The sequence below is a fragment of the Solwaraspora sp. WMMA2101 genome (assembly GCF_049179175.1).
Taxonomy (GTDB): Bacteria; Actinomycetota; Actinomycetes; order Mycobacteriales; family Micromonosporaceae; genus Micromonospora_E.
In genome coordinates, this window is record NZ_JBMHMA010000006.1 from 2461859 (window position 1) to 2517349 (window position 55491).

The following is a 55491-nucleotide window of genomic DNA, read 5'->3' on the forward strand; positions in this document are numbered from 1 at the left end:
TTACAGCGTAGGCGCTTGTGAAGGCGTGCACAAATCGCGATCTTGCTCAATGGCGGTGGACGGACCGCTCTCTGCCTGCTGCTCGTCACCACTGTCACCCACTACGACAGCAGCCCCATTATTCCCAATTTCCGACTTTTTGTCGGCAGACGCTCCGGACCGGGTAGGGGCAACCCCACCCCGATCGGCCAGCCAACGCCAGTGACCGGCCGCCCCGGGGGCACATAGCGTGACCAACATGACCACCGCAACCCCTCCCCTGGAACCCCTGCCACGACCGGCGGCCGCACCCACCGGGGTGATGCTGCGCCGGCTGGTCACCGACTCGGGGTACGTACTCGTCGGCCTGCCCCTGGCGCTGGTGAGTTTCGTCGTCGGTGTGGTCGGCCTCTCCGTCGGGCTCGGTCTGGTCGTCACCGTGGTCGGGCTGCCGATCCTCACCGGCACGCTGTACGCCGTCCGGGGCCTCGCGCAGCTGGAACGGCACCGGATCGCCGCCATACTGCCGGCCCCGCCGGCCCGGGCCCGGTACGCCGCCGCCGGCCCGCACACCGGCACCTGGCGGCGGGTGCTGCTGCCGCTGACCGACCCGCAGTCCTGGCTCGACCTGGCGTTCGCCGTACTGCGGTTCCCGGTCGCTCTGACCAGCGCGACGGTCACCCTCAGCTGGTGGGCCGCCGCGGTCGCGGGTTCGTCGTACTGGGCGTACGCCTGGCTGCTGCCGACCGACGACAGCGACGGCCTGGCCGAGCTGCTCGGGCTCGGCGACGCGGCCGCCACCGACGTCGTCCTGCACACCCTGATCGGCCTGTTCTTCGTCGTCACCCTGCCGATCGTGGTCCGTGGCTGCGCGCTGCTGTCGGCCGTGCTCGCTCGGGCCATGCTCACCGGGATGGCCGCCATGCAGGACCGGATCAGTGTGCTGGAGGACCAACGGCAGGCCGCGGTCAGCGCCGAGGCGATCGCCCTGCGCCGCCTGGAGCGCGACATCCACGACGGGCCGCAGCAGCGGCTGGTCCGCCTGGCGATGGATCTCAGCCGGGCCCGGGAACAGCTGGCCGTCGACCCGGACGCCGCCGGGGCGGCCCTGGACGAGGCGGTCGCCCAGACCCGGGAGACGCTGGCCGAGCTACGGGCGCTGTCCCGGGGGATCGCCCCACCCGTCCTGGTCGACCGGGGGCTGCCGAGCGCGCTCGCCGCACTCGCCGGGCGTGGCCTGCTGCCGGTCGACCTGTCGATCGACCCGCAGCTGGGCACGCCCACCGACCGCCCCGAGCCGGCGCTGGAGAGCACCGCGTACTTCGTCGTGGCCGAGGCGCTGACCAACGTCGCCAAGCACAGCGGCGCCAGCCGGTGCACCGTCACCGTGCACCGGCTCGCCGACCGGTTGACGATCACGGTCACCGACGACGGGGGCGGCGGCGCGCACGTCGCCAAGGGCCACGGGCTCGCCGGCCTGGCCGACCGGGTCCGGGCGCACGGCGGGACGCTGACCGTGACCAGCCCACCGGGCGGGCCGACCGAGATCCACGCCGAGCTTCCCGACTGACCGGCCGGTGGTAGACATGTCATCCATGCGGGTGGCGATAGCGGACGACTCGGTGCTGCTGCGGGAGGGTCTGGTCCGGCTGCTCACCGAGCACGGCCATCAGGTGGTGGCGGCGGTCGGCGACGGCCCGGCCCTGGTGGCGGCGGTGAGCGCGCTACGTCCGGACGTGTCGATCATCGACGTACGGATGCCACCGTCGCACACCGACGAGGGTCTGCGGGCCGCGGTGGCGATCCGGCGGGAGCTGCCCGGCGCGCCGGTGCTGATGCTGTCCCAGTACGTCGAGGTCTCCTACGCCGACGACCTGCTCGCCGACCGGGCCGGCGCGGTCGGGTACCTGCTCAAGGACCGGGTCGCCGCGATCGCCGAGTTCCTCGACGCGCTGGCCCGGGTGGCGGCCGGGGGCACCGTGCTGGATCCGGAGGTGGTCGGCCAGTTGCTGGCGCGACGGCGGCGCGACGATCCGCTGCGCACGCTGACCCCGCGCGAGCACGAAGTGCTCGGGTTGATGGCGCAGGGGCGCTCCAACGGGGCGATCGCCCGTCAACTGGTGGTCACCGACGGTGCGGTCGAGAAGCACGTCAACAACATCTTCGGCAAGCTGCGGCTGCCGCCGGACACCGAGCAGCACCGCCGGGTGCTGGCGGTACTGGCCTACCTGCGTGGCTGACCGGCCAGTGCGACGGCCTCGGTCAGCGTCCGGGCCACCGGCACCCCCCGGGCCAGCAGCCGGTCCGGATCGGTGAAGCCACCGGCGTACAGGATGCATGTTGCACCGACGTCCTCGGCGGCGTCCGCGTCGTCGATCGAATCGCCGATCAGGACCGTGTCGGCCGGTGCCACGTCCAGCTCCGCCAGGTGCCGGGCGAGGTGTGCGGCCTTGCGGTCGCCGCCGACCGCGCCGCGCAGTCCGTCGATCCGGCGGAAGGTCGGGGTCAGTCCGTATGTCTCGACCAACGGCACCAGTTCGTCGTGGAACCACATGGAGAGCAGGGACTGGCTGCCCGGCCAGGTACGTAGCGCCCGCTCGGCGTCCTCGGCGAGCGCACAGCTGGTCAGCCCGGCCCGGTACGCGTCGTGGAAGATCCGGTCGAGGCGACCGAACTCCTCGGCGTCGACTGCCCGGCCGAGCACGTCGGCGTAGTAGTCGGCGACCGGTCGGCGGAAGGCGACGCGGTGCTGCTGGGGGGTGAGCACCGGACCGTCGACGGTGGCGATCGCCTGGTTGGTGCAGGTGACCACCAACGACAGGTCGTCGAGCAGGGTCCCGTTCCAGTCCCACACCAGGTGCCGGTCGTCAGCGGTCACGGCCGCACGGTACCGGGGCGACGCAGGTCGGCCAGGAGCCGGTCCTCCTCGACCCGCCAGTAGCCGTGCTCGCGCTCGTCGAGCAGCACCACCGGCAGTCGCTCCCCGAAGTCGCGCTCCAACTCGATGTCGCTGTCGACGTCGAGCTCCACCCACTCCTCACCGGTCTGCGCGGCGACCCGGGCGATCGCTTCCCGCGCGACCTCGCACAGGTGGCAGCCGGATCGGGTGATCAGGGTCAGACGTGGGGTGGGGCGCGACACGCCGGGAAGCGTACCGCTTCCCGACAACCATTGCGTCGGGTAACTGACAGCGCACAGCATGTGCGACATGCGCACGCCGTCCGGCAGAAATACTTCGTCGTTGTGTAACGGACTCCACACGCTTGGGTGACGTTGGCCCTATCATCGCCTTGGGTCGACTCACCCGTTTTGCCGTGAGTCGCCACCCCTGCGCCCGAGGAGGCCGCTGTGCCCGTTATCGCACCGCACCACCACCTCAGGGAGGTGTGTCGGTCGACGGAGCGTTCCGCCGCCGCACCGGCGCGTGCCGGTGCCGGCACCCATCTCACCGAGCCAGGTGCCCAGGCCCATCTGCTGGCCCGGTCGCCACGGGCAGGAACGGAGGACGCCCGATGAGTGTCTGCTCCCCCACACTGGCCCGACCGGCGGTCAGCCGCGAGGTGCGCGCCGCCCAGGTGGCTCTCGTCGAAGGGCTCGCCCTGCTGCGCGAGTCGATGTACGACATGCTCAGCATCACGATGCGCGGCGACGGGGGCACCCGACGCGCCAGGCAACGGACCCCGGCCCCCAACGAGGTGCCCGGCCGGCACCAGCCGGGCGGCAACGCCATGCCGATCGGCGGCACGGTGACCACCCCGGCCCGGCCGACGATGCCGACCCAGCCGGACGGCAACGACGCGGAGACCGCGGTTCTGCCGGTCATCCCGGACCAGGGCAGTCGGTCCGGGGGTACGCCGCCCGGTGACCATCCGGCCCGGCCCGACCCGTCCGACCCCGCCCGCGAGGTCTGGGGGCTGGTGGAGCGCGCTCAGGCGGGCGAGACCGAGGCGTTCGGGCTGATCTACGACCGGTACGTCGACACCGTGTTCCGGTTCATCTACTTCCGGGTCGGCAACCGGCAGCTCGCCGAGGACCTGACCTCGGACACCTTCCTGCGCGCCCTCAAGCGGATCGGCAGCTTCACCTGGCAGGGCCGGGACCTCGGGGCCTGGCTGGTGACGATCGCCCGCAACCTGGTGGCGGACCACTTCAAGTCGGGCCGGTACCGACTGGAAGTTACTACGGGTGACGTAATGGATGCGGAGCGCGAGGATCGGGGGCCGGAGGGAAGCCCCGAGGCCGCAGTCGTCGACCACATCACCAACGTCGCCCTGCTGACCGCCGTCAAGCAACTCAACCCCGAGCAGCAGGAGTGCATCGTCCTGCGCTTCCTACAAGGCTTTTCGGTCGCCGAGACCGCGCGGGCGATGGGCAAGAACGAAGGCGCGATCAAGGCCCTGCAGTACCGCGCGGTACGGGCGCTGGCCCGACTTCTACCCGACGGTTTCCACGCGTGACGAACCCAACACGGGAAGCAATATCGGTTACCGGTAGTGATGATTCTCGCCACCGACCCGTAACCCAAGTGGCGAGTCAGCCGTTTCTTGGGATGCGACCGGTGGCGCCATCGCGGCACCAGCCACCAGGCACCGCGCCAGGCGCACGGGGTGACCTCCCCAACCCGCCCGGCCGTGGTCGCACCGGACGGCGGTGACACCGTCGCCGCAGCCGTGACCTGCGAAGGGAGGTGCCCGCGATGAGTAAGCTCACGCTCTTTCGCCGACGTGCCGAGCGGTTCGCACAACTTCTCGACCGTACCGACAGCAGCGGCCGGCACCACGTCCGCGATCCGCGCGACGACGAACTGGCCGGGCTCGCCGCCATCAGCCAGCGCATGGCCGAGCTACCCGCGTCACCGGTCGACGGTGTCGATCCGGACTTCCGGGCCCACCTGCGCTCGTTGCTGATCGAGACCGCCGAACGCGACGGCATCGGCGTCACCGCCCGTGCCGCCCCGGAGCACCCGCTCCCCCGCCGGTCCCGCCCCGCCCGGACCGCGGTCCGTACCGCCAAGGGTGCGGCCGGCCGGGCCGCCGGACGGGCCCGGACCCGTGCGGTGATCATCGCCACCGTGGCCGCCGGTGCCATCACCGTCTCCGGCATGTCCGCGGCCACCGAGCAGGCCCTGCCGGGCGACACCCTGTACGGGATGAAACGATCCACCGAACGCGCCCAGTTGGCGCTGGCCCACTCCGACACCACCCGTGGCCAGCTCTTCCTCGGGTTCGCCGAGGTACGGATGGCCGAAGCCCGGATCGTGCACGACCAGCCGACGGCATTCGCCGCCGTACTCGACGACATGGACGAGCAGATCCGCCACGGGGTACGTCTGCTCACCACCGCCGCCACCGAACACCGCGACCGGGCACCGCTGGACGCGATCGACGCCTTCGTCACCGCCCAGCGGGCGACACTGCGCCAACTTGCCTCCGGTGCCAGCGCGACCGCCACCCGCGCCGCCGGCACCGTCACGTTGCTGGATTCGGTACGCGCCCGGACCCAGGCCCTGCGCAACGGGCTGACCTGTGCCCCGTCCGCGACAGTCACCAGCTACGACGTCCTCGGCCCGCTGCCGGTCACCTGCCAGCCCAACCAGCGGTCCACCACCCCCGGCAACCGGGCAGAAACTCAGCAACCGGTCCCGCCGGCGACCGAGGTGCCGACCGACGTCACCGCCACCAGCATCGCGCCCGCCGCCGGAGCCGACCAGCCGCCGCTGACCGGTCAGCCGTCGTCCGCGCCACAGCAGCCGACCCTGGCCGAGCCGCAGGTCGGCGACGCCGAGCCGGCCCTGCCCCACACCCCCCGCCCGGCGGTCAAGGACAACCCCGGCGACCGGTGAACGGCAGCTGACCCGGCCAGCCATGGCGGCGGTCGCCCAGACCAGATCGGGGCCTGACGACAGCGCGGTCGCAGGCCCCGATCGGCATGCCGGCGACGGGAACCCGCCGGCCCGGCGGGCCGACCTCGTCGCCCCGGCCCTACGGGCTAACCTCGCTGGGAGGGCGACCGGAGCCGGTGATGGACGGAGTGATGTTGGCGTGGGCCGTACCCGCAGGCTGACCATCAGCACCGACGCCGCCGGCCGGACCACGGGGTGGGCGACCGCCGCACCTGACGGCACCCCGCCGACGACACCGCACCCCCGCGCGGCGGCCTTCTTCGACATCGACAACACCATGCTGCGAGGTGCCTCCATCTACTGGCTGGCCCGTGGCCTGGCCGCCCGCAACTACTTCACCACGGCCGACCTCGCCCAGTTCGCCTGGCGACAGGCCCGGTTCCGGCTGCTCGCCGCGGAACACGCCGGCGATCTGTCCCGGGCCCGGGAAGCGGCCCTGGCGTTCGTCACCGGCTGGCGGGTGACCGACGTCGAACGGCTGGCCGAGGAGATCTTCGACGAGCTGATGGCCCCGCGCATCTGGGCCGGCAGCCGGGAGCTGGCCCAACGGCACCTCGACGCCGGCCAACGGGTGTGGCTGGTCAGCGCGACCCCGGTGGAGATCGGTCGGGTGATCGCCCAGCGGCTCGGGCTCACCGGCGCGCTCGGCACCGTCGCCGAGGTCGTCGACGGTGCGTACACCGGTCGGCTGGTGGGCGAGCTGATGCACGGGCCGGCCAAGGCCGAGGCGCTCGTACAGCTCGCCGCCGTCGAAGGGCTCGACCTGCACCGGTGCAGCGCCTACAGCGACTCCGTCAACGACCTGCCGATGCTGTCGGCCGTCGGGCACGCCGTCGCCGTCAACCCGGACACGGCGCTGCGCCACCAGGCCCGGGAACGCGACTGGCAGGTCCACGACTTCCGGACCGGTCGCAGGGCGGCGCGGATCGCGGTACCGTCGACGGTCGCCGCCGGTTTCCTGGCCGGCGCGGTGACGGCCGGCCTGGCCCTTCGCCGCCGCCGGGCGTCCGGTTGACCGGGCCGGCACCGACAACGACGACGTCAGGAAGGTCATCGGGGTGACGGTCACCGCACGCCCGGTCGAGTCGACCGGGGCGCCCAGCCAGCCGGCCGGGCGGCACCGCCGACCCCGCCCCTGGCACCTCGCCGGCCTGGCCGCCGCGGTGGCGGCCGCCGTACTGCTGGTCGCGCTGCCGCAGGCCGGACCGACGTCACCGGACGCACCGGACCGGCTCCGTACGTTGACCGAGGTCTGGCCGGACGCCGAGGTCGTCGAGTTGTCGGCGAACCTGCCGGACGGGCCGGCGTACAGCCCGGTGCTGTTCCTCGACGGCGGCGCCTCGGTCGGCACCTCACCCAGCCCGGACGGCACCGCGCTGCGGCTGGTGGTCCGCACCGGCGAGAACGTCCGTGAGCTGCGCCAACTGCCGCTGAGCAGCACCCCGCAGTACGGCGGTTTCACCGTCGACGGGCCCACCCTGGCCTGGTCCGAATCCGTCGCCGACGCCGCCGGGCAGGGCCGCACCGAGATGTGGGCCGCCGAATGGGCCGGCGACGCCGCGCCACGGCGGCTCACCACCGACACCGGCGACGTCGTCTTCTTCAACTCCCAGTACGACATGGTGATCAACGACGGCCGGCTGCACTGGGTGGCCGTGGCACCCGACCCGGAGCCGGCGACCGAGCTGCGGTCGGTGCCGCTGGCCGGCGGCGCGGTCGACGTACGGACCGATCCGGGGGCCTGGGCGTTGTCGGCCTGGCCGATGATGGTCAGCGCCGGCAGCGGCGAGACCGGCCCGATCCGGGTCCGTGACCTGGAGCAGCGCCGGATCACCGACGTCCCGGCCGGCCCGACCGAGCTGGTCGCCTGCGGGCCGAGCTGGTGTCGGGTGCTGGTGCTGGCAGCGGACGGACCGGGCCGCATCGACCTGATGCGCCCCGACGGTACGGACCGCCGGCGGATCGGCGACGGCACGGTCACCGCCAGCACCATCGACGTCGCCGTACTGGACCGGTTCGAGGTGCTGTCGCTGTCGGCGGCGCCGAACGCGCTCACCAACGCCCAACAGTTGATCGTCTACGACCTGCAGCGGGACGAGGCGGTCGTGGTCGCCGACGAGGTCGGCATCGTGCTCTGCCGCGGCGGTGTGCTCTGGTGGTCGGTCGGCGACAACGAGACCACCAGCTGGCAGGTGCTGGACCTACGTACCCTGCTCGACTGAGACCGACCGGCGGCCAGGCCGGCGGGCGCCGGCGGCGGTCAGCGGCCGAACGGATCCGGGCGGCGTTCCAGCAGCCGGTGCACCGCCTGCTGAATCGTCTCCCGGACCTGGTCGGCGAGGTTGAACACCACCAACGGATCGTCGACGTAGTCGGCGAACTGGGCGGTCGGGATCGGCGGGCAGAACTCGATCAGCCACTTGCTGGGCAACGGCACCAGCCCCAACGGCCCGAGCCACGGAAACGTCGGTGTCACCGGGAAGTACGGCAGCCGCAGCAGCCGGGCCAGCGGTGCGATGTCGGCGAGCAGCGGGTAGGTCTCCTCGGCACCGACGATCGCCACCGGAATGATCGGCGCACCGGTGCGGATCGCCGCCGCGACGAAGCCGCCCCGGCCGAACCGTTGCAGCTTGTAACGCTCCGAGAAGGGCTTACCGACGCCTTTGAAGCCCTCCGGAAAGACGCCGACGAGTTCGCCACCGACCAGCAGCCGCTCGGCGTCCGGGTTGCAGGCCATGGTGCCGCCGAGTTTGCGCGCCAACTCCGAGACGAACGGCAGGCGGAACACCAGGTCGGCGCTGAGCAGTCGCAGATGTCGGCGTTCGGGATGGGAGTCGTACAGGACCGCCGACAGCACCATCGCGTCCAACGCGACGGTGCCCGAGTGGTTGCCGACGACCAGCCCGGCACCCTTGGTCGGCAGGTGCTCGACGCCGAAGACCTCGGTGCGGAACCACTCCCGGTACAGCGCCCGCAGCACCGGCTGGAAGACGCTCTCGGTCAGCTGCGGGTCGAAGCCGAACTCGTCCACCTCGTAGTCACCGGCCAGTCGGCGACGCAGGAACGCCAACCCGGCGGCGACCCGTTGGTCCCAGACGTCCCCCGGCTGGTCGGGCACGGCCGGCTGGCCGGCGGGGCTGCCGCCGTGGTCGGGCTCCGTCACGTCGGCATCCGTCACATCAGCTCCTGCGCCGTGCCGGCGCCGCGCCCGCGACGGATCCGCCGGATCCCGTCGAGGACCGCCTGCTCGGCGACGGCGAGCCGGTCGGCGTCGAGCATCGCGCCGGCCGGGTGGGCCCGGCGGAAGTCGTCGAACGCCTCGGCGGTGGATCGCGGGGTGAAGCCGAACTCACGGGTCAGCCGGCTGGTGTCGACGACCCGTCCGTGCACGAATAGATCGATCTGGTCGAACCCGTACCGCCCCACCCCGACGCTACGGGTGAAGCCGACCGCCGTGGCCAGGCCCGGCTCCAGCACCGGTACGGCGACCCGCCCGGCCCGCCGGATCGCCTGGGACAGGGTGAGCACCCCCGGCCCGGCGACGTTGAACGTGCCGGGATGGTCCTCGACGACCGCGCGGTGCAGCACTTCGAGGGCGTCGTCGACGTGCACGAACTGCAGCCGGGGATCCCGGCCGAAGATAGTCGGCACCACAGGCTGCGCGAAGTAGCGGGTCAGGCTCGTCTCGGCGGTCGCGCCGATGAACGGTGCGAAGCGCAGTACGGTGGCGGTGACGTCCGGGCGGCGTCGCCGGAAGCCACGCACGTACGACTCGATGTCGAGGATGTCCCGGGCGAAGCCGCCGCGCGGCACCTCGCGTGGCTCGGTCTCCTCGGTGAAGACCGCCGGGTCGCGGAACGAGGCACCGTACGCCGCCGTCGACGAGCGCACCACCAGCTTGCGCAGCCCCGACGCCTGCTGGCAGGCGGCGAGCAGCTGCATCGTGCCGATGACGTTCTGCTCCTTCATCGCCGCGCGCCCGCCGTGCTGCTGGTCCGGGCCACTGACCACGGCCAGGTGCACCACGGCGTGTGCGTCGAGGTCGGCGATGATGCCGCCGGCCGCGCCGACGTCGGCGCGCACCTGGTCGACGTCGCGCAGCAGGTCCGCGAAGTCCCGCACCGGTGGGGCGGGGTCCAGACCGATGACCCGGCCGACGCCGGGGTCGGCGGCGAGCCGACCGGCGACCCGGGCGCCGATGAACCGGCTGGTCCCGGTGACCACGACGGTCGGGGACCTCACCATCCGGTCCTCACCATGCGGTCCTCCCAATGCCGGTGGGTGACCGCGGCGCGAACAAGCCGGGCCGAGGCCCGGCGGCGGTCACTTGCCGAGACGTCGACGCTGGACGCGGGTCTTGCGCAGCAGCTTGCGGTGCTTCTTCTTGGCCATACGCTTGCGGCGCTTCTTGACCACGGAGCCCATACGAAAGCCTTCCCAACACAGGTACGGGTCGATCCGTGCGCCGCGTCACCGCAGCAAGCACGTGGACCGAACTGGACAACCGACCGGGTCGGCGGGCGGACCTCCACCCGTGCGACGGTACGGTCGGCGTCAAGCCTAGCCCGCACGTGTCAACAGCACCAACGCGACCCCGGCAACACCGGGTGTCGCGCTGGCGCCGCAGTGTCCGGGCGAGTCGCTAGGCGGTCTCCCGGAAAGCTCCCCGCAGGTACTCGTGCACCGCGTGCTCGGGCACCCGGAACGACCTACCGACCCGGACGGCGGACAGCTCCCCGGAGTGCACGAGTCGATAGACAGTCATCTTGGACACCCGCATCACCTTCGCCACCTCGGCGACGGTGAGAAACGTGACCTCCGACAGCCTGCCCTCGGACTGTGGTGATCCTGCCATGGTTCACCAACCCATCCCATTCCCCGGCGCGTGCCGCCCGACGGGACCCTTCCCCGCCGCGACGGGCAACGCACGTGTTACCAGTACGGTAGCGGGGTCGCTGTGACCGGCGCGATCCGTTCCGTCATTTGACATCGGGCGGGCGGGCGGCGACACCCGTACGGGCGACCACCATGCGCGGTCGGCGAACCACCGGGCACTGCCCACCGGAACACCGTGTGTGATCAGGCAGCCGCCTGCCGTACGTAGTCGACGCAGCCCTGGTGCAGATCCTCCCAGGGTTCGCCGAACTGCAGCCGGGCCGCCTCGTCGAGGTCCAGCCCGTCGTGCACCACCGAGGTGAAGAACGCCAACGTGCGTTCCTCCCCGAACCGGTCGACCAGGTGGCGTACCGCCAGGTAGCCGACCCCGTAGCCGGCGCTGACCTGCCAGTTCTCCGCGTCGGCCGTCGGTTCCACCGCGCTGAGCGGGCCCTGCCAGTCCTGCTCCAGCACCAGCCGGCGGACGTTGGCCAGCCCTTCGTAGCGGACCACCGGCCGGCCGCCGGCCGCCGCGTGCTCAGCCAACCCTTCGATCAGCCACCAGGCGGCGCGTTCGCGGTGCCCGCCGTCGGGCAGCGACGCCGCGTGCGTCAACTCGTGGCGCAGCAGGTCGGGGCGGACCACGTCGCGCAGGTTGGTGCCGTTGAGCACGATCTCGTAGTGCCCGCCGCCGATCGCGACGGCATACCCGGCCGTCCACTCTGGCCGGTCGCCGCCGTACCAGCGGCGCCACTCGTCGGCACCGGCGTAGAAGATCCGGTAGCGGTCGGGGGCGGTGCCGGTGACCGCGTACCGGTCGGCGACCAGCGCCGCCTCCTCGGCGTCACGCAGCAGTCCGGGCAGCAGGTCACGGTCCGCCGGGGTGGTCGCCACCAGCGTACGGTTGCCGGTCGCCACCACCAGCTCGCTGACCTCCCAGGGCCGCGGCCCGTCCTGCAGGGTCAGCGACGGCTCGACCGCGACCAGTTGCAGCCGGTCACCGTCTGTGCTCCACCGCTGGCCCACCACGACCGGGCTGGTCTGGCAGGACGGCACCACGAAGCAGTGCTGGTAGCTGACGAGGAGCCGCCACTGGGTGGCCGGGCTGCCCGCTGTCGACCCGGACCCGCCGGGCACGGTCGCGGACGGCGTCACCGTAACCGACGGCGACGGCGACGGCGACGGTGTCGCGGACGAAGTCGGCATCGGCGTCGACCCCGGTGACCCGGACGGCGTCGGCGAACTGGCCGGCGTCGGCGTCGGCGAACCGGCCGGCACCGACGGTGACGGGGTGGGTCCGCCGCCGGCCACGTCCGGGTCGAACGCGGTCGGCAGCATGCTGATCGTGGGACGCCAGGCGGTCACCTTCATCGCCCGCAGCGTGCGGAACTGTCGGGCCAGGTCGTCGCGGGCCGGCGAGCCCGCAGCGGCGACCGCGAGGAAACCACGTTCGTCCCCGGCGAGCAGCGCGGCGGCCTGCTGGTCGAGCAACACACCGATCTGGGTACGCAGCCACGCCTGGGTCGCCTCCGGTGGGTCACCGGGCTGCGGGCTGGGCGGAGGTCCCGTCGGTACGGCGACCGGCGGCTGCGTACGCGGCGGGTCCGGTGCCGGCAGCCGGTCGACCAGCGCCACCGCCCCGACCACCGGCGTGGCGCAGAACAACACCGTCGCGACCACCCCGAGAACAGGCCACACCGACCACCGCCGCTCGCGAGGCACGCCCGGCCCGCTCGCCGCCGCCTTGACCGGCTCGGCTCCAGCGGGCTCAGCGGGCTCGACTGGCTTGGCCGGCGCGGCTCCAGCGGGCTCGACTGGTTTGGCCGGCTCGGCTCCAGCGGGCTCGGCCGGCGCGGGCTCCGCGCTGACGGGTCCGCCCTCGGCCGGAGCGCTCCCAGCCGGATCGGCGGTCGGTCGATCGGTCGGCGCGGGATCCTGCCGGTCGGTCACCCGCCGAATGATACGGCCACGGCGGTGATCGAAATCCGGCCCGGGGCCGCCGGTCGGCGCCGCCGACGCCGCGCCCCGGTCAGCCGCGCCCCGGTCAGCTGCGGGACCGCAGTGCGCGGCCGAGGAACGCCACGTTCGCCGGGCGCTCGGCGAGTCGACGCATCAGGTATCCGTACCAGTCGGTGCCGTAGGGCAGGTAGACCCGCACGGTGTAGCCCTCCGCCGCGAGCCGGGTCTGCTCGGCGGGGCGCACCCCGTACAGCATCTGGAACTCGAACTCCTCCGGGGCCCGGTCGAACCAGCGCGCCCGGTCCTCGGCGATCGCGATCAGCCGGGGATCGTGGGTGGCGACCATCGGGTGGCCGGGGCCGGAGAACAGGATGTTGAGGCAGCGGACGAACGACTTGTCGACGTCGATCGCGGCCTGGTAGGCCACCGACTCCGGCTCGGCGTACGCCCCCTTGCACAGCCGGACCCGCGACCCGGCGGTGGCCAGGTCGCGGCAGTCCGCCTCGGTCCGCCGCAGGTACGCCTGCACGGCCACCCCGGTACGCGGATGCTCCGCCCGCAGCGTGTGCAGCACGTCCAGCGTCGAGTCGGTGGTGGTGTGGTCCTCCATGTCGAGGGTGACGGTGCAGTCGACGCCGGTCGCTGCGGCGCAGATGGCCCGGACGTGCTCGGTCGCCGCCGGCTCGTCGAAACGCTGCCCGAGGGCGGAGAGCTTGACGCTGACGTCGGCGCCGACGGCCAGACCGGCCCGGTCCAGCGCGTCGAGCAGCGCCAGGTACTCCGCGCGTACCGCGCTGGCCTGTTCCGCGGTGGTGGTGTCCTCGCCGAGGTGGTCGATGCTGATCGTCAGGCCGGTGCCGGTGAGCTGCGCACCGGCGGTCAAAGCCTCGTCGATCGAGGTGCCGCCGACGAACCGGCGGACCACGTCACGACTCAGCGGTGTGGTGGCGACCAGCCGTTCGATCGTGGTCGACCGGGACGCGGCGAGGATGACCGAGCGAAGCATGGGGCGAGCGTAACGCCCATGGTCACGACAGGCTCGGGCAGCGCGCAAGGTGGCGCGTGTGCCGGGCGTGCACCGGTGAGCTACAACAGGACCGTGGACAAGATCTCCCCGCGCCGGCTCCGCTCGACCAGCGTCCAGCTCGGCGCCCTCACCGCGCTGGCGCTCAGCCTCTCCGGCTGCAACATGGTCTCCGACGACGACTGCGACGACGACCGGTCGATGGGCGTCGGAGGCGGCGGCACCGCGGTGGTCGCGCTGGCCGCCGGCACGCTGACGACCGGATCGGCGGCGGACCTGGTGGACCGGGCCGGATCGGCGGCGCCGACGGCGGCCGTGCCCGACCGGGGCGGGTTCGGCACCCACCTCGCCTCCTGCGGCGGCTGAGGGTGCGCCGGGAGGTCTGCCGACCCCGCGCGGGCTGGGACGCGACGGTACGCGAACAGGGCCTCGTGTACGTCGACACCGAGCTGCCCGACGGCGCGGTGATGTCCTACTGGGACGAATCCGCCTGCTACGCGCTCGAACTGCCGGAGGTGCTGCGGCTGGAGGAGGCGACCGAGGAGCTGCACCGGATGGCGGTGGCCGCCGCCGAACACGTGGTGGCCCACCGGCGGTACGCCGACTTCGGCATCCCCGCGTGGGCGGCCGACGCGGTCGCCCGGTCGCTGCGCGAACAGCCACCGACCCTGTACGGCCGGTTCGACCTCTGGTACGACGGCTCCTGGCCGCCGAAGCTGCTGGAGTACAACGCCGACACCCCGACCGCCCTGGTCGAGGCGGCGATCGTGCAGTGGTACTGGCTGGAGGACACCCACCCGGAACTGGACCAGTGGAACAGCCTGCACGAGCGGCTGGTCACGGCGTGGGCGCAGATCAAGGCCGGGCTGCACCAGCCGACGCTGCACGTGGCCTGGTCCAGCGAGGAGACCACCGGCGAGGATCTGATGACCGCCGGCTACCTGGCGGAGACCGCCCGGCAGGCCGGGTTGGCACCGCATCTGCTGCCGATGCTGGAGATCGGCTGGGACGGCCGACGCTTCGTCGACGACACCGACCAGCCGGTGACGACCTGCTTCAAGCTCTACCCGTGGGAGTGGATGCTCGCGGAGCCGTACGGCCGGTTGGCGCTCGAACCCGGCACCCCGACGACCTGGATCGAACCGGCGTGGAAGCTGCTGCTGTCCAACAAGGCGCTGCTGGCGGTGCTCTGGGAGCTGTACCCGGACCATCCGTACCTGCTGCCGGCGTACCTGGACGGCCCCCGGGACATGCCGGAGTACGTCGCCAAGCCGCTGCTCGGCCGCGAAGGCGCGGCGGTACGCATCGTGACCCGCTCCGGCGAGGTGCACAGCCCGGGCGACTACGGCGCGGAAGGCTGGTGCTACCAGCAGTTCCAGGCGCTGCCGGCGTTCGACGGCAACCATCTGGTGCTGGGCAGCTGGGTGGTCGCGGGCGAGTCGGCCGGCGCCGGCCTACGGGAGAGCAGCGGCCTGATCACCGACGGCTACGCCCGCTTCCTGCCGCACTACGTGGCGGCCCACCGGGCCGGCTGAATCGTCTACGGTTGTCTGGTGGACTTCGACGCGTACGCGCGGACCGCGGTTGATCTGGTCAACTCCCCGCTCGCTGACCTCGACGACCTGAAGGCGCTGTTCCACGGCGAGCACGTCTGGATGCTCGACGAGGTCGCCGAGCGGGACCTGCCGGTGTTCCGGCGGGCGGCCAAACGCCTGCGGGACGTCTTCGAGTACGGCACCACCGGTCGCGACGGTGACGCGGTCACCGAGCTGAACACCCTGCTGGAGGCGTACCCGGTCCAGCCACGCATCTCCGGGCACGACGCCAACGACTGGCACATGCACGTGACCAGTCGCGGCGCGTCGGTCAGTTCCGAGTATCTGGCCGGCGCCGTCTGGGGACTCTCGGTGTGGCTGTGCGAGTACGGCAGTTCCCGCTTCGGCGTCTGCGCGGACGCCCGGTGCGGCAACGTCTACCTGGACACCTCGTCGAACTGTTGCCGCCGGTTCTGCTCCGAGCGGTGCGCGACCCGGTCGCACGTCGCGGCGCACCGGGCCCGTAAACGGGCCGCCGAGGAGACCTCCCTGCAACCGGTCTCCTGACCGACGCTCGCCGCTGCCCTGACCGGCGCTCGCCGCCGCCCTGACCGGCGTTACCGGTTTCCTGACCGCCGGTCGCCGGTGACGGCGGCGTCCTGGCCACCGCCGGGCACGGTCAGGTGCCGGCGGGCGAAGTCGAGCGCCTCCCGCAGGTCGGCTTCGCGCAGCGTACGGCTGCGGGCACCCCGGGTGGCGACCTCGACGGCGACCGCGCCCCGGAACCCGCGCCCGGCCAGCGAGCCGAGCAGCTCGGCGCAGGGCTGGTTGCCCCGGCCGGGGACCAGGTGTTCGTCGCGGCCGAGGCCGCTGCCGTCGCCGAGGTGCACGTGCCCGAGCGCGCCGCCCATCGTGTCGGCCAGGGCCAGCGCGTCGGCCCGGGAGGCCGCGCAGTGCGACAGATCGAGGGTGTACGAGTCGTAGCCGACCGTGGTCGGATCCCAACCGGGCTGGTAAGGGACGAACTCGCGGCCGGCCATCCGTACCGGGAACATGTTCTCCACCGCGAACCGCAGGTCCGGGTGGGCGGCCTGCAGGGTCCGCAGCCCGTCGGCGAAGGTACGTGCGTAGTCACGCTGCCAGCTGAACGGCGGGTGCACCACCACGGTCGGCGCGCCGAGGGTCTCGGCGAGCACCGCGGAGCGGCGCAGCCGCTCCCACGGGTCGGCGCTCCACACCCGCTGGGTGACCAGCAGGCAGGGGGCGTGCACGGCGAGCACCGGCACCCCGTAGTGCGCGGCGAGGCCCTTGAGCGCACCGGCGTCCTGACTGACCGCGTCGGTCCAGACCATCACCTCGATGCCGTCGTAGCCGAGGGCGGCGGCCAGCTCGAAAGCGGCCGCCGTCGGCTCGGGGAAGACCGAGGAGCTGGAGAGCAGTACGGGTACCGCGGAGGTCACGTCGCCAGCCTAGCCCGGTGTGGTGCGCTCCGCCGATCGGTGATCCGGACCCCAGCCCGGAGCGGGTTCCAGCTGCGCCATCCGACGCAGGATCACCCCTTCCCGCAACGCCCACGGGCAGATGTCCAAGCTCTCGATTCCCAGCTGGCGCATCACCGACTCGGCCACCACCGCCCCCGCCAGCAACTGGTGCCCCCGGCTCGCGCTGACCCCTTCCAGCTCGTGCAGCTCGGCCGGCGGGATGTGCCGGATGAAGCCGGTCACCTGCCGCAGGCCGGTACGGGTGAGCCGACGCGGCGCCCACAGCCCGGCGCTCGACGGTGCCGCCCCGGTGAGCCGTGCCAACGTCCGGAACGTCTTGGAGGTGCCGACCGCCCGGTCCCAGCCCTGCGCCTGCAGTTGCGGGATGAGCGGTTGCACCTGGTCGTCGACGTACTCGCGCAGTTCGGTGACGAACGCGGCCGGCGGCGGGCTGGTGGTGAACGGGGTGACGCCGAGCCGTTCCCGGGTCAGCCGGCCGGCGCCCAGCGGCAGCGACTGGGCCAGGTGCGGTTCCTCGTCGATGCCGGCGGCCAGCTCCAGCGACCCGCCACCGATGTCGAGCACCAGCAGACGTCCCGCCGACCAGCCGAACCAGCGGCGGACCGCCAGGAACGTCATCCGGGCCTCGTCGGCGCCGGAGAGCACCTGCAGGTGCACACCGGTCTCGGCGCGGACCCGGGCGAGCACCGCCGCCGAGTTGGTGGCGTCGCGTACGGCCGAGGTGGCGAACGCCATCAGTTCGCTGGTCTGCCACTGGTCGGCCGCCGTCCGGGCCGTGACGACCGCGGCGACCAGGGCGTCCGCGCCGGCCGGGGTGAGCGCGCCGTCGGGGCCGATCTGCTCGGCCAGCCGCAGCAACGACTTCTCCGAGTGCGCCGGCCACGGGTGGGCGCCGGGGTGCGCGTCCACCACCAACAGGTGCACGGTGTTGGAACCGACGTCGAGCACACCCAGTCGCATGTGATCACCCTAGGCCAACCCGGCGAACCGACCACCGGCCCGGCGAACCGACCGCCGTACCGCCGGTTCGGCATGCCGGCGGTCTCCCGCACCGTGCCGGCCGCCTGCCCAGCCCACCTGCGGTGGCAGGCGTACGCTGGCCAGGTGGCACGCCGTGACGAGCTCCGCGTACTGGTCGAGGACCCGGCCGACCCCCGCAGCCGGGAGGTCGGTCTCGACTTCGCCCGGGAGTGGATCGAGTTCACCGATCCGGCCGACGCCACCCATCTGGTCCGCGCCGACCTGACCTGGTTGCTGTCGCGCTGGACGTGTGTGTTCGGGCAGTCCTGCCACGGCATCATCGCCGGTCGGGCCGCCGACGGCTGCTGCTCGCACGGCGCGTTCTTCACCGACGCCGACGACGAGAACCGGGTCAAGGCGGCGGCGAAGCGGCTCACCCCGCAGACCTGGCAGCACCACCGGCGCGGGTTCAAGAACTACACCGAGTTGGACACCGTCGACGGCGAGAACCCGGCCCGGCGTACCGCGACGCGCTCCGCCGACGGGCCGTGCGTGTTCCTCAACGACGCCGACTTCCCCGGCGGCGGCGGTTGTGCCCTGCACGCGCAGGCGCTGCGCGACGGGGTGCACCCGCTGGAGTACAAGCCCGACGTCTGCTGGCAACTGCCGGTGCGCCGGGACCAGGAGTGGACCAAGCGGCCGGACGGCAGCAAGGTGCTGGTCTCCACGCTCACCGAGTTCGACCGTCGGGGCTGGGGTGCCGGCGGCCACGACCTGGACTGGTGGTGCACCTCGTCGCCGGAGGCACACGTGGGCGCCGAACCGATGTACCGCTCGTACGAACCGGAGCTGACCGCGCTGATCGGCAAGGCCGCGTACGCCCGGCTGGCCGAGCTGTGTGCCGCGCGGGCGCGGCGCGGCCTGGTCGCGGCCCATCCGGCCACCCCCACACGCCGCCCGCCGGCCGCGCGACAGGTGGACTGACCAGCGCGGCGCGCGGACCGAACGGCGCGGCGACCGACTACCGGCCAGGGCCGGCGGTACGCCGCCGGTCAGGGCTCGAACTTGTAGCCCAGGCCACGGACCGTGACGATGTAGCGCGGTGCCGACGGTTCCGGTTCGATCTTCGACCGCAGCCGCTTGACGTGGACGTCGAGCGTCTTGGTGTCGCCGACGTAGTCGGCACCCCACACCCGGTCGATCAGCTGCCCCCGGGTCAGCACCCGGCCGGCGTTGCGCAGCAGCAGTTCGAGCAGCTCGAACTCCTTGAGCGGCAACTGCACGGAGGTGCCGGCGACCGTGACGACGTGCCGTTCGACGTCCATCCGGACCGGGCCGGCGCTCAGCGTCGGGGTGGCCGGCTCGGCGGCCTCGGTGCTCTGCCGGCGCAGCACGGCGCGGATCCGGGCGACGAGTTCCCGGGGCGAGTACGGCTTGGTGACGTAGTCGTCGGCGCCGATCTCCAGCCCGACCACCTTGTCGATCTCGCTGTCCCGGGCGGTGACCATGATGATCGGCACCCGGGAACGCTGCCGCAGCTCCCGGCAGACCTCGGTGCCGGACATCTCCGGCAGCATCAGGTCGAGCAGGACGATGTCCGCGCCGGTGCGGTCGAACTCGGTGAGCGCCACCGTGCCGGTGGGCGCGACCGAGACCTCGAACCCCTCTTTGCGCAGCATGTAGGAGAGCGCGTCGGAGAACGATTCCTCATCCTCGACCACGAGTACGCGGGCCAACTGATCTTTCCTTCCGTGTGTCCGGCCTGATCGCTCAGACCTGGTCAGACGCGGCCGGACCAAGCTCGATCTCAACCGATTCGGGCAACGGCAGGGCGGCGTCCGGCGGGCTGGCGGGCAACCGCAGGGTGAACGTCGACCCCCCACCCAATGTGCTGGACACCTCGACCCGACCGCCATGGTTGGTGACGATGTGTTTCACGATGGCCAGCCCCAGTCCGGTGCCGCCGGTGGTGCGCGACCGGGCCTGGTCGGCCCGGTAGAACCGCTCGAAGATCCGGTCGACGTCGTCCGGGGCGATCCCGATGCCCTGGTCGGCCACGGCGATGTCGACGTGGTCGTCGCCACGGGAGATGGTCACCGTGACCCGGGTGCCCTCCCCGGAGTAGGCGACGGCGTTCTCCACCAGGTTGGCGACGGCGGTGGCGATCTGGCTGTCGCTGCCGTAGACGGTCAGCCCGCGTTCGCCGCCCACCACCACCTCGATGCGACGGGCGGCGGCGGTGGTCCGGGTCCGGTCCACCACCTCGGCGAGCACCCAGTCGACGGCGATCGGGTCCGGCGCGGGCAGTGGCTCGGCGCCCTGCAGCCGGGTCAGTTCGAGCAGTTCGTTGACGAGCCGGCCGAGCCGGGTCGACTCGTGCTGGATCCGTTCGGCGAAGCGGCGGGCGGCGGCGACGTCCTCGGAAGGGTCGGCGACCGCGCTGTCCGGGTCGGTGGCGTCCAGCAGTGCCTCGGCGAGCAGTTGCAGCGCACCGATCGGGGTCTTCAGTTCGTGGCTGACGTTGGCCACGAAGTCCCGCCGGACCCGGGCCACCCGGTGCGACTCGGTGACGTCGGCGGCTTCGATCGCGACGTGGTTGCCGCTGAGGCCGACGGCGCGCAGGTGCACGCCGAGCGGGTCCTGGGCGCCGCCCTCCCGGCCCCGGGGCAGGTCGAGCTCGACCTCCCGGCGTACCCCGGTGCGGCGTACCTGCCCGGCGAGGGTGCGGATGATCGGATGCGCGGTGATGCTGCCCGGGGTTGGCCCGGCCCGGAGCATCCCCATCGCGCGGGCCGCCGGGTTGATCAGGACCGGTACGTCGGTGGCGTCGAGCACCACCACGCCGACCCGCAGCGAGTCGAGGCTCTTGCGGGCCAACGAGTCGAGAACCCCGCGCTGCGGTGCCGGCGCGGCGGTGTCGTTGGCGACGATCGACGGCCTCCCGGAGGTCGGCGTGAGCTGCCCGCCACGGCGGGATGCCGTGGCGGATGCCAGTTGTCGTGCCCGGGCTCGCGCCAGGAGCAGTCCGGCGGCGAGCCCGCCGCCGGTACCGACGGCCGCGCCGCCGGCCAGAACCGCCCAATCCACGGGGCGATCGTAGAGTCATTGTTAACCTGGCCGGCCACCCGAACAGGACATATCACACCGCGAACAGCAGATGTTCATACGGCAGCCCCGCTCTGTTCACCCGTGTTCATCTGAGGGCCCCGCAGCAGCAATACGGTGTGGGCGACCCCGGAAGGCACCGCTCACCGGGCCGGCCCCGACGACGGAAGGCGATCATGCGCGAGGAGTTCCAGGCCGAACTGCAGGAAATCAGCGACCTGCTGGTGTCGATGGCGGAGGCGGCGCGGGTCGCGCTGCGCCGGGCCACCGGTGCGCTGTTGACGGCCGACCGGGAGGCCGGCGAACTGGTGCTGGTCAGCGACGCGGAGATCGACGCGCTGTACCGCACCGTCGAGGAGCGGGTCACCGACCTGCTGGTCCGGCAGGCACCGGTCGCCTCCGACCTGCGGATGGCGATCACCGCGCTGCACGTGGCCTCCGGGCTGGAGCGGATGGGCGACCTGGCCGACCACGTGGCGAAGACCGCGTTGCGTCGGCACCCGTCACCGGCGGTACCGGCCGAGCTGCGCGAGGTGTTCTCGGAGATGGCGAGGGTCGCCGACCGGATGATCGCCAAGGTGATCGAGGTGCTGCGGACCCCGGACGCGCAGACCGCCGCCGAGCTCGACGGCGACGACGACGCCATGGACGAGCTGCACCGCCAGTTGTTCAAGACCCTGCTGGGCAAGGACTGGCCGTACGGCGCGGAGACCGCGATCGACGGAGCGCTGCTCGGGCGCTTCTACGAGCGGTACGCCGACCACGCCGTCAACGCCGGCCGCCGGGTCGTCTACCACGTCACCGGCGTCACCCCGACCGACTGAGGTGCGTCGCGGGTCGGGCCGGGCGCGCCCGGCCCGACCCGCGACCGCTGGCTCAGCGGCCCTGGTTGGCCACGGCGGCGGCGGCCGCCGCCGCGGCGTCCGGATCGAGGTAGTCGCCGCCCGGGTTGACCGGGCGCAGCGCACCGTCCAGGTCGTAGCGCAGCGGGATCCCGGTCGGGATGTTCAGCTTGGCGATCGCCTCGTCGGAGATCCCGTCGAGGTGCTTGACCAGCGCCCGCAGCGAGTTGCCGTGCGCGGCCACCAGCACCTGCTTGCCGGCGAGCAGGTCCGGCACGATCGCGTCGTACCAGTACGGCAGCATCCGGGCCACCACGTCGGCCAGGCACTCGGTGCGCGGCATCAGTTCGGGCGGCAGCTCCCGGTAGCGGGCCTCCCCCACCTGCGACCAGTCGTCGTCGTCGGCGATCGGCGGCGGCGGGGTGTCGTACGAGCGGCGCCAGAGCATGAACTGCTCCTCGCCGTACTCTTCGAGGGTCTGCTTCTTGTTCTTGCCCTGCAGCGCACCGTAGTGCCGCTCGTTGAGCCGCCAGGACCGGCGAACCGGGATCCAGCCCCGGTCGGCGGTGTGCAGCGCCAGCTCGCTGGTGCGGATGGCCCGCCGCAGCACGCTGGTGTGCACGATGTCGGGCAGCAGGTTGTGCTGGGCCAGCAGCTCACCGCCGCGCCGCGCCTCGGCTTCGCCCTTGGCGGTCAGGTCCACGTCGACCCAACCGGTGAAGAGGTTCTTCGCGTTCCACTCGCTCTCTCCGTGCCGGAGCAGCACCAGTGTCCCCACAGTCATGCGCTCCATCCTGCCGGACCCGCCGCTCGCCGGTGCACCGGGTGCGGGCCCGGGCCGGTAGGGGTGACGACCACCACGTGGTAATTCGGCTGCCACGGCGACCCGCCGACCATTAGCGTGTAAGGGCTGCATCAGTTGAGGGTCATTACATACACGGGGGTACGGTGGTGCGGGGCGCGCAGGGGTGGCTACAGCGGACCGCCGGTGGACTGCCCCGGAGCTTCTGGTACCTGTGGACCGGCAGCCTGATCAACCGGCTCGGCTCGTTCGTGGTCATTTTCCTGGCGATCTACCTGACCGCCGGACGCGGCCTGTCCGAAGCGCAGGCCGGGCTGGTACTCGGTGCCTGGGGCGCCGGTGGCGCGGTCGGCACGCTGCTCGGCGGCACGTTCGCCGACCGTTGGGGCCGCCGCCCGACACTGCTCACCGCCCACCTCGGCACCGCCACCATGCTGCTCGCGCTCGGCCTGGCGCAGCGGTGGTGGCTGCTGCTGCTCGGCGCGGCCCTGCTCGGCATGTGCAACGAGGGCGCCCGACCGGCGTACGGGGCGATGATGATCGACGTGGTGCCGGCCGCCGACCGGCTGCGCGCCTACTCGCTCAACTACTGGGCGGTCAACCTCGGGTACGCCTTCGCCGCCGTCCTGGCCGGGCTGGCCGCACAGGTCGACTACTTCCTGCTGTTCGCGGTGAACGCGGCGACCACGCTGGCCACCGCCGCGATCGTGTTCGTCGCCGTCGGTGAGACCCGACCGGCGGCAGCCGGGCCGGCCGCCGCCGCGAGCGGACTCACGACCCGGCCAGCCGGACTGCGTACGGTCTTCGCCGACCGGGTCTTCCTCGGCTTCGTGGGGCTCAACGTGCTGCTGGCGGTGGTGTTCATGCAGCACAGTTCGATGTTGCCGATCTCGATGGCGGCCGACGGGCTCTCCCCGGCCACCTTCGGCGCGGTGATCGCCCTCAACGGGGTGCTCATCGTCGCCGGGCAGCTGTTCGTGCCCCGGCTGATCGCCGGACGCAGCCGGTCGCACGTGCTGGCGCTGGCAGCGGTGATCGTCGGGGTCGGGTTCGGGCTGACCGCCGCCGCCGACGTCGCCTGGTTCTACGCGGTCACCGTGCTGATCTGGACGGTCGGCGAGATGCTCAACTCGCCGTCGAACGCCACCCTGATCGCCGAGCTGACCCCACCACAGGTCCGGGGCCGCTACCAGGGCGTCTTCTCGTTGTCCTGGTCGGCCGCCGCGTTCATCGCGCCGATCGCCGGCGGGGCCGTCTGGCAGTACGCCGGGGACACCGTGCTCTGGCTGGGCTGCGCGATGATCGGCGTGGTGGTGGCAGTCGGTCAACTGCTGGCCGGTCCGGCCCGCGAGCGGCGCGCCGCCGAACTGCGTACCGCCGAACTCCGCGCCGCCGAGCCACCAGCCGTCGAGCTGCGTGCCGCGACACCACGTACCGCCGTTGTCGCGCGCAGCGACTGAGCGCCTGCCGTCGATACGCGAACAGGGAAGCCCGGCGGTGGGGAGCGACGCTCACCCCCGTAAGCGTCGCTCCCACTCACCGCCGGTTCCGGGTGGCGCCGTCCCCCAACGGCCCAATGCCACCGATCCCCCACGCACTGCCCGGTCAACCGGACCGAACCGGTCCGGTGGCCCCCAGCCAATTGCCGGGCGCGGCGCGTACCACAACCGTAGTTCCTGGCAGTTCCCACCGACAAGCGGATCGGGTTGTACCGCCAATCACACAGGCAGGTACATCGTCGAGGTTTAGTCCACCACCGCCCACCGAACCGTGACGGCGACGATACGCTCAGGCATCTTCACGGTGTGGTGATTCCAGCCGGAAGAAATTGCTCGGCGTACCGTCCGTGCGCTGCTCCTGATAGATGAAATTGAGACGCCGTTCATCAAAAGTCGCAAACCACTCATCCCAGGAGATCGACCGAAGGTTCGCGCCGCCGTACCCGGGGAAGTCGATCCGCAGCACGCTGGGCCGACCGTCCCGGGGCGCGCCGACGGTGGCCGGACTGCCACCCCGCGCCTGGGCCCACTTCTTGATCACTGCCCGGTTGGTGGTCACCAGGCTCCGGCCGGCCCGTTCGGCGTGCTGCTGCGGGCTGTCGATACGCTGCGCGTAGGCCAACGACCGCGACGACGCCGGACCGGTCCGGATCGACCCACCGGCAGCGCCGGACCTGGCACCACTGGTCGAGGCGCTCGTTCGGGAACTCGACGACGCACTCTTGCGACCACCCGACGACGCGCTCCTACGGGCACTCGACGACGCGCTCCGCCGCGCCCCCGACGTGCTCTTGCGCGCGCCCGACGTGCTCTTGCGGGCACTCGCGGTGCTCTTGCGGGCACTCTGCGACGTACTCTTACGGGCGCTCTGCGACGTACTCTTGCGGGCGGCCGGCGAACCGGCCTTCGGCCGCGACGCCTGCTGCGCCCGCGCCGGAGTGCCCCGGCGCATGGCCCGGGCCAACGACTTGATCAGATCCGGCTTCCGCAGGTTCGAGGTTCCGGTGACGCCCCGCTTGCGCAGTTGGTCACGCAGTTCGTCGACCCGCAGGTGGGCCAGGTCGTTCTCCCGGATGCTGCTGCCCGCCCGCAGGATCGTCGCGGTCGCCGGCCGGGAACCACCCGAACTGCTCCGGGCCGCACGCGCGCCCGAACCGGTACTGCGGGCGGTACCGCGCGATCCGCTCGACGTGGCACTGCGGCGCCGGTTGCTGGTCTGCTGAGGCATGTCTGCTCACTCCCTTGACAGTGTCCCTGCGGGGGGCAGTGGGCGACGATTGCGCCACCATGCGAGCAGTACCCTGCTGGTTGTCGACTAACCCGGATCCTCGGTCGACTTCCCATCGAAAAGGTGCGCGAACGCCTGCAGATTGGCCAACGATTCGCCCCGGGCGACCCGCCATTGCCACTCACGACGTATCGCGGAACCGAATCCGATCTCCAGCATCGTGTCGAATGATTCGTCGGCGTAGGTGAGAACGGATCCGAGAATCCGGTCCAGTTCGTCCTCGGTGACTCCGGCCAGACCGATCCGACCGGTCAGATAGACGTCGCCGGCGGCGTCTATCGAGAACGCCACGCCGTACATCCGGGCGTTGCGGCGCAGCAGCCAGGTCCACAACTCGGTACGGCGTTCGTCGGGCTGGCGCATCACGAACGCCTCGACCCGCAGGGCGTGCTCACCGACGATCAGGTTGCAGACCGTCTTCAGCTTGTGGGTGCCCGGCAACGTCACGGCGTACGAGAACTCACCGGTCGGTTCGCAGGCCAGCTCCCGCTCGGCGCAGACCGCCCCGATCAGCGCGGCCACCTCGTTCCGCCTGCTCATGCTCCTCCTGGTCAGCGGATGCTCGCCGACAACGCGTCGGCGTCGCGGCACATCGCGGCGGCCGCCGTCCGGCGGTACCCGCACACCGCTTCACCGTAGACGCGCAGGAGCCCGGCCGCAGTGCGTGACCACGAGAACTGCCGGGCGTGGGTGACCGCGCCCCGGCCGAGCCGCTGCCTCAGTCCGGGCGCGGCGAGCAGACCGCCGAGGGCGCGGCCCCACTCGGTCGGGTCGTGGGAGTCGACGAGCAGCCCACTGTGCCCGTCGCGGACGGCGGTGACCAGGCCGCCGACCGCAGCCGCCAGCACCGGCGTACCGCAGGCCTGCGCCTCCAGCGCGACCAGGCCGAAGGACTCGTTGTGCGACGGCACCGCCACCAGGTCGGCGGCCTGGAACAGAGCCGGCAGGTCGGCACCGCGCAGCGGTGGCCAGAACCGCACCAGATCGTCGATGCGCAGCGACGTCGCCAGGTCGATCAGGGCGCTCGGCTGGTCCAACCCGGTGCCGCTGGGGCCGCCGGCGATGACCACGGTCAGGTCGGCCACCGCGTCCGGATCCCGCCGGCGCAGATCCGCCACCGCCCGCAGCAGCACGTCCGGCGCCTTCAGCGGTTGGATCCGGCCGACGAACGCCACCAGCTGGCCGCAGGTCGGCAACCCCAGCCGGTGGCGGGCGGCGGCCCGGGTCGCGTCCTCCCGGCCGGGCGGCCCGGGTCGGAACCGGTCGAGGTCGACACCGGGCTCCACGACGCTCACCCGGTCGACGTCCGCACCGTACCGGTCGGTCAGCTCCCGCGCCTCGGTGCCGGTGTTGGCCACCAGGTGGTCGGCCTCGGCGACGACCTGTTCCTCGCCGACGATCCGCGACGCCGGCTCCGGGCGGTCACCGGCCGCCAGCCCGGCGTTCTTGACCTTGGCCAGGGTGTGCGCGGTGTGCACGAGCGGCACCCCCCAGCGCTCCTTGGCGAGCCAGCCGACCTGGCCGGAGAGCCAGTAGTGCGAGTGGATCAGGTCGTAGTAGCCGGGTGCCCGCGCGGCCTCGGCCCGCAGCACCCCGGCGGTGAAGGCGCACAGCTGGGCCGGCAGGTCCTCCTTCGGCAGCGGCTCCAGCGGACCGGAGATCACCTGCCGGACCCGCACCCCGGGGGCCATCTCCACCACCGGTGGCACGCCGCCGGCGGTCGCCCGGGTGAAGATCTCCACCTCGACGCCGGCCTCGGCCAACCGGCGGGACACCTCGACGATGTACACGTTCATGCCGCCGGCGTCCCCGGTGCCCGGTTGGTCCAGCGGCGAGGTGTGTACCGACAGCGTCGCGACCCGGCGGGGAACCGGCGGTGGGTTGTCACCCTGCCCGGCGTCGTCCACCTGCACCACGTCCGCTCCCTCCGTCTGCCTCTGGAGACAACCACCGGCAGAAACCAGAACGACCCGGCTCATCTTCCCGGTCCCGACGTCGACATGCCGCATCCCGGCGGCCGGAGGTGATTCACCTCTCCCCGCCGCCGGCCACGGCCCGACCGTCGACGCACCGGGGACGGCCGCAGCGGGGACAATGGCCCGATGACTCCGATCGCCATCGTCACCGGCGCGTCCAGCGGGATCGGGGCGGCCACCGCCAGGCGGCTGGCCGCCGAGGGCTTCCATGTGGTCGCCGCCGCCCGCCGCGCCGACCGACTCACCGACCTGGTCACCGCGATCCACGCCGACGGCGGCCAGGCCACCGCCGTGGCCTGCGACGTCACCGACGACGCGGCGGTCGCCGCGCTGGCCGGGGCGGCCGCCGCCCTGCCGGGCCCGGTCACCCTGCTGGTGAACAACGCCGGTGGGGCGCGCGGGCTGGATCCGGTCGAGTCCGGCTCGGTGGCCGACTGGCGGTGGATGTACGAGGTCAACGTACTCGGCACGCTGCGGGTCACCCAGGCGCTGCTGCCGGCGCTGCAGGCCAGCGGGGCCGGCACCGTGGTGGTGATCGGTTCCACCGCGAGCCAGATCGTCTACGAGGGCGGCGGTGGCTACACCGCCGCCAAGCACGGGCAGACCGCGCTCGCCGAGACGCTGCGGCTGGAGCTGTGCGGCCGGCCGGTACGGGTGGTGGAGATCGACCCGGGGATGGTCCGCACCGACGAGTTCAGCCTGGTCCGCTTCGACGGCGACGCCGCCCGGGCCGACGCGGTGTACGCCGGGGTGGCCGAACCGTTGGTCGCCGACGACATCGCCGACTGCGTCGCCTGGTGCGCCACCCGTCCACAGCACGTCAACGTGGACCGGCTCGTGGTCCGTCCACTCGCTCAGGCGGCGCAGCACAAGGTGCACCGGGTGCCGTCGGGGTGAGTCCGGGGCGAGCGGCGACGCCGGTGGGCCGCCGGGCGGTCGGGATGGTCACCCGGGGCACCACCGCCCCGAACCGGCTGCGCCGGGTGGACCGCTGGCTGACGTACCGATGTGGACCGACACTGGCCGACGCCGCCGATCCACTCGTCGTCGATCTCGGCTTCGGCGCGGCAGCGGTGACCACTGTGGAGCTGGCGCAGCGGCTGCGGGCGACGGTCCGGCCGGACGTCCGGGTCGTCGGATTGGAGATCGACCCGGACCGGGTCACCGAGGCCGCGGCCGCCGCCGCGCCACCGACGTTGACCTTCGCCCGGGGCGGTTTCGAGCTGGCCGGGCTCCGGCCGGTGCTGGTCCGCGCGTTCAACGTGCTGCGCCAGTACGCCGAGGACGACGTGGCGTCGGCGTGGGCGACGATGCGTGCCGCGCTGGCCCCGGGCGGGCTGCTGGTGGAGGGGACCTGCGACGAGCGGGGCCGGATCGCCGCCTGGGTGCTGCTGGACCGCGCCGGGCCGGTCTCGCTGACGCTGGCGGTACGGCTGGCCACGTTGACCGAGCCGGACTGCGTCGGGCCGGCGGTGCTCGCCGAACGGCTGCCGAAGGCGTTGATCCACCGAAACGTGCCGGGTGAGCCGGTGCACGCGCTGCTGCAGGCGCTGGACGCGGGCTGGCGGGCGGCGGCCGGTTGGGCCCCGTACGGACCGCGTCAGCGGTGGCTGCACGCGGTGTCGGCGGTCCGCGACGGCGGCTGGCCCGTCGCCGACCGGCCGGCCCGGTGGCGCCTCGGTGAACTGACGCTGCCCTGGTCGGCGGTGGCGCCGACCTGACCGTGACAATCACCGACCCGCCGCCGACCCGACCTCGCGGCGGCGGTCGAGTCGAGTCGAGTCAGTCCATGGCGCAGTTGACCAGGACCGGCTCCGGGTGCAGGGTGACGCCGAACCGGTCCCGCACCCCGTCGCGGACGGTACGGGCCAGCTCCAGCAGCGCGGCGGTGCTGCCGCCGCCGCGATGGGTCAGCGCAAGGGTGTGTTTGCCGGAGATCGCCACCGGCGCGTCCGGGCCCGGGTAGCCCTTGCCGAAGCCGGCCTTGTCGATCAGCCAGGCGGCGCTGACCTTCACCGTGCCGTCCGGCTTTCCGGTCGGGTCGACGCCGGGCCAGGCAGCCGGCGCGTCGAGACCGGCGGCGGCGACCCGGGCCTGGAACGCGGCGGCGGCGGCCGGGTCGAGCACCGGATTGGTGAAGAACGAGCCGACCGACCGGGTGTCCGGGTCGGTCGGGTCGAGCACCATGCCCTTGCCGGCCCGCAGCCGCAGCACCGCCGCGCGTACGTCGGCGGACGGTGCCCGGTCGCCGACCGTGGCGCCGAGGGCGCGAGCGAGCTCGGCATACCGGACCGGGGTGGCCAGGTCGTCGCGGACCAACTGGAAGTCGACGGCGAGCACCAGGTAGCGGTCGTTGCGTTTGAACAGGCTGTCCCGGTACGCGAAGCGGCACTCGGCGGCGGACAGCGGGTACCGGGCGTCGGTCAGCCGGTCGTGGACGTGGACGGTACGGATGGTCTCGGCGACCTCCTGGCCGTACGCGCCGACGTTCTGGATCGGGGTCGCGCCGGCCGCGCCGGGGATGCCGGAGAGGCATTCCACCCCGGACCAGCCGGCGGCGACCGTGGCCGCCACCAGCTCGTCCCAGGGTTCGCCGGCCTCGACCCGGACGGTGACGGTGCCCGGTGCGCCAGCGGTCGGCGGCTGCTCGGCGATCACCTGGAATCCACGGGAGCGGACCAGGACCGCGGTACCGGGGAAGCCGTCGTCGCCGATGATCACGTTGCTGCCGCCGCCGAGCAGCAGGACCTGCTCGTGGCGGCGACCGGCGGCACGTACCGCCTCGACCAGGTCGTCGGCGGTGGCCGCCTCGACGATCGCGGCGGGGGGGCCGCCCAGGCCGAGGGTGGTATAGCGTGCCAACGGCGCAATGGTCGTTGGGTCTTCGGCAGATGGCGCGTGGGCACTAACGTCGGGCACGCCCTTCACCCTAGGCTGGATTCCACCCGCGGCACGCCACTGGCTGTCGGCTCGACCCGGAGGATCACGATGAGCAGGCTGCACGGCTCCAAGGACTTCTGGCTCGGCGCACTACGTGCGGACGGTTCGGCGTTTCGCGCCGCCGTCGCCGAGGCGCCGTTGGACACCCCGGTGCCGTCCTGCCCCGACTGGACCCTGCTCGACCTGGTGCACCATCTCGGGTCGGTGTACGCCTGGGTGCGCGAGACGGTGACCCGTGGGGTCACCGACGCCCCGGCGGCGCGGCGGTCGGACCCGACCGGCCGGCCCGACGGCGCGGCGGCGCTGGAGTGGTGGCAGCAGGAGTTCGACGCCCTGGTAACCCTGCTGGACGGGCTGGATCCGGAGATGCCGGCGTGGAACTGGGCCCCGCAGGCGAAGAAGGTCGGTTTCTGGCCGCGCCGGATGGCGCACGAGACCGCGGTGCACCGGTGGGACGCGCAGACGGCGATCGTCGGGGTGGAGCCGATCGAGACGAAGCTGGCGGTCGACGGCATCGGTGAGGTCCTGGACAGCTGGCTGCCGGCGGGTCGGGGGCGCGGGCCGAAGCCGGCGTACGGCGTGGTCCACCTGAGGGCCAGCGACGCCGAGCAGGAGTGGTACGTGCGGTTGCGGGGTGAGGGCATGGCACTGCTGGACACCGACACGATCCTCGACTCCGACGACCACCACACCCGGACCCTGGCCACCGGGACCGCGAGCGACCTGCTCCTCGGGCTCTGGGGCAGGGTGCAGTTCGACGTGCTGGACGTCTCCGGGGACGCGGCGCTGCTGGACTCACTGCGGGTCGGCTGACGGAACGCCTCCCCAAGATCGCGACGATCTTGCAGATATCGAGAGCTTTTGTCGGCATTGTCCATCGATAAGTGCAAGATCGTCGTGATCTTGGCTGGCAGGTAACACGCCGGCAACTTTCCGGGAGCGCTCCCTTGACACGATGGTGACTCACGTCCCACTCTCGTGAGAGCGCTCTCACGGCCGCGTCGACGCGGCTCCCCGGAGCGCCCCCACCACCAGCGCAGTTTCTGCACCCCACCATGCCTGGACCTGGACCTGAGAGGGGTCATTCCATGGGCGTCAACCCACGCCGCCGGCTGGTCACCGCGACCGCCGCCGCGGTCGCCGTACTCGCCGCCGCCGCCGGTTGCGGCGGCGACGATGCCGCCGAAGACGGCACCATCACCCTCACCGTCGACGTGTTCGGCCAGTTCGGCTACGAGGAGCTCTACCGGCAGTACGAGGCCGACAACCCCGGCATCAAGATCGTCGAACGGGGCACCGGCACCAACCTCGACGAGTACTCCCCCAAGCTGACCCAGTGGCTGGCCGCCGGCAAGGGTGCCGGTGACGTCGTCGCCATCGAGGAAGGCCTGCTCATCGAGTACAAGGCCAACCCGCAGAACTTCGTCAACCTGCTCGACCACGGCGCCGCCGAACTCGAGGGCAACTTCCTGCCGTGAAGTGGGACCAGGCGCTGACCGCCGACGGCAGCCAGCTGATCGGGCTCGGCACCGACGTCGGCGGCATGGCGATGTGCTACCGCACCGACCTGTTCGAAGCCGCCGGGCTGCCCACCGACCGCGACGAGGTCTCCGCGCTCTGGCCGACCTGGCAGGACTACATCGCCGTCGGCGAGCAGTTCGTCGCCAAGAACACCGGTGCGTCGTTCCTCGACGCGGCGACCCAGACGTTCAACACGATCGTGCTGCAGACCGCCGGTGCCGCCGAGGGCTACCACTACTACGACCTGGAGAACAACCTCGTCGTGGACTCCAACCCGGCCGTCCAGCAGGCCTGGGACATCACCATGGACATCATCGACTCGAACCTGTCCGGCAAGTACGGCGCCTGGTCCGACGAGTGGGTGGCCGCGTTCAAGCAGGCCAAGTTCGCCACCATCGCCTGCCCTGCCTGGATGACCGGGGTCATCGAGGGCAACGCCGGCCCGGAGGCGGCCGGCAAGTGGGACATCGCCAAGGTGCCCGGCGACGGCGGCAACTGGGGCGGCTCGCACCTGGCGGTGCCGGCGCAGAGCGAGCACCAGGAGGAAGCGATCAAGCTGGTGAAGTTCCTGACCAGCCCGGAGGGGCACATCGGGGCGTTCAAGGCCAAGGGCCCGCTGCCGTCGTCGCCGCAGGCGCTCGACGACCCGGCGATCCTGGAGGCCAGCAGCGAGTACTTCAGCGGCGCCCCGATCGGGCAGATCTTCGGTGAGGGCGCCAAGAGCCTCAAGCCGGTCTACATGGGACCGAAGAACCAGGCGGTCCGCACCGAGGTGGAGAACGCCGTCCGTACGGTCGAGCTGGGTCAGCGTACGCCGGCCGAGGGCTGGACCGACGCGGTGAACAACGCCAAGACGGCGGCCGAGAAGTGACCGGCGGCCGGGTGGCGCAGGTCGAGCCGGAGCAGCCGGCCGCCGACGCCACCCGGCCGGCCCGGCGACAGCCCGAGCCGCCACCGGCGCGGCCCCGGCTGTGGCTGGCCCGGCTGGACACCAAAGCCTCCCCGTACCTGTACATCGCGCCGTTCTTCGTGCTCTTCGCGATCTTCGGCGCCTACCCGCTGGGCTACACCTTCTGGGTGTCGCTGCACGACTGGGACCTGCTCGCCGCCGAGCACCCGTTCGTCGGCTTCGACAACTACAGCAAGCTGCTCGGCGATGGCGACTTCTGGAACTCGGTGCTCAACACCCTGGGCATCTTCGTCATCTCGACGGTGCCGCAGCTGCTGCTGGCGCTGTGGTTGGCGCACCTGCTGAACCGGCAACTACGGGCCCGTACGTCGTTTCGGATGAGCATCCTGATCCCGAACATCACCTCGACGGCGGCCGTCGCGATCGTCTTCGGGCAGCTGTTCAGCCGCGAGTTCGGCCTGATCAACTGGGCGCTGGACCTGGTCGGCATCGACGCCATCGACTGGCGCAACACCCGGTTCGGCGCCTGGGTGGCGATCTCCGCGATGGTCGACTGGCGGTGGACCGGCTACAACGCGCTGATCTTCCTGGCCGCGATGCAGTCCATCCCGAAGGACCTGTACGAGTCGGCGTCGATCGACGGTGCCAGCCCGGTCCGGCAGTTCTGGTCGATCACCGTACCGATGCTGCGGCCCACCATCGTCTTCTGCGTCATCATCTCCACCATCGGCGGGCTGCAACTGTTCACCGAGCCGCTGCTGTTCAACTCCGGCCCCAACCCGATCCGGGGCGGGCCGCTGCGCGAGTCGCAGACCATGACCATGTACATGTTCGAGAACGCGTTCGCGCCGCACTTCAACTTCGGCTACGGCTCGGCGATCGCCTGGATGCTGTTCGCCCTGATCGTCGTCATCTCGTTGGTCAACGTGCTGGTGATCCGCCGGCTCGGCAACAGCACCCGGAAGCAGGGGTGAGCACCGTGAAAGCCAGCCAGCACCTGTGGAGCGCCAGCAAACTGACGTACGCCACGCTGATCGTCGCCGGGCTGATGTCGATCTTCCCGATCTACTGGATGTTCGTGGTCGCCACCCGGTCCAGCGACGCCATGGGGCAGATCCCGCCGCCGCTGACCCCGGGCGGCAACCTGCCGGGCAACATCGAGAACCTGTTCAACAACCCGGACGCGTACTTCCTCACCGGCATGATCAACTCGGCGATCGTCGCCGGCACCGTCACCTTCTCGGTGGTGCTGTTCTCGTCGCTGGCCGGGTTCGCCTTCGCCAAACTGCGGTTCAAGGGCTCCAACGCCCTGCTGCTGGTGATCATCGCGACAATGATGGTGCCGACCCAGCTCGGCGTCATCCCGCTGTACATGCTGATGAGCCAGCTGGACTGGAACGACCGGCTCGCCGCGGTCATCGTGCCGGCGCTGGTCACCGGCTTCGGGGTGTTCCTGATGCGCCAGTACGCCAGCCAGGCGGTCAGCACCGAGCTGATCGAGGCGGCCCGGGTCGACGGCTGCTCCACGCTGCGGATCTACTGGAGCGTGGTGCTGCCGGCGCTGCGCCCGGCCGCCGCCGTGCTCGGCCTGCTCACCTTCATGACCATGTGGAACGACTTCCTCTGGCCGTACGCGGTGCTCAACGACCCGGAGAACCCGACCGTCCAGCTGTCGCTGCGGGCCCTGTCGAACGGCTACTACAACGACATGTCCCAGGTGTTCACCGGTACGGCACTCGCTACGCTGCCACTACTGATCGTGTTCATCATTTTCGGCCGTCAGATCATCGGCGGCATCATGGAAGGTGCTGTCAAAGCGTGACGAACTCAAGCGAGCCGACCGCGAACGGACCCATCCAGTTCCCCGACTCGTTCATCTGGGGCGCGGCGACCGCGTCGTACCAGATCGAAGGCGCCGCCCGCTCCGACGGTCGCGGCCCGTCGATCTGGGACACCTTCAGCCGTACGCCCGGCAAGGTGCACGCCGGGCACACCGGTGACGTGGCCTGCGACCACTACCACCGCTACCGCGACGACGTGGCGCTGATGTCCGAGCTGGGGCTGCACACCTACCGGTTCTCCATCGCCTGGCCCCGCGTCCAACCCGACGGCTCCGGCCCGGTCAACCCGCACGGGCTGGACTTCTACGACCGCCTCGTCGACGAACTGCGTGGGCGCGGCATCGAGCCGATCATCACGCTGTACCACTGGGACCTGCCGCAGACCCTGGAGGACCGGGGCGGCTGGACCAACCGGGAGACCGCCGAGGCCTTCGCCGAGTACGCCCGGGCCGTGTACGCCCGCCTCGGCGACCGGGTCAACACCTGGACCACCCTCAACGAGCCATGGTGCTCGGCGTACCTCGGCTACGGGGCCGGGGTGCACGCCCCGGGCATCACCGACCCGGCCGCCACCTTCCAGACCGTGCACCACCTGCTGCTCGGCCACGGCCTGGCCAACCAGGCGCTGCGCGCCGCCGGCGCGTCGACCGTCGGCATCACGGTCAACCCGGCGTCGGCGTTTCCCGCCGACCCGACCAGCGAGGCCGACGCCAAAGCGGCCGAACTGGTCGAAGACCTGCAGAACCGGATCTTCCTGGACCCGATCCTGCGCGGCGGCTACCCGCAGCGCATCCTCGACCACGTCAACCGGTTCACCAGCCTGGACCACATCCGGGACGGGGACGAGAAGATCATCGGCGAGCCGATCGACCTGCTCGGCATCAACTACTACTCGCCCACGTACCTGGCCGCGAAGGAGGGCGCACCCGGTGGCGGCGGGGCGTTCCCCGGCACCGAGGGCATCGAGTTCGTCGCCCCGGCCGAGCCACTGACCGACATGGGCTGGCAGATCCAGCCGTCCGGGTTGACCGCGCTGTTGACCAAGCTGGGGCGCGACTATCCGGGCGTACCCATGATCATCACCGAGAACGGCGCCGCCTTCCCCGACCGGCTCGCCCCCGACGGCGACCGGGTCCACGACGACGACCGGGTCGCCTACCTCGACGGGCATCTGCGGGCCGCGCACGCCGCGATCGCCGCCGGGGTCGACCTGCGTGGATACCTCGTCTGGTCACTGCTCGACAACTTCGAGTGGGCGTACGGCTACGACAAGCGATTCGGCATCGTTTACGTGGATTACCTGACCCAGCGGCGGGTGCCGAAGGACAGCGCACGGTGGTACCAAGAGGTGATCCGCCGCAACGGCATCGGCTGAGCCGTACTCGTTCACCGAGGTGGCGGGGACCTTCGACTGACGGGGAGCAGGCGTGCGCGTGGCCAGGGAACGTCCGACGCTGGAGGCGGTGGCCCGCCGGGCGGGCGTGTCCCGGGCCACCGTCTCCCGGGTGGTGAACGGCTCCACCACCGTCGCCGAACCGATCCAGGACGCGGTGCGCCGGGCGGTCCAGGAGCTGGGGTACGTCCCCAACCTGGCCGCCCGCAGCCTGGTCACCCAGCGGACCGACTCGATGGGGCTGATCCTGCCGGAGACCGCCACCCGGGTCTTCTCCGACGACCAGGTCTTCCCCGGCATCATCCACGGCGTCAGCCAGGAGCTTGAGGCCGCCGACAAGCAGCTGGTGCTGATGATGGCCGGCTCGGCGAGCAGCCACGACCGGGTCGAGCGGTACGCGATGGGCCGCCACGTCGACGGGGTCATGTTCGCCTCGATCCACGGCGTCGACCCGATGCCCGGCACCCTGGCCCGCAGCGGCCTGCCGGTGGTGTGCAGCGGCCGGCCGATGGGTCAGATCAGCGCCGGGGTGCCGTACGTCGACGTGGAGAACGAGGCCGGGGCCGAACGGGCGGTGCGCTACCTGCTCGAGTCCGGCCGTCAGCGGGTGGCGACGATCGCCGGCCCGCAGGACATGATCGCCGGCGTGGACCGGCTCGCCGGTTACCGTACGGTGATCCGGGCGACCGGTGGCCGGTCGCTGGTCGCCACCGGCGACTTCACCCGCGACTCCGGGGCGGTCGCGATGCGCCAGCTCCTCGACGACGACCCGGCGTTGGACGCGGTCTTCGTCGCCTCCGACCTGATGGCCCACGGCGCGATCCGTACGCTGCGTGACGCCGGCCGACGGGTGCCCGACGACGTCGCCGTCATCGGATTCGACGACATCGAGATGGCCAGCTACATGGACCCGGCGCTGACCACCGTCCGTCAGCCGATCCAGGAGATCGGCCGGACGATGGCCCGGCTGCTGCTGCGGCTGGCCGACGGCGAGTCCGTCGAGCCGACCGTGGTGCTGCCCACCGAGCTCGTCCGCCGCGACTCGGCCTGACCTCCCTTTCTGACCCTTTCCGACCTTCCTGACCTTGGCTGACGGGGTACGCGCGGTTCGCGTGATCATGCAGATGATCGCATTCGACGAAGCCGCTGGTCAGCCGCAATTCAATTTATACTTTTCATTGTCATCGCAGGTCGACGCAGCTCCAGCCAGTCGGTGCAACCGAATAACATGGCATTGCCGCCAGCAAATATGGTAGCTACGGTGTCCCCACATCCACAGCAGGGAAGGGGACATTCATGCGTACTCTCGCGAGAGCCGCCGTCACCGCTGCCATGGTCGTGGGCGCGATGGCCGCCACCGGTACCGCAGCGGTCGCCGCCGAGTCGTCGACCAGCACCCGGGTCGACGCGACGACGAGCGCCGCTGCCGTCGACTGGTACTACGGCTACGGCAGCGGGACCACTGCGAGCAGCGCGGCCTGGAACGCCAAGTACCAGGCTGAGATCTGGGCGCAGATCGACGGCTACATCCCCATCATCGACTGTTTCGTCGTCAGTTCGTACACCAACAAGATCACCGACACCTACTACACCGCGAACGTCACGCTGATCTGCTACTGAGCGGGGCCGCCGGGCCGATACCCGCCACGAACAGTATTCCCGTAGGGAATAACTATTCCTCACCGGAATACCGGCGTGGCGGGTATCAGTCTCCCGGACCCGCACCGGACACCCGGCCGCGCGTCCGCGCACTGGTCCCGATCGCCGGGCCGAACCAGCGGATGAGAGCGTCGCGCAGCTCGTCCGGGTCCGGGTCGTCGGCGCTCGACGCCCACGCGACGTAGCAGTCCGGGCGCAGCAGCAGCGCGGTCGGCGGCGTACTCCCGTCCAGCGCGGTGACCAGGTCGATCTTTCCCGCGATCACGTCGACCCGGTCGTGCCACGGTCCGGCGACGGCGGCGAGGCTGCCGGCGGCGGGGGTGCCGGCGGCGAGGGTGCCGGTGGCGGGGGTGCCGGTGGCGGGGGTGCCGGCGGCGTCGAGCAGCAACGGCCGAGCGGTCCGGGTCGCCTCCGCCAGCCGTACCGCCCCGGTGTCGGCGTGCAGCATCAGGTCCGGTGCCCACCGGCCGACCAACGGCCCGCCGGGCACCCCCATGTCGTACCGCAGATCCGCGCCGGCCAGCAGGTCGGCGACCCGCGCGGCGTTCTCCGGTACGGCGAGCAGCTCGCCGACGAACGTCCGCAGCGCAGTGACGTCGCTGCCCGGCGCGATCAGCGCCGACTGCGCCTGGGTCGACATCGTGACCCGCTGCGCCGCCGGGCGGCGTTCGGTCTCGTACGTGTCGAGCAGCCCGTCGGGTGCCCAACCGCTCAGCCGCGCCGCGAGCTTCCAGCCCAGGTTGATCGCGTCCTGCAGGCCGAGGTTCAGCCCGGGGCCGCCGATCGGCGGGTGCACGTGCGCGGCGTCGCCGAGCAGCAGGACACGTCCGGACCGGTAGCGATCGGCGATCCGGGTGTTGCCGCCGATCAGGTGGCGCAGCAGGTGTGGTCCATCGCCGGCCGGCGGGCCGAACGGCACGTCGGCGCCGAGCACCCGGGCGACGCTGGCCCGCATCTCGGCCAGGCTCATCCGCGTGTCGCCGTAGTCGGTCGATTCGGGCCACTCGACCGTGGTGACGACCGGCTGGCGGCCGGGGAACGGTGCCCAGACGATCAGCCCGTGTTCGGTGCGGGTGTGTCGAAACGGCGGGACGACGCCGTACCCGGGCACCGCCAGACCGCCGGTCGCCGGGTCGATCAAGTCGGCGGTCACGCCGACATGGGCGCTACGGCTGACCGAGCTGTCGACGGTCACGCCGGGGAAGCCGATGCCGGCAGCCTTGCGGACGGCGCTCTGCCCGCCGTCCGCGCCGACCAGGTACCGGCCGGTCAGTTCGGTGCCGTCTGCGAGCGTCGACGTCACCGAGTCCGGGTGCTGGGTCAGCCCGGTGACCGCGCAGCCGCGCCTGACCTCCACGCCCAGCTCAGCGGCCCGTTCGGCGAGCAGCTGCTCGAGGCGGGGCTGTGGAACGGGCAGCGTGTAGAGCGGGTTGTCAGGCACCTGGCTGAGGTCAAGGGGCAGTGCCCCGAAGACGTACCGTGGTTGCGGTTGTGGTTGCGTCGGGGCCGGCGGGCCGGGGACGTGCTGGTCGTCGACGATCCGTTGGTAGAGCCCGCGTCGGTCGAGCATCCGGACGACCTGGCCGACCAACCCGTTGGCCCGCTGCTCAGTGGTCGGCCCGGTCCGCCGTTCGCAGACGACCGGCCGGACGCCGGCGAGGGCCAGCTCGCAGGCGAGCATCAGGCCGTTCGGTCCGGCGCCAGCGATGATCACATCGATCATTACAAGATCCTTTCTGGGGTACGGAGAACCCGCCGGTGGTGGCGTCGCGGCGACCGGCCCTGGTGTTCCGGGCTGGACCGGGGCCGGTGACCGGCCTCTGGTGTTCCGAGGTGGACTGGAGCTGGCGGTCAGCGTGTGACAGGCACCGGCAGCCCAGCGGCCAGTTGGGTCAACGCGTCGGAGAGCAGTCGTTCCATCGACACCGGCGGGTCGGCGTACACGAAGTGCCGCATCGCGGTGTTGACCGCGACGCTGACCACCGCCGCGACCAGGTTCGGGTACAGGTCCTGCTTGACGTCGGTGCCGGTCCGTTCGGCGACGGCCACGGCCAGCTCGGCCTCGGCGGCCGCGACGGCGCGCAGCATCTCGCCCTGCAGCGCCGGCTCGGCGAGCATCACCTTGAGCCCGCTCACCCAGTCGGCGTGGTCGCCCGGCGGTGCCTGCTCGACCTCCGGACCCGGCTCGAACTGCACCATTGCCGCCGCCCGGATCGCCGCCCACAGTGGCTCGTCGGCCGGGCGGGCCCGGAGCTCGTCGGCCAGCCGCAGACTGCGGTCGAGGTGCCGGGCGGCGATCGCCTCGGCCTTGCTGGAGAAGTAGTTGTTGAACGTACGGGCAGACACCCCGACGGCCTGCGCGATGTCGTCGACCAGCACGTCGTCGAAGCCGCGCTCGACGGTCAGCCGGATCGCCGCCCAGCTCAGCGCCGCCCTGGTCGCCGCCTTCTTCCGCTCCCGCAGCCCGCTCACACCACGACGCCAGCACAACTTGCGTGACACGCAAATATTCGCGGCGCGCACTTTTCTAGTACGGCAGCCGCCGTTCGGGATCATGGTTGAAGTTCGAGGTTGAGTCGGCGTGTGTAGTGGGCTCGTCGGGCTCGGGCTTGATGCCGTCGCCGCCAGCCTGACCAGTGCAAATGGTGGGCGATGTCGCTGATCGGGCGGATGATGCAGGCGTTGATCAGGCGGCGGACCTCGTTGACCGTAAGTTTGATCAGTCCGTTGTCGGTGTGGTCCTGGTGGGTTGCCTCGGCGGCGCAGATCGCCAGGACGGCGAGGGCGGCCAGGGCGAGGGTGGTGAACCGGTGCCAGGAGTCCCAGCGGCGGACCTGGTGCTGGTCCAGACCGACCTGGCCCTTGGCGGCTTGGAAGCTCTCCTCGATGCTCCAGCGGATGCCCGCGACCCGGACGAGTTGGGCGAGGGTGGCCGGTCCCGGGGTCCAGCAGCGGTAGAAGGCCAGCTCATCGGTGGTGGTGTTCTTCCTGATCAGGAGGCTGTGCCGGCCGCTGTCGTCGGGGTCGGCGTCGGTGCATACGTCATCGAGCCAGGCCCAGTCGTAGAAGCGCGGTCCTTTCGACCCGGCGCCGGCCGAGCGGCGTTGCCACGCCGAGGCGGGCAGGTCAGCCGCGATCCGGTCGGCGCGGATGCGGGTCCTGCCACCGTCGATCGGCACCAGGTGGCCGCGGGACACCGCCAGGACGTAGCCGATCTCGTGTGCGCGCAGGCCAGCACGGAAGGTGGCGCTGTTGCCGTAGACCTCGTCCGCGGCCACCCACCCGGCTGGCACCCCTGCCTCCAGGGCCGCGGTGATCATCTCGGCGGCCAGTTCCGGCTTGGTGGCGAACTCGATGTCGTCGGGCACGCCGGCGGCTTGGCAGCGGTCCCGGTCGTCGGTCCATGACGCCGGCAGGTACACCCGCCGGTCGATCAGCGTGTGCCCGTCGGTGCCGGCGTAACCCAGGAACACTCCGACCTGGCTGTTCTCGATCCGTCCCGCCGTCCCGGTGTACTGCCGCTGCACCCCGACCGTGTGGATGCCCTTCTTCAGGTCGCCGGTCTCGTCGACGGTCAGGACCGCGTCCGGACAGCCGAACCGTCGGGTGATCAACCGCCGCAGGTCGTCACGGACGGCGTCGGCGTCCCACACCGCCCGATACAACAGTCGCTGCATCGCGTCCGGTCTGGCGTGTCCGGCCTGCTCGGCCAGCTGCCAGCACGTCTTGACCTCGAGATCGGCCAGCAGGCCGGACACGAACTGTCCTGCCGCCCGGCGAGGCTCCACCCGAGCGAACCGGCCCGCGAAGCAGCCCAGTACCTCGGCCAGCACCCACTCCCACCGGCCAACGGCTACGCTGTGGCACGCGGCCACCGCAAGATCTGATGTTGTGTCCACAACGCACAGAGGATCACGCGGTGGCCGCCCCGCGTTCACCAGGGTTCACAAGCAAGATCTCAAACGGCGGCTGCCGTACTAGTCGTGGGTAGGCGATGAGGTCAGGCGTTTCATCGCCGTCAGGGTCTGGTCGATCGTGGTTGGGAGATCGGGGTCGCCGTGCTGGTCGAGCCAGCGGGTCACCGCGATCCGGAACGTGGTCACGGCGATCTCGGCCGCCAGCCGGGCAGTCAGGTCGTCGATGCCGCGATCGCGGAAGCCCTGCTCCATGGCCTGCGACAGCAGCGAGAACTTGCGCAGCTCGCGCTCCTGCAGGGCGGGTTCGGCACCGATCACGGCACGTCGGCGTAACAGGTAGTCGAGGCTGCGGCCCTCGAAGATCGCGGCCGCGGCGGGGGGCAGGCCCGTGGCGATCAGCTCCATCGGGCCGAGCGACCGCGGGGCCCCGGCCATGAGGCGGGCCACCTGCTCGGGCATCGACTCCTCGCCGGCGAACAGCACCTCCCGCTTGTCGGCGAAGTGCCGGAAGAACGTACGGGTGGTGAGCCCGGCCCGTGCCGTGATCTGCGGCACGGTGGTCTCGGTGAAGCCCTGCTCGAGGAAGAGATCGAGCGCGGCCCGCTCGAGCCGTTCCCGCGCCCCCGGCTGCCATCGACCCATGCCGCACATCCTAGTGATGACACGACGTGTCGTGCCGTGCAATAGTGATGACATGACGTGCCATGACTGATGGAGGCGAACATGGCGGGTGAGATCTGGGTGCTCGGCGCGACCGGCCGGGTCGGCCGGCAGGCGGTGCAGCGCCTGCGGCAGGCCGGCACCGAGGTGGTGGTGGTCGGCCGCGACCGGGAGCGGCTGACCCGAACGGTTCCGGACACCCGGGCGGTGACCGGCTCACTCGACGAGGTCTGCGCGCGGCTCGCCGCCGAGTCGCCGGCCGTCGTGATCAACACGGTGGGCCCGTTCGCGGTCACCGCGCCGCAGGTCGCGCGGGCCTGCCCGGCCGGCACCCACTACGTCGACGTCGGCAACGAGCTGAGCGCGTTCGAGTCGCTGCACGCCATGCACCGGGAGGCGGCGGCGACCGGTCGCACCCTGGTCTGCGGGGCGGGCTTCGGTGTGCTCGCGACCGAGAGCATCCTGCTGCACCTGCTGGCGGGCGAGGAAAAACCTTCCCGGGTACGCATCGACGCGCTCGCGTCGGTCGAGGTCGAACCAGGTGCCCTCGGCGAAGCCCTGACCGCCACCATCGTGCAGGCGCTGCGCGACGGCGGTCGCGAAGTGCGACAGGGCCGGTTGGTACGCGTCCGGGCCGGCGGTGCCGCCGAGCGGTTGACCACCCCCGACGGCGACCTGGTCACCACCGCCGCCATGGGCAGCGGCGAACTCTTCGCGGCCTGGCAGGCCAGCGGCGCCCCGTCGGTGATCGGCGCCTCGGCTCTCGCCCCCGCCACCCCGGCCGCCAGGGCGGCGACGTCGGCGGTCGGTGGCCTGCTGCGGCTGCCCGGCCTGGCCGGCTTCGCCACCCGGCGGCTCGCCCGCGTCACGACGACCACGGCCAGGGAGCAGCCACGCCGGTCGTCGTGGGGCCGCGCCCGGGTCGAATGGCCGTCCGGCCGGGTACGGGAGGGCTGGCTGCGCACCGGCGAGGGCATGACGTTCACGGCCGACGCGGTCGCCGAGGTGGCCCTCCGCCTGGCCAACGGCGAGGGCCGCCCCGGCGCGTACACCCCGGCCAGGCTCTTCGGCCCCGAGGTGGCGCTGGCCGCCGGCGCCGAGTTCGTCGTCGCGGAACTGTGATCGCGTCGTCAGAGCCGGTGCTAGCATTGCTGTCAGACCACGGACGACGCAGCGATCTGGAGCACGATGATGGCAGCCCTGAGCATCCGAGACCTGGATGACTCCGTGAAGGAGATGCTCCGCCTCCGAGCCGCGCGAAACGGCCGGTCGATGGAGGCAGAGGTCCGCGCGATCCTGACCTCAGCCGTCACCGAGGAGCCCTCCCCCACGGATCTCTTCAGCGCACTCACCGAACGGTTCGCGCAACTCGGCGGCGCCGATCTGGACATTCCGGCTCGAGCCGCCCGACCCCGCGCGGCCGACTTCACCGCACAATGATCGCCCTCGACACCAACGTCGTCTCCGAGCTCATGCGCGCCGAGCCGGCACCCGCCGTTCTTCGGTGGCTACGGCGGAACCCGGCCGGCGGCCTGTACACCACGACCGTCACCGTTGCCGAGATCCGTTACGGCATCGCCCGGCTGCCGGAGGGTCGCCGCCGCGAGTCGCTACACCAGGCCGCCAACGAGATCTTCGCGGCGTTCCCCCGCCAGGTCCTCCCTTTCGACCTGGCCGCCGCCAACGCGTACGCCGACATTGTCTCCGGCCGGGAAAGGCTCGGTAACCCGATCGACGGCTTCGACGCCCAGATCGCCGCCATCTGCCGATCCCAGGCAGCGACCCTCGCCACCCGCAACGCCAAAGACTTCCTCGACACCGGCATCACAGTCGTCGACCCGTGGCAGGAAACCGCAAGCTGAGATGGTCCTGGCGAGCCTCAGGCTCAGTACTGCCGGGACGCGGCGACGATGATCTCCCCACCGGGCGAGGAGCCGTCGGAAGTCGGTTGATCCGCCGAGTCATCACCTCCTGCAACCCAGGTCGTCCCCGAACGCGCACGACGAACCCTACGTTGGAAGGCTTGGCCGGCCGGATCCATAGCAGCAGTCGCGCTCAGGTGCAGTCGTCGGCAGGCTGCCACGGGTTGATGATCTCGGCATCGGTGGGCGCGAAGTCGGCTACGTTGCGGGTGACGACCGGGATCCCGTGCACGAGGGCGGTGGCGGCGATGAGTAAGTCGCGCACGGGCTGCGGGTCGGGAACGTTGAGCATCGCGCTGCGCCGGGCGACCGCCGTGTCGACCGGGAGAACGCGCTCGGCGAACGCGGGCAACACCTGCGTTTCCAGCCAGCGACGCAGGACCGCGCCCTGCGCCGGATCCCGGCGCTCGGCCAGCAGAACCCCGATCTCCAGCTCCTGCACGGTGATCGCCGACACGAACAGGCTGCCGGTCGAGGCGCTGGCGGCCCACGCAACAACGTTCTTGTCCGCTCTACCGGCCTTGGCCTTCCGCAGTTCGGACACCACGTTCGTATCGAGCAGGAACATCAGCTCAGGTCCGCCGGCCGGGCGAGATCACGCTGCGGCGAAACCTCGAACTCGATGTCCGCTTCGTCCGGAGACAGCCCGATCAGGTCGATAATGTTCTCTTGGCCCCCGGTCAACCGCTGGTAGTCCTCGAATGTCAGGAGCACGTGCGCCGGACGGCCCCGATCGGTGATGAAGACTGGCCCACTGCGAGCAGCGATCTTCGCCCGACCCGTGTCCTGGTTGAACTCACGACTCGACACCGTAGTAACGGTCAGTGCCACCACCTCCCGACGACCAGCAAGTAGCAATGTTACTACATTTTGCTCTCGTGGTGGTACCGCCGACACGGTGGCTGTCCGTCGATGGAGCAGCGCTTGACGGCCTGCGGTCCGGTACAAACAGTAGTACCGGGAGAACGTCCCGGTAGCGAAGGTCCCGTACGAGAAGTACCTGGTTGACCGCAAGAGCGGGGAGGGTTCATGACGGCCCGTCGGTGGAGCGACGTGAAGGCTGAGGCGGTCACCCGGCAGCCATGGCTCGCCAGCAGGGAAGCGCAGGGGGCGGCGGGCCGCGATTCGTGACGGGAATCTCAGCCGCATCCAAGAGCACGAGTGGAACAAGCTGCATAGGCCACCAGAATATGAACTATCACATCATCTGGACCGACAGCCTCCGACTGGTCTCCTCGATGACGGAGGCCGACGCAGCGCTCGACGAGATCGCGGCCACCTCGGCTAAATCCCTCCCAATGGTGGTGACGGTCATACCAGCGGGCAGCGAGCACCTCTCGCAGTTCAACGACGACTTCCCGGAGTCCCTCGAAGTCGGAATCGGCCACCCAGACCGAGGATTCGTGCGTTGGATGGGCGACGGCGGCGGGTACGGATACGAGCCAGACCTCGGCCTCGGCCAGACGGACTTCGCTTCGACTACGGCGGCCAACCGGCCTTCCCCGAGCCGGACGAACTGAGGGTCACCCCTGCCGAGGTCTTGCAGGCCGTATTTAACTTCATCGCCACGGGCCGGCGGCCGACTTGCCTGTCCTGGTTCCCCATCGAGTAGAGACGTCAGACACTGCCCGCCGAGGACCGTGCGTCGTCTCATCCGGCACCGACGGACTGAGCGCATCGCCGAGAACGAACACAACCACCCGTGACGTAGAAGCCCTCAGAGGGTTTAGCACACCGCGTTTCTCGACGCGGTCGACTGGTCACAACTCCGGGGGCCCACCGGGTAGGAAGCCTCTCACCTCCCGCCTGCTTGATTGCACTTGGTGACCACTTGCCGTCTCGCCATCCGCTCGCGGTGCCGAAGAAACTCCACCCACAAGCGCAAACGGTCATCGGATTCCTGTGGGACAAGTGAAGCAGCAGCAGTCAGGACACCATGAACTACCGCCGCCACGAGGAGCGCAACAAACCGCGCGCTCTCCTCCGACACAAGCACATAAACCAAGCCGCCGCTGGCAGTCACGCCGCCCACCAGGTTTGCCCACAGCGCCGCAGGTCCCCGGCGCATCGATGATCTAGCTCTGCCTGGCACCTCGCTGCCCCTTCGGGTTCCGCTCGTCACAGTCGTTCCTTCCCGCACTCGCCCCGCACTCGGAAGAGTGACACTTGCTCTCCTTGAGAGCAAGTGTTATGCTCCGTTTGCTCCTGAGCGGAGCAGACTTGTTCCGGGAGCACACAGATGGCGAAAGATGAGGATGTAGCCAAAAAGACCGGCGACATCGTGCGGCGACTGCGACGGGAGCAGAGATGGACAGCTCAACACCTCTCTGATGAATGCGTCCGAGCAGGCGCACCATCATTGAGCCGGAGCACGATAGCGAAGATCGAGTCCGGCGTCCGCAAGTCAGTCACATCCGAAGAACTCGTGGCGCTCGCACGGGCGCTTCGAGTGCCACTAGAGCAGTTGATCGAATCGGGCGATGGCGAGCCGTCAATAGTTCGACCCGGCGCCCGAGGACCAGGAGAAGATCAGGGAATAATTCTCGTATCGATTGGCTCACCGTCTATCAAGGAAAGCGTCAAGGCATCCCTACCCGAGCTCTCTCTGGAGAATGCAATATTTCTTGCCGAATATTTACACGAGGACTACATAGCCATCGCCAATATCCGTCAGGTGGCACAACACCTACGCGACCAGGCAAGAGGTTGGGCGAACGATCCCAGGTTCGCCCGACTACACCTGTTCTATCGAGGCCCGGTTGCGTTAGGCCCCCTGCTAGGTGCAGTGCTGGCGTCAGGTCGCCCAATTTACGTATACCACCACGAAGGCGGAAGGTACGAATTAGCCTATCCAATCGATAGACAATTCCTGGTGTCCACCTCCACTCCAAGAAAGGGGACTTAAGGGGCCACACTGACAGGTTGGCTTGCAAAGGCCCACCGCTGCGTGAGCAACGGTTGCAAATCGGGTGAATTGCCGGAAAGTCCGGGGACGGATCATCGGCAGCCAAGGCCGACATTGAAGATCGACACGATTCTGAGTGGTCGGCAAGGTTCAGAGACTAGGGTCCGAGCGAAAGCAGTAATGACCCCACGAGCGCCCGACATCTCCCAGAGATGATGAGATAGTCCGTTCTACCGAAATAATCTGAGACATCCTTGAAACGGTAGAAGCCTGGGATAAAGAGCCCTGGCGATAACAACCAATTCGGCTAAAGTATACCTGTCAGCCGGGGCAAAACCGTAAAATCGCAACTGCACCAAAAGACATGGGTACGCACTCCGCAGAACACCCGGTGGTCCTCGTGTGTAGAGGGTCAGTGGTAGGCGGTGGCGAGGTGGGTGACGAAGGTGGACCAGGCAGCGGGGGCGAAGGTGAGCACCGGGCCGGTCTGGTCCTTGCTGTCGCGTACCAGCACCGCGCCGGGCAGGTTGTCGGCGACCTCGACACACGCGCCGCCGGCACCGTTGGACCTGGTCGACTTGCGGAAGCGCGGGGTGCCGGTCAGCTCCATGTCAGCGCCGCTTTCTCGATCATCTCGCGGGACTCCGCGATGGGCAGGGCGTGGCTGCGGACATCTTCCCACACCTGTTCGAGCCGACGCACCCGTTGCGGATCGTCGATGGGCTCGCCGCCGAAGTGGGTGTCCAGGTAGCCCACTCTCCGGTCGTGCACCGTGCCCAGCACGAACGGACCGTTGAGCCCGGCGTACGCCCCGGCGGTCGCCGGCACGACGTGCACCCGCACGTTGGGCCGGTCGCAGGCGGCGGCGAGCGCGGTCAACTGCTCCACCATCACGTCCGGCGAGCCGATCTGCCGGTGCAGCACCGACCGGTCGAGCACCGCGACGAAGTGCGCCGGACTCTCCGCCCGGGTGATGATCTCCTGCCGGGCCAGTCGGTTGGCCAGCGCCGTCTCGACATCGTCGACCGGGCCGACGTCGGTGAGCAACTGTCGGGCGTACGCCTCGGTCTGCAACAGCCCCGGCACGACGGAGAGTTCGAAGTAGCGCAGGATGCTCGCCTGCGCCTCGTTCTCGGCCCACGAGCGCAGGAACGGGGCGATCGACTGCCCGCGCGCCTGGGCCGCCAGCCGCTGGATCCGGTCGCCGGTCTCGAAGACGCCGTCGAGTGCCTTGGCGATCGCCGGCACCGGGATCAGCCGCCCCGCCTCGTAGCTGCCGATCGACGACCCGCTCACCCCGACCAGCGCGCCGAGCTGCTCCTGCGACAGCCCTCGCGCGGTCCGCTCCTTGCGGATGGCTTCCTGCAAGTCGATCATTATCGGCCCCCTTATCAGATTCGTAGGAACTCTCCGAGAACCCTCCGACTCCCACATCTTCCATCGCGTGGGGTGGATAGTCCAGGGTGGAGGGGTAGGAAGTTGAGAGAGCAAGATCCACGGAGGACCGAGCTCCCGGGGCGCGTGCGAGAAACCATTTCACGGCCACGTCCGTCAACACCGGAACAGCCAGGAACCCCCGTGCCATGGCCGCTCCGATGCTGGTCCGTGGCCACGACGCGGCCGACACCGCGTTCCCGCAAGTAACACCGAAATGGAGTACGCACGCGCCCCGGGCCCACTCACCTGATTGGTGCTCCGTGAATCGAAGACTGCCCTGGTTGCCGTACTGCCGAGGAAGGCTGCGGTGATTGGGGCGGGGTGGCCCTGCCGGATCGGCAAGCGGCAGGGCCACCCCTTCCACAAACCCGACATGCAAGGGGAGGAAACGTGATGCGAGAACTGTGGCGACGGTGGCGGATGCGACGGCAACGGCGTCGGATGGTGTCCCTGCCACCGCGCGACTGGCCGAGCGGCAGCGGCGTGTACCGCGTACCCGAACACGGGCGCAACCAGCGACCGACCGCGTACCGACCGATCCGGCCGTGGCAGGTCCGCAGCCAGCACTTCCCCGCCGCCAGCCGGCGCGCCCACGGGCGCGGCCTCGACCCGGGCGAAGTCGCCGCGTTCCTCGAACGCGTCGCCCACGACCTCGGCATCCTCTACGCCGAGCTCGACCGCACGTACGAACAGAACGACCGGATCAAGGACGCCCTGCGCCGCTGGCAGAGCAACCACACCGCGACCGCCACCCCGTCCGGCTACCGCTGACCGACAAAGACGTCGTCGGCGCGAATAACCATCTTCGTCTGTGGACACCACTACCATCGGTCCGATGACCGACGACTTCTACTGCGAACAGGCACTCAGCGGCAAGACCCCGATCCAGGTCGTGGCCGAGACCGCCCACGTGCTCGCCTTCCATCACACCCGGCCCTTCTGGCCCGTCCATATCGTCGTCGTTCCGAAACGCCATGTTCCGTCGCTGGTGGACCTGGGCGACGCCGATGTCGCCGAGGTTCATCAAGTCCTGGCCGTCGTCCGCGATATCGCGGCACAGGTCACCGCCGAACACGGCGCAGCCCGCGTCCTGACCAACCTCGGTGAGTACCAGGACTCCAAACATCTGCACTTCCACGTCAACAGCGGCGAGCCGTTGCGTCACGACTGATGAACACCACCGCCAGCGCAATCATTGCTGACCCGCGTTGCAAACCTGCCTGATCGCCGAGCAGCCGGCGGGGCGACTCGCAGCCTGTCGGCGTCCTCGGTGTCCGCGCTGGCGGCTGCGGAGACGACCGGGTCCCGCCTTCGACCGAGTTCGCCGGCTCGATCAACATCGACTTCCGGCGCCGCACCTGCATGCTGGAAGCGCCGGCCGACGACGAACGGGGGATGGTCGTGGGGATCAGCACCGAGGCCGGTAGAGGTGTATATACTCGGGAGCATCTAGTATTCACAAGGAGGTAGACGTTGAAGACGGTGATCGACCTGGACGAGGAGTTGCTCGACCGCGCCCGTCGTGAACTCGGGACCAGCACCAAGAAGGAGACGATCCACGAGGCGCTGCGTCTGGTCGCCGAACGCGGGGCCCGACTGGCTGCGATCCAGGAGCTCATGTCCATCGACCGGGACTGGGACGGCATCGTCGATGACGACAAGACGCCCGCCAGCGGCCGAGACGCGGCGTGAACATCCCCCGAGGGCTGTACCTGATCGATACCTCGGCCTGGGCCCGGATGTCCGCACCGGCAGTGAACAAGCGGCTCGTCATGATCCTGCAGGAAGGGGCAGCAGCGACCTGTCTCCCGCTGGACCTCGAAGACGGTCGCAGCGCTCGCAACTTCCGGGACGCGATGGCAATCCGCGCCCGCCGGGCCGAAATCATGACTGATCTGCCGATCAACTCGGCAGTCGCCACTCGGGCCCGGGACATCCAGGTAGCGCTGACCAGACGCGGGTACCACCGGGCGGCCAGCCCGGTCGATCTGATCGCCGCCGCAGCAGCGGCTGAGCACGGCGCGACAGTCCTGCACTACGACCGTGACTTCGACCTGATCACCGAGGCTGGCGGACCGCGCAGTGAGTGGATCGCGCCCGCCGGGACACTTCGGTAGTTACACCGGCTCGCGCCGCGTCAGCGGGTCGCGGGGTTGGCGGCGAGCATGGCGCAGAACAGGGCTCCCTGCTCGATCGCGTCGTCCAGGGCGACATGCTCATGCTCGTGCTCGCCGAACCACTCGCGGGGCATGGTCCGCTTCGACGTCGTCCGGTAGCCGGTGCCCATCAGCGCCATGGCGTACGTCTTGATGTCCAGCGCCGAGTGGGAGAACGGGCTCGATCCGGTGAAGCGGATCAGGTACCAGTAGACGAACATGAAGTCGTACGCCGCCGGGTAACCGATGAACACCGGCCGCCCCGGCAGCTGGGCGAGCCACTCGGTGTAGCGGGCCATCGCTACCGCCGGCTCCTCCTGGTCGGCCCGGCACGCCGCCCACGCTTCCGGCTGCGTCTCCCACCACGCCATGGTCTGCGGGGCGCCGGTCGCCCCGGGCAGCGTGACCAGGTTGGCGCTGAATGTGCCGACCAGCTCCTTGCCTGCCGTGTACGCCGCCGAGGCGAAGCTCAACATCGAGTGTGGGCCGGGGATTGGCCCGTCCGCCTCGACGTCCGTGCTGACGTAGATCTCCGCTTGTGCCACCCCCGCACCGTACGGCACCTCCCATGCCGGGAAGCCCTCCGCCCATGATCGCGACGATCTTGCGCTTATCGCTGAATAGAACGGACAAATTCTCGCGATAAGCGCAAGATCGTCGCGATCATGGAGGTGGGGTTGGTCGGGTCAGCTGACGGTGAAGGTGGCCGAGGCTCGGCCGGCGGCGTCCGGTACGGCTTCCAGGTAGAGCAGGCCGTCGCGGTGCCGCACGTACTGGCCGGGGAAGTTGACCGACTCCAGCGACAGTTTGCCGGCGTCGGCCAGCCCGCTGCGGGCCATGAACGTGGCGTCCTGCCGGAACAGGTTGGACCCGTCGTTGGCCTCCACCCAGATCTGGTGGTTGCGGTGCCGCAGGTAGTAGCCGGGGAAGTTGGTCGATTCCAGCGAGACGCCGGCCGAGTTGGCCAGGCCCGGGACGACCCGGAACTGCGAGTCGGCCAGGTTGGCGACATTCGCCTCCAGGCGGACCCGGTACTCCCAGTGCCGCAGGTAGCGGTCCGGCTGGTCGTGGGCGGCAAGCCGGACCGGGGTGCGGCCGTCCGGCACCGGTACGCCGAAGTTCGGTGTGCCGTCGGCGTTCCAGTAGATCTTCTGCACCCGGGTACGCCGGTTGGGGTCGCTCAGCGGGTCGTAGCCGTTGCCGAGGTAGCGCTCGTAGTTGCGGGAGTGGTAGACGATCACGTCACTGCCGTCCTCGGCGACGGTGAACGAGTTGTGCCCCGGCCCCCACTGGCCGGTACGGCTGTTGCTGGCCAGCACCGGGTTGGGACTCTTGGTCCACGATGACGCGTTCAGCAGGTTGCTGCCGGCCGGGGCGGTGAGCAGCCCGACGGCGTAGTTGGCGTCGGTGGCGCTGGCCGAGTAGGTCATGAAGACCCGGCTGTTGCGGATGATCACCGCTGGGCCTTCGTTGACCCGGTAGCCGCGGGTCTCCCAGGCGTACGTCGGGGTGCTGATCATGACCGGGGTGCCGGTGTACGTCCAGGGGTTGACCATGCGGGCCAGGTAGATGTTGGAGTTGCTGCCGGCGTACTCGGCCCAGGCGAGGTAACGCACTCCGTTGTGGACGAAGGTGGTGGCGTCGAGGGAGAAGCTGCTGCGTGGCGGCTGGATCTGGCCGCGTTCGATCCACGGCCCGTCGAGCGGGTTGGCGGCGGAGGATTCCAGCACGTACGGGCGGATGGCCCAGATGTCCTCGGCCCGGCCGGCGGCGAAGTGGATGTACCACTTGCCGTCGATGAAGTGCAGCTCGGGTGCCCAGATGTGTGCGCCCATCTCGCCGGTGGCGTGCTTGCGCCAGATGACCCGTTCGGTGGCGGTGGCCAGGCCCTGCAGGGTGGTGGCGCGGCGCATGACGATGCGGTCGTACTCGGGGACGGTGGCGATGAAGTAGTAGTAGCCGTCGGTGTGCCGGTGGACGTGCGGGTCGGCGCGCTGTTCGGCGATCGGGTTGGTGAACTGCGCCGTGGCGGAGAGGTTCGACGCCGTGACCGCGTCCGCCGACGCCGTCACAGTGTCCGCCGACGCCGTCACGGTGTCCGCTGGTGTGGCGGGTGTGGCGGATTCCGCGCCGGCCGGGGTCGTCGCGAGGGTCGTCGCCACGGTGGCCAGGATGACGGCTGTCGCCAGCCGCCTCGTCACCGGTCTCGTTCGCTGCATCGAGGGTGCCTTTCGACGGACGGGCCGGGTCGCGCCGCCCACACGCGACGCCGCACCGGGTTCCACCGCATGTTTGCGTTAACATCGACCAGGGTCAAGGGTTGTCCGACATCTTTTCGACACCTGCGTGAAACGAGGCGGGCCGGCCGGGGCGCTCCGCCCCGGCCGGCCCGCCGCCCGCCGTCGAACTACTTCGTGCCGTCGGTCAGGCTCACCAACGCCTGCGCGGTCCGGAAGTACGGGTTACGGCCGAGGTCGCCCACGGTGACCACGCCGAACGCGTCCTTGAGCAGCTTGGCATCACTGTCGCTGACGCCCTTCAGGGCGGCGACCGGAGCGTCGACGATCTCGGCCAGGGACTTGTCCTGGTAGGCCTTGTCGACCAGGGTCGTGAGGTCAGCGGTGACCGGCATCGGGTGTCTTCTCCTTCTGTTCGGGGTCGTGGCACGGCCCGGTCGGGCCGGCCAGGTCGTGGGCTGTCGGGCGATCGCCCGGCAGCACGCGCGGCGGCTACTCCTCGTCGAGCTCTTCCTCGTCGCCCTCGGCCACCGCGCTGTCGTCGTCGCCGAACGCGTCGAACGCCTGCTCGGCGAGCATCCCGGCGCCGAAGCCCAGCGCGGCGCCGCCGACCGCACCGGCGATCACGCCGCCCATCCCCGGGCCGCGACCCTCGTGCTCCTGGTGATGGCCGTGCCCGTACGGACCCGGAGCGCCGTAGCCGGCAGGAGCGCCGTAGCCCGGCGCGGGGTAGCCGCCGCCGAGCAGCGCCTGCCGCTGGTCGAGTGCCTGGCGGATCCAACCGTCGACGTGGCTGGTCCAGTCGAGTCGGTCGGCGTCGTCGTGCGCGACGCGGTAGTGGCCGTACGAGTCGTGGCCGGGGGTGAACAACCCGGCCTGCTTGTCGAACTCGAGCACCACGGTGACGCCGTACGGATCGGCCAGGAAGGTCAGCTCGGCCTGCCGCACGCCGGGGTACTGCGGCGGGGCGACGTACTCGATCTCCTGGTAGAACGGCAGCGTCTGGGCAAGCCCGGCCAGCTGCCCGTACTCCAGGTCGGCACCGACGAACTGGAAGCCGAGGGTGCCGAACGCCTCCAGGATCCGCTCCTGCACCGGCAGTGGGTGCACCGCGACCGGGTCGAGGTCGCCGGGGTCGGCCGCGCCGCGTGCGGAGACCGAGGTACGCAGGCCCAGGGTCATCCCGGCCAGCGGCTGGCCGTAGAAGTGGGTGATCGGGGTCTCCCAGGGCAGTTCGACCTGGAACGGCAGGCTCAGCTGCTGGTCGGCGGCCAACCGAAGCGCTCCGGCGACGTACACCTGATGGAACTCGACGCCGGCGGTCTCCTCCTGCTCGCCGCCCTCGATCTCGACCCGGGTGACCAGGCCGACCGTGACCTGCTCGATCTCGGTGTCGAAGTTGCCGCCAGCGAGGTCGACCTGGCCGGCCAGCGTCAGGCCGGGCCGGGTGTTCGGGTTGGACAGTACGGCGTCGACGCTCGGCCCGCCGACTCCGAAGGCTCCGAGCATCCGTTTGAAGACCACCTGACGTTCTCCCTGAGGTCGCAGCTGCGATGAAGTCGGAGGGTAGAGAATTCCCTTGTCCCACAAGACGAACACGATCGTCTATTAAGGAATTGGGACGCCGACATCGTAACCACCCAGGCTGGGAGGAACCTGAACGGCAGGTATCAACTACGAAAAGTTATATTGCGAATACTCTTCGGAGTAATTCCCAGTCAACTCCCAGGTTGGCCCTCGTTCGTACCGTCTAGGCTGAGCGACATGTCCGACGACAGTGACCCACACAGTCCCCGCCGCCCCGTCGACCCGGAAGGCTCGGCGAGGCGGTGATGGAATGGATACTGCTGGGTGTCGCGGTGCTGCTGATCGCCGCCAACGCCCTCTTCGTGGCCGCTGAGTTCGCGTTCGTCACGGTCGACCGGGCAACCGTGGAGCGGCAGGCCGCCGCCGGTGACCGGCGCTCCGCCAGCCTGCTACGCGGCCTGCGAACCCTGTCGACCCAACTCTCCGGGGCGCAGCTCGGCATCACCGTGACCAGCCTGGTCGTCGGCTTCCTGGCCGAGCCGTCACTGGCCACCGTGCTGCGCGGCCCGCTCGGGCTGACCGGCCTGCCCGACGCCGCCACCACCGCGATCTCGCTGACCCTGGCGCTGATCCTGGCCACCTGCTTCCAGATGATCTTCGGCGAGCTGGTGCCGAAGAACTGGGCCATCGCCGAACCGCTGCGGGTCGGTCGGGTCGTCGCCGGAGCCCAGCGCGGCTTCACCACCGCCGCCGGGCCGCTGATCCGCTTCCTCAACGGTACGGCGAACCGGATCCTGCGCGCGTTCGGCATCGAACCCACCGAGGAGCTGGCTTCCGCCCGTACCCCTCAGGAGCTGGCGTCACTGGTCAGCCGCTCCGGCGCGGAAGGCACCCTGGACGCGGAGACCGCCGAGCTGGTCTCCCGGTCGATCGACTTCGGCGAGCGGACCGCCGCCGACGTGATGACCCCGAGACCGCGGGTACGGTTCGTCGCCGCCGACGCGCCCGTCGCCGAGGTGCTGCGACTGGCCGCCGCGACCGGCCACGCCCGGTTCCCGGTCACCGGGGACGGGGTCGACGAGGTGCTCGGCGCGGTGCACTTCAAACATGCGCTCGCCGTACCGGCCGGCGAACGCGACGGCCGACCGGTCCGCTCGGTCATGGTCGAGCTGCCCGAGGTGCCGGAGACCGCCGAGCTCGATCCGCTGCTCGCCACGC

At 70.7% G+C, this 55491-nt stretch carries 58 protein-coding genes and 3 pseudogenes (1 of these 61 running past the window's edge); 32 read left to right on the forward strand and 29 right to left on the reverse strand.

Going from position 1 to position 55491, the window contains the following annotated elements; genetic code table 11:
* Positions 1 to 238: 238 nt before the first annotated feature.
* Positions 239 to 1549: a sensor histidine kinase gene (locus ACN28F_RS11920; RefSeq protein ID WP_421357732.1), complete on the forward strand. Its 1311-nt coding sequence runs from the start codon at positions 239 to 241 to the stop codon at positions 1547 to 1549.
* A gap of 25 nt (positions 1550 to 1574) precedes the next feature.
* Positions 1575 to 2219: a response regulator gene (locus tag ACN28F_RS11925; protein ID WP_421361363.1), complete on the forward strand. Its 645-nt coding sequence runs from the start codon at positions 1575 to 1577 to the stop codon at positions 2217 to 2219.
* On the opposite strand, the gene ACN28F_RS11930 is transcribed toward ACN28F_RS11925, so the two are convergent.
* Complete coding sequence (locus ACN28F_RS11930; RefSeq protein WP_421357734.1) at positions 2204 to 2857, reverse strand: HAD family hydrolase; 654 nt, start codon at positions 2855 to 2857, stop codon at positions 2204 to 2206. The two genes, ACN28F_RS11925 and ACN28F_RS11930, sit on opposite strands and share 16 nt — an antisense overlap.
* Positions 2854 to 3120: a glutaredoxin family protein gene (locus ACN28F_RS11935; protein ID WP_289208050.1), complete on the reverse strand. Its 267-nt coding sequence runs from the start codon at positions 3118 to 3120 to the stop codon at positions 2854 to 2856. The genes ACN28F_RS11930 and ACN28F_RS11935 overlap by 4 nt, the downstream gene beginning before the upstream one ends.
* Before the next feature lie 482 nt (positions 3121 to 3602).
* Between ACN28F_RS11935 and ACN28F_RS11940 the strand changes: the two genes are divergently transcribed.
* The 4 genes and pseudogenes from ACN28F_RS11940 to ACN28F_RS11955 all read left to right on the forward strand — a co-directional run bounded on the left by ACN28F_RS11940 (position 3603) and on the right by ACN28F_RS11955 (position 8103).
* Positions 3603 to 4436 carry an ECF subfamily RNA polymerase sigma factor, BldN family gene (locus ACN28F_RS11940; protein ID WP_421361365.1) on the forward strand — a complete coding sequence of 278 codons (834 nt, stop codon included), beginning with the start codon at positions 3603 to 3605 and terminating at the stop codon, positions 4434 to 4436.
* 239 nt (positions 4437 to 4675) lie between these two features.
* Positions 4676 to 5563, forward strand: a pseudogene (locus ACN28F_RS11945) (DUF5667 domain-containing protein); the annotation flags it as partial.
* A gap of 457 nt (positions 5564 to 6020) precedes the next feature.
* Complete coding sequence (locus ACN28F_RS11950) at positions 6021 to 6896, forward strand: HAD family hydrolase (RefSeq protein ID WP_289208052.1); 876 nt, start codon at positions 6021 to 6023, stop codon at positions 6894 to 6896.
* Between the two features lie 43 nt (positions 6897 to 6939).
* Positions 6940 to 8103, forward strand: a complete 1164-nt coding sequence (locus ACN28F_RS11955; RefSeq protein ID WP_421357737.1) for a hypothetical protein — start codon at positions 6940 to 6942, stop codon at positions 8101 to 8103.
* Between the two features lie 38 nt (positions 8104 to 8141).
* Here the strand turns inward: ACN28F_RS11955 and ACN28F_RS11960 are convergent, their stop codons facing one another.
* The 6 genes from ACN28F_RS11960 to ACN28F_RS11985 form a co-directional block, all read right to left on the reverse strand.
* On the reverse strand, positions 8142 to 9044 hold the full coding sequence (locus ACN28F_RS11960) for a lysophospholipid acyltransferase family protein (RefSeq protein ID WP_289208054.1): 903 nt from the start codon (positions 9042 to 9044) through the stop codon (positions 8142 to 8144).
* An 11-nt stretch (positions 9045 to 9055) separates the two neighbouring features.
* Positions 9056 to 10126, reverse strand: coding sequence for an NAD-dependent epimerase/dehydratase family protein (locus tag ACN28F_RS11965; protein WP_421357739.1), 1071 nt, complete (start codon positions 10124 to 10126; stop codon positions 9056 to 9058).
* Between the two features lie 78 nt (positions 10127 to 10204).
* Positions 10205 to 10306, reverse strand: coding sequence for a 30S ribosomal protein bS22 (locus ACN28F_RS11970; RefSeq protein WP_007465623.1), 102 nt, complete (start codon positions 10304 to 10306; stop codon positions 10205 to 10207).
* Positions 10307 to 10523: 217 nt separating this feature from the next.
* Positions 10524 to 10736 (reverse strand): helix-turn-helix domain-containing protein, encoded by a 213-nt coding sequence (locus tag ACN28F_RS11975; RefSeq protein WP_282225378.1) that lies wholly within the window; start codon positions 10734 to 10736, stop codon positions 10524 to 10526.
* 224 nt (positions 10737 to 10960) lie between these two features.
* Positions 10961 to 12454, reverse strand: coding sequence for a hypothetical protein (locus tag ACN28F_RS11980; protein WP_421357745.1), 1494 nt, complete (start codon positions 12452 to 12454; stop codon positions 10961 to 10963).
* Positions 12455 to 12800: 346 nt separating this feature from the next.
* A complete protein-coding gene (locus ACN28F_RS11985) occupies positions 12801 to 13721 on the reverse strand; it encodes a proline dehydrogenase family protein (protein ID WP_421357747.1) in 921 nt (306 codons plus the stop codon).
* A 93-nt stretch (positions 13722 to 13814) separates the two neighbouring features.
* On the opposite strand from ACN28F_RS11985, the gene ACN28F_RS11990 reads away from it, so the two are divergent.
* From ACN28F_RS11990 to ACN28F_RS12000, 3 genes are read left to right on the forward strand one after another with little or no spacing between them, the layout of a single operon-like run.
* On the forward strand, positions 13815 to 14105 hold the full coding sequence (locus ACN28F_RS11990; protein ID WP_289208058.1) for a hypothetical protein: 291 nt from the start codon (positions 13815 to 13817) through the stop codon (positions 14103 to 14105).
* A 2-nt stretch (positions 14106 to 14107) separates the two neighbouring features.
* Positions 14108 to 15274, forward strand: a complete 1167-nt coding sequence (locus tag ACN28F_RS11995) for a glutathionylspermidine synthase family protein (protein ID WP_421357749.1) — start codon at positions 14108 to 14110, stop codon at positions 15272 to 15274.
* Positions 15275 to 15292: 18 nt separating this feature from the next.
* A complete protein-coding gene (locus tag ACN28F_RS12000) occupies positions 15293 to 15841 on the forward strand; it encodes a CGNR zinc finger domain-containing protein (RefSeq protein ID WP_289208060.1) in 549 nt (182 codons plus the stop codon).
* A 50-nt stretch (positions 15842 to 15891) separates the two neighbouring features.
* On the opposite strand, the gene ACN28F_RS12005 is transcribed toward ACN28F_RS12000, so the two are convergent.
* On the reverse strand, positions 15892 to 16734 hold the full coding sequence (locus ACN28F_RS12005; RefSeq protein WP_289208061.1) for a sugar phosphate isomerase/epimerase family protein: 843 nt from the start codon (positions 16732 to 16734) through the stop codon (positions 15892 to 15894).
* A 9-nt stretch (positions 16735 to 16743) separates the two neighbouring features.
* Positions 16744 to 17736 carry a Ppx/GppA phosphatase family protein gene (locus tag ACN28F_RS12010; protein WP_289208062.1) on the reverse strand — a complete coding sequence of 331 codons (993 nt, stop codon included), beginning with the start codon at positions 17734 to 17736 and terminating at the stop codon, positions 16744 to 16746.
* 144 nt (positions 17737 to 17880) lie between these two features.
* On the opposite strand from ACN28F_RS12010, the gene ACN28F_RS12015 reads away from it, so the two are divergent.
* A complete protein-coding gene (locus ACN28F_RS12015; RefSeq protein ID WP_421357752.1) occupies positions 17881 to 18720 on the forward strand; it encodes a hypothetical protein in 840 nt (279 codons plus the stop codon).
* Between the two features lie 68 nt (positions 18721 to 18788).
* Here ACN28F_RS12015 and ACN28F_RS12020 read toward each other — a convergent pair whose 3' ends face one another.
* Both ACN28F_RS12020 and ACN28F_RS12025 read right to left on the reverse strand, forming a co-directional pair.
* On the reverse strand, positions 18789 to 19472 hold the full coding sequence (locus tag ACN28F_RS12020; protein WP_421357754.1) for a winged helix-turn-helix domain-containing protein: 684 nt from the start codon (positions 19470 to 19472) through the stop codon (positions 18789 to 18791).
* Between the two features lie 34 nt (positions 19473 to 19506).
* A complete protein-coding gene (locus tag ACN28F_RS12025; RefSeq protein ID WP_421357756.1) occupies positions 19507 to 20823 on the reverse strand; it encodes a sensor histidine kinase in 1317 nt (438 codons plus the stop codon).
* A 194-nt stretch (positions 20824 to 21017) separates the two neighbouring features.
* Here ACN28F_RS12025 and phoU point away from each other — a divergent pair, with 194 nt between their 5' ends.
* Positions 21018 to 21665, forward strand: coding sequence for a phosphate signaling complex protein PhoU (phoU, locus tag ACN28F_RS12030; protein WP_289208065.1), 648 nt, complete (start codon positions 21018 to 21020; stop codon positions 21663 to 21665).
* Between the two features lie 52 nt (positions 21666 to 21717).
* On the opposite strand, the gene ACN28F_RS12035 is transcribed toward phoU, so the two are convergent.
* Complete coding sequence (locus tag ACN28F_RS12035; protein ID WP_289208066.1) at positions 21718 to 22476, reverse strand: phosphoglyceromutase; 759 nt, start codon at positions 22474 to 22476, stop codon at positions 21718 to 21720.
* A gap of 158 nt (positions 22477 to 22634) precedes the next feature.
* Between ACN28F_RS12035 and ACN28F_RS12040 the strand changes: the two genes are divergently transcribed.
* Complete coding sequence (locus tag ACN28F_RS12040; protein ID WP_289211136.1) at positions 22635 to 23945, forward strand: MDR family MFS transporter; 1311 nt, start codon at positions 22635 to 22637, stop codon at positions 23943 to 23945.
* Between the two features lie 328 nt (positions 23946 to 24273).
* Here the strand turns inward: ACN28F_RS12040 and ACN28F_RS12045 are convergent, their stop codons facing one another.
* A complete protein-coding gene (locus ACN28F_RS12045) occupies positions 24274 to 24606 on the reverse strand; it encodes a hypothetical protein (RefSeq protein WP_289208067.1) in 333 nt (110 codons plus the stop codon).
* A 100-nt stretch (positions 24607 to 24706) separates the two neighbouring features.
* On the opposite strand from ACN28F_RS12045, the gene ACN28F_RS12050 reads away from it, so the two are divergent.
* Positions 24707 to 25207: a hypothetical protein gene (locus ACN28F_RS12050; RefSeq protein WP_421357759.1), complete on the forward strand. Its 501-nt coding sequence runs from the start codon at positions 24707 to 24709 to the stop codon at positions 25205 to 25207.
* Between the two features lie 92 nt (positions 25208 to 25299).
* On the opposite strand, the gene ACN28F_RS12055 is transcribed toward ACN28F_RS12050, so the two are convergent.
* Entirely contained in the window at positions 25300 to 25812 is a 513-nt protein-coding gene (locus tag ACN28F_RS12055; RefSeq protein ID WP_289208069.1) for a YbjN domain-containing protein, read from the reverse strand.
* Positions 25813 to 25823: 11 nt separating this feature from the next.
* Positions 25824 to 27188: a D-inositol-3-phosphate glycosyltransferase gene (mshA, locus tag ACN28F_RS12060; RefSeq protein ID WP_289208070.1), complete on the reverse strand. Its 1365-nt coding sequence runs from the start codon at positions 27186 to 27188 to the stop codon at positions 25824 to 25826.
* 186 nt (positions 27189 to 27374) lie between these two features.
* Here mshA and ACN28F_RS12065 point away from each other — a divergent pair, with 186 nt between their 5' ends.
* Together ACN28F_RS12065 and ACN28F_RS12070 are read left to right on the forward strand one after the other, a co-directional pair.
* Positions 27375 to 28145, forward strand: coding sequence for an SDR family NAD(P)-dependent oxidoreductase (locus ACN28F_RS12065; protein ID WP_289208071.1), 771 nt, complete (start codon positions 27375 to 27377; stop codon positions 28143 to 28145).
* Positions 28146 to 28189: 44 nt separating this feature from the next.
* The gene (locus ACN28F_RS12070) at positions 28190 to 28969 is read left to right on the forward strand and encodes a class I SAM-dependent methyltransferase (RefSeq protein ID WP_289211137.1); all 780 of its coding nucleotides are present in this window, start codon (positions 28190 to 28192) and stop codon (positions 28967 to 28969) included.
* 61 nt (positions 28970 to 29030) lie between these two features.
* Here ACN28F_RS12070 and ACN28F_RS12075 read toward each other — a convergent pair whose 3' ends face one another.
* Entirely contained in the window at positions 29031 to 30167 is a 1137-nt protein-coding gene (locus ACN28F_RS12075) for a UDP-N-acetylmuramate dehydrogenase (protein ID WP_421357762.1), read from the reverse strand.
* 69 nt (positions 30168 to 30236) lie between these two features.
* On the opposite strand from ACN28F_RS12075, the gene ACN28F_RS12080 reads away from it, so the two are divergent.
* The 7 genes and pseudogenes from ACN28F_RS12080 (at position 30237) to ACN28F_RS12110 (ending at position 37473) form a co-directional block, all read left to right on the forward strand.
* Entirely contained in the window at positions 30237 to 31001 is a 765-nt protein-coding gene (locus tag ACN28F_RS12080) for a maleylpyruvate isomerase N-terminal domain-containing protein (RefSeq protein WP_421357763.1), read from the forward strand.
* Between the two features lie 275 nt (positions 31002 to 31276).
* Positions 31277 to 32580, forward strand: a pseudogene (locus tag ACN28F_RS12085) (ABC transporter substrate-binding protein).
* A 98-nt stretch (positions 32581 to 32678) separates the two neighbouring features.
* Complete coding sequence (locus tag ACN28F_RS12090; protein WP_421361367.1) at positions 32679 to 33593, forward strand: carbohydrate ABC transporter permease; 915 nt, start codon at positions 32679 to 32681, stop codon at positions 33591 to 33593.
* Between the two features lie 74 nt (positions 33594 to 33667).
* The gene (locus ACN28F_RS12095) at positions 33668 to 34441 is read left to right on the forward strand and encodes a carbohydrate ABC transporter permease (RefSeq protein ID WP_421361369.1); all 774 of its coding nucleotides are present in this window, start codon (positions 33668 to 33670) and stop codon (positions 34439 to 34441) included.
* Positions 34438 to 35835 carry a GH1 family beta-glucosidase gene (locus ACN28F_RS12100; protein WP_289208075.1) on the forward strand — a complete coding sequence of 466 codons (1398 nt, stop codon included), beginning with the start codon at positions 34438 to 34440 and terminating at the stop codon, positions 35833 to 35835. The genes ACN28F_RS12095 and ACN28F_RS12100 overlap by 4 nt, the downstream gene beginning before the upstream one ends.
* A gap of 58 nt (positions 35836 to 35893) precedes the next feature.
* Positions 35894 to 36904 carry a LacI family DNA-binding transcriptional regulator gene (locus ACN28F_RS12105; protein ID WP_289208076.1) on the forward strand — a complete coding sequence of 337 codons (1011 nt, stop codon included), beginning with the start codon at positions 35894 to 35896 and terminating at the stop codon, positions 36902 to 36904.
* A 245-nt stretch (positions 36905 to 37149) separates the two neighbouring features.
* A complete protein-coding gene (locus ACN28F_RS12110) occupies positions 37150 to 37473 on the forward strand; it encodes a hypothetical protein (protein ID WP_289208077.1) in 324 nt (107 codons plus the stop codon).
* A gap of 85 nt (positions 37474 to 37558) precedes the next feature.
* Here ACN28F_RS12110 and ACN28F_RS12115 read toward each other — a convergent pair whose 3' ends face one another.
* The 4 genes from ACN28F_RS12115 to ACN28F_RS12130 form a co-directional block, all read right to left on the reverse strand.
* Positions 37559 to 39235 carry an FAD-dependent monooxygenase gene (locus ACN28F_RS12115; RefSeq protein WP_421357766.1) on the reverse strand — a complete coding sequence of 559 codons (1677 nt, stop codon included), beginning with the start codon at positions 39233 to 39235 and terminating at the stop codon, positions 37559 to 37561.
* Positions 39236 to 39363: 128 nt separating this feature from the next.
* Positions 39364 to 39984, reverse strand: coding sequence for a TetR family transcriptional regulator (locus tag ACN28F_RS12120; RefSeq protein WP_421357768.1), 621 nt, complete (start codon positions 39982 to 39984; stop codon positions 39364 to 39366).
* 80 nt (positions 39985 to 40064) lie between these two features.
* Entirely contained in the window at positions 40065 to 41330 is a 1266-nt protein-coding gene (locus tag ACN28F_RS12125; protein WP_421361372.1) for an IS701 family transposase, read from the reverse strand.
* Between the two features lie 159 nt (positions 41331 to 41489).
* The gene (locus ACN28F_RS12130; RefSeq protein WP_421357770.1) at positions 41490 to 42071 is read right to left on the reverse strand and encodes a TetR/AcrR family transcriptional regulator; all 582 of its coding nucleotides are present in this window, start codon (positions 42069 to 42071) and stop codon (positions 41490 to 41492) included.
* A gap of 81 nt (positions 42072 to 42152) precedes the next feature.
* Here ACN28F_RS12130 and ACN28F_RS12135 point away from each other — a divergent pair, with 81 nt between their 5' ends.
* From ACN28F_RS12135 to ACN28F_RS12145, 3 genes are all read left to right on the forward strand, one after another.
* The gene (locus ACN28F_RS12135; RefSeq protein ID WP_421357772.1) at positions 42153 to 43211 is read left to right on the forward strand and encodes an NAD-dependent epimerase/dehydratase family protein; all 1059 of its coding nucleotides are present in this window, start codon (positions 42153 to 42155) and stop codon (positions 43209 to 43211) included.
* A 69-nt stretch (positions 43212 to 43280) separates the two neighbouring features.
* Positions 43281 to 43529: a FitA-like ribbon-helix-helix domain-containing protein gene (locus ACN28F_RS12140; RefSeq protein ID WP_421357774.1), complete on the forward strand. Its 249-nt coding sequence runs from the start codon at positions 43281 to 43283 to the stop codon at positions 43527 to 43529.
* Complete coding sequence (locus ACN28F_RS12145; RefSeq protein ID WP_421357776.1) at positions 43526 to 43951, forward strand: type II toxin-antitoxin system VapC family toxin; 426 nt, start codon at positions 43526 to 43528, stop codon at positions 43949 to 43951. The genes ACN28F_RS12140 and ACN28F_RS12145 overlap by 4 nt, the downstream gene beginning before the upstream one ends.
* 193 nt (positions 43952 to 44144) lie before the next feature.
* Here the strand turns inward: ACN28F_RS12145 and ACN28F_RS12150 are convergent, their stop codons facing one another.
* Entirely contained in the window at positions 44145 to 44579 is a 435-nt protein-coding gene (locus ACN28F_RS12150; RefSeq protein WP_289208084.1) for a type II toxin-antitoxin system VapC family toxin, read from the reverse strand.
* The gene (locus ACN28F_RS12155) at positions 44579 to 44845 is read right to left on the reverse strand and encodes a type II toxin-antitoxin system Phd/YefM family antitoxin (RefSeq protein WP_421357778.1); all 267 of its coding nucleotides are present in this window, start codon (positions 44843 to 44845) and stop codon (positions 44579 to 44581) included. Before ACN28F_RS12155 ends, ACN28F_RS12150 begins: the two co-directional genes overlap by 1 nt.
* Positions 44846 to 45249: 404 nt before the next feature.
* On the opposite strand from ACN28F_RS12155, the pseudogene ACN28F_RS12160 reads away from it, so the two are divergent.
* Positions 45250 to 45623 (forward strand): annotated as a pseudogene (locus ACN28F_RS12160) (Imm1 family immunity protein).
* A 627-nt stretch (positions 45624 to 46250) separates the two neighbouring features.
* On the forward strand, positions 46251 to 46916 hold the full coding sequence (locus tag ACN28F_RS12165) for an SAVED domain-containing protein (RefSeq protein WP_421357780.1): 666 nt from the start codon (positions 46251 to 46253) through the stop codon (positions 46914 to 46916).
* Positions 46917 to 47328: 412 nt separating this feature from the next.
* Here ACN28F_RS12165 and ACN28F_RS12170 read toward each other — a convergent pair whose 3' ends face one another.
* On the reverse strand, positions 47329 to 47526 hold the full coding sequence (locus tag ACN28F_RS12170) for a DUF397 domain-containing protein (RefSeq protein WP_421357782.1): 198 nt from the start codon (positions 47524 to 47526) through the stop codon (positions 47329 to 47331).
* A complete protein-coding gene (locus tag ACN28F_RS12175; protein ID WP_421357784.1) occupies positions 47517 to 48293 on the reverse strand; it encodes a helix-turn-helix domain-containing protein in 777 nt (258 codons plus the stop codon). The genes ACN28F_RS12170 and ACN28F_RS12175 overlap by 10 nt, the downstream gene beginning before the upstream one ends.
* 453 nt (positions 48294 to 48746) lie before the next feature.
* On the opposite strand from ACN28F_RS12175, the gene ACN28F_RS12180 reads away from it, so the two are divergent.
* The 4 genes from ACN28F_RS12180 to ACN28F_RS12195 all read left to right on the forward strand — a co-directional run bounded on the left by ACN28F_RS12180 (position 48747) and on the right by ACN28F_RS12195 (position 50470).
* A complete protein-coding gene (locus ACN28F_RS12180; protein ID WP_421357786.1) occupies positions 48747 to 49124 on the forward strand; it encodes a DivIVA domain-containing protein in 378 nt (125 codons plus the stop codon).
* A gap of 64 nt (positions 49125 to 49188) precedes the next feature.
* Positions 49189 to 49524 carry an HIT family protein gene (locus ACN28F_RS12185; protein WP_289208089.1) on the forward strand — a complete coding sequence of 112 codons (336 nt, stop codon included), beginning with the start codon at positions 49189 to 49191 and terminating at the stop codon, positions 49522 to 49524.
* 311 nt (positions 49525 to 49835) lie between these two features.
* A complete protein-coding gene (locus ACN28F_RS12190) occupies positions 49836 to 50045 on the forward strand; it encodes a type II toxin-antitoxin system VapB family antitoxin (protein WP_289211140.1) in 210 nt (69 codons plus the stop codon).
* Positions 50042 to 50470, forward strand: coding sequence for a PIN domain-containing protein (locus ACN28F_RS12195; RefSeq protein ID WP_199757978.1), 429 nt, complete (start codon positions 50042 to 50044; stop codon positions 50468 to 50470). The genes ACN28F_RS12190 and ACN28F_RS12195 overlap by 4 nt, the downstream gene beginning before the upstream one ends.
* A gap of 20 nt (positions 50471 to 50490) precedes the next feature.
* Here ACN28F_RS12195 and ACN28F_RS12200 read toward each other — a convergent pair whose 3' ends face one another.
* The 4 genes from ACN28F_RS12200 to ACN28F_RS12215 all read right to left on the reverse strand — a co-directional run bounded on the left by ACN28F_RS12200 (position 50491) and on the right by ACN28F_RS12215 (position 54270).
* Complete coding sequence (locus ACN28F_RS12200) at positions 50491 to 51054, reverse strand: exonuclease (protein WP_278171700.1); 564 nt, start codon at positions 51052 to 51054, stop codon at positions 50491 to 50493.
* A 141-nt stretch (positions 51055 to 51195) separates the two neighbouring features.
* Positions 51196 to 52710, reverse strand: a complete 1515-nt coding sequence (locus ACN28F_RS12205; protein WP_421357789.1) for a family 43 glycosylhydrolase — start codon at positions 52708 to 52710, stop codon at positions 51196 to 51198.
* Positions 52711 to 52916: 206 nt separating this feature from the next.
* Positions 52917 to 53141: a hypothetical protein gene (locus ACN28F_RS12210; RefSeq protein ID WP_289208092.1), complete on the reverse strand. Its 225-nt coding sequence runs from the start codon at positions 53139 to 53141 to the stop codon at positions 52917 to 52919.
* Positions 53142 to 53238: 97 nt separating this feature from the next.
* A complete protein-coding gene (locus ACN28F_RS12215; protein WP_421357791.1) occupies positions 53239 to 54270 on the reverse strand; it encodes a sporulation protein in 1032 nt (343 codons plus the stop codon).
* Between the two features lie 308 nt (positions 54271 to 54578).
* Between ACN28F_RS12215 and ACN28F_RS12220 the strand changes: the two genes are divergently transcribed.
* Positions 54579 to 55491 carry the 5' portion of a hemolysin family protein gene (locus tag ACN28F_RS12220; protein WP_289208094.1) on the forward strand. It continues 467 nt past the right edge of the window, so only the first 913 of its 1380 coding nucleotides appear in the window; its start codon is at positions 54579 to 54581; its stop codon lies beyond the right edge, outside the window.

Excerpts from the sequence above, each read along its gene's own strand:
- ACN28F_RS12140 (WP_421357774.1), top strand. The coding sequence starts at position 43,281 with ATGGCAGCCCTGAGCATCCGAGACCTGGATGACTCCGTGAAGGAGATG.
- ACN28F_RS12070 (WP_289211137.1), top strand. The coding sequence starts at position 28,190 with ATGGTCACCCGGGGCACCACCGCCCCGAACCGGCTGCGCCGGGTGGAC.
- ACN28F_RS12130 (WP_421357770.1), bottom strand. The coding sequence starts at position 42,071 with ATGGGTCGATGGCAGCCGGGGGCGCGGGAACGGCTCGAGCGGGCCGCG.
- ACN28F_RS11970 (WP_007465623.1), bottom strand. The coding sequence starts at position 10,306 with ATGGGCTCCGTGGTCAAGAAGCGCCGCAAGCGTATGGCCAAGAAGAAG.
- ACN28F_RS12135 (WP_421357772.1), top strand. The coding sequence starts at position 42,153 with ATGGCGGGTGAGATCTGGGTGCTCGGCGCGACCGGCCGGGTCGGCCGG.
- ACN28F_RS11975 (WP_282225378.1), bottom strand. The coding sequence starts at position 10,736 with ATGGCAGGATCACCACAGTCCGAGGGCAGGCTGTCGGAGGTCACGTTT.
- ACN28F_RS12150 (WP_289208084.1), bottom strand. The coding sequence starts at position 44,579 with ATGTTCCTGCTCGATACGAACGTGGTGTCCGAACTGCGGAAGGCCAAG.
- ACN28F_RS12055 (WP_289208069.1), bottom strand. The coding sequence starts at position 25,812 with ATGAGCAGGCGGAACGAGGTGGCCGCGCTGATCGGGGCGGTCTGCGCC.
- ACN28F_RS11985 (WP_421357747.1), bottom strand. The coding sequence starts at position 13,721 with ATGCTTCGCTCGGTCATCCTCGCCGCGTCCCGGTCGACCACGATCGAA.
- ACN28F_RS12165 (WP_421357780.1), top strand. The coding sequence starts at position 46,251 with ATGGCGAAAGATGAGGATGTAGCCAAAAAGACCGGCGACATCGTGCGG.
- ACN28F_RS12035 (WP_289208066.1), bottom strand. The coding sequence starts at position 22,476 with ATGGAGCGCATGACTGTGGGGACACTGGTGCTGCTCCGGCACGGAGAG.
- ACN28F_RS12180 (WP_421357786.1), top strand. The coding sequence starts at position 48,747 with ATGCGAGAACTGTGGCGACGGTGGCGGATGCGACGGCAACGGCGTCGG.
- ACN28F_RS12170 (WP_421357782.1), bottom strand. The coding sequence starts at position 47,526 with ATGGAGCTGACCGGCACCCCGCGCTTCCGCAAGTCGACCAGGTCCAAC.
- ACN28F_RS11965 (WP_421357739.1), bottom strand. The coding sequence starts at position 10,126 with ATGGTGAGGTCCCCGACCGTCGTGGTCACCGGGACCAGCCGGTTCATC.
- phoU (WP_289208065.1), top strand. The coding sequence starts at position 21,018 with ATGCGCGAGGAGTTCCAGGCCGAACTGCAGGAAATCAGCGACCTGCTG.
- ACN28F_RS12185 (WP_289208089.1), top strand. The coding sequence starts at position 49,189 with ATGACCGACGACTTCTACTGCGAACAGGCACTCAGCGGCAAGACCCCG.
- ACN28F_RS12210 (WP_289208092.1), bottom strand. The coding sequence starts at position 53,141 with ATGCCGGTCACCGCTGACCTCACGACCCTGGTCGACAAGGCCTACCAG.
- ACN28F_RS11920 (WP_421357732.1), top strand. The coding sequence starts at position 239 with ATGACCACCGCAACCCCTCCCCTGGAACCCCTGCCACGACCGGCGGCC.
- ACN28F_RS12115 (WP_421357766.1), bottom strand. The coding sequence starts at position 39,235 with ATGATCGATGTGATCATCGCTGGCGCCGGACCGAACGGCCTGATGCTC.
- ACN28F_RS12095 (WP_421361369.1), top strand. The coding sequence starts at position 33,668 with ATGTCGATCTTCCCGATCTACTGGATGTTCGTGGTCGCCACCCGGTCC.
- ACN28F_RS12175 (WP_421357784.1), bottom strand. The coding sequence starts at position 48,293 with ATGATCGACTTGCAGGAAGCCATCCGCAAGGAGCGGACCGCGCGAGGG.
- ACN28F_RS11940 (WP_421361365.1), top strand. The coding sequence starts at position 3,603 with ATGCTCAGCATCACGATGCGCGGCGACGGGGGCACCCGACGCGCCAGG.
- ACN28F_RS11925 (WP_421361363.1), top strand. The coding sequence starts at position 1,575 with ATGCGGGTGGCGATAGCGGACGACTCGGTGCTGCTGCGGGAGGGTCTG.
- ACN28F_RS12065 (WP_289208071.1), top strand. The coding sequence starts at position 27,375 with ATGACTCCGATCGCCATCGTCACCGGCGCGTCCAGCGGGATCGGGGCG.
- ACN28F_RS12010 (WP_289208062.1), bottom strand. The coding sequence starts at position 17,736 with ATGCGACTGGGTGTGCTCGACGTCGGTTCCAACACCGTGCACCTGTTG.
- ACN28F_RS12145 (WP_421357776.1), top strand. The coding sequence starts at position 43,526 with ATGATCGCCCTCGACACCAACGTCGTCTCCGAGCTCATGCGCGCCGAG.
- ACN28F_RS12080 (WP_421357763.1), top strand. The coding sequence starts at position 30,237 with ATGAGCAGGCTGCACGGCTCCAAGGACTTCTGGCTCGGCGCACTACGT.
- ACN28F_RS12110 (WP_289208077.1), top strand. The coding sequence starts at position 37,150 with ATGCGTACTCTCGCGAGAGCCGCCGTCACCGCTGCCATGGTCGTGGGC.